Here is a 57671-nt window from a genome sequence, read left to right as displayed (position 1 = left end):
CTTGTCGTCCATCGCCACGTAGGTCAGCGAGGCCGTCAGCGGGCCCATGAACTCATCGCTGAAGCCGACGCCCAGTTTGCTGCCCAGGTAGTCGAGGCCCCAGTTGTCAGCGGCATAACGCGCGGCGTCGGTGATCGCGTTGTGCTTGAGCGCGACTTTACCGTCCAGACCGTTGATGAAATCGAGCATCCGCGCCACCGGGTTGACCCCCGACTCTGGCTCGGAGGAATGCGCCGACACGCCGGTGACAGTCAGCTTGACGTCCTTGTCGGCCACTTGCGCGTCGACCTTGAAGTTGCCACCGTTTTGCTGGGCGTACTCGGCGCCGGCTTTTTGCAGCTCGGCCGCGAGCTCGGCGGGGCGATCAGTGACCAGCGTAACGACTGATTTCGACGGGATCTGGTTGGTTGCCATGCCGCCGGTCATCGAGGTGATTTCCGCACCCGTGCCTTCTGCGGTGCGGCCGGAGAAGCTGGCCATGACCGTGCCGTAGCCCTTTTCCGCGATGACCACCGGGTAGCTGCCGTCGAGCGCCAGGTTGTAGGCCGGCGTCGGGTTACGTTCGAAGTAATAGGGAATGGCGTCGCCGGAGGTTTCTTCAGTGGTGTCGATCAGCAGCTTGAAATTGCGCGCCAGTGGCAGCTTCTCTTCCTTGATCACCTTCATGGCGTACAGCGCGACGACGATGCCGTTCTTGTCATCCTCGGTGCCGCGGCCGTACATGCGGTCGCCGATCAGGGTGACTTTGAACGGGTCGAGACGAGTGCCGTCCGCCAGCACCCAGTTTTCCCGGGTGACCGGAACCACGTCGGCGTGGGCATGGATCCCCACTACCTCAGGGCTTGAGCCTTCAAGGGACACTTCATAGACGCGGTTGTCGATGTTGCGGAAGGTCAGGTTGAACGACTGGGCGAGGGTTTTGATTTTCTCGGCAATCTTCACGAACGCCGGGTTGTCGTGCTGGGCGACGCCTTCGGTCTGGAACGTGGGAATCGCGACCAGCTCTCGCAGGGTTTCGGTGGCGGCGCTGCCGTATTTTACCCGCGCATAAACCCCCAGCAGGCGATGGATGTCGTTCTGCTCATCGGCAGACAGCTTCTTGTTGGCGAGGAAGGCATTGATCGCCGGCTCGATGCCCGCCGCCTTGACCACGTCGGTAGTGCTGACGGTCTTGAGGAACTGGCGGAAATCAGTGACGGTGTTTTCCTTGAAGCTGCCGACAATCGTGCTGCTCTGTTGCGCGGTGAGGTTGGCGAAGGCAGCCGGTGTGAAGGCGCAGACGCCGGCGAACATCATTGTGGCGGCGGCGAGGTGCTTGAGCGAAAAGTCCATTGGGTGGGGCATTCCTTGGCAGGCATGTTGAGAGAAATGTCTGATCGTTCGATCAGAAACCACCGCACGCTACCATCGCCGGTGGAGCAGGGGGAGTCCTTATGCTGATATCTGTCGCCTTGGAGGGTGAAAGCGGCGCAGAACCATAAATGACTCAGGCTATTGAATGGCCTGAAAAAATAGGCGTGATCGGGCCTGGCTCAAACGGCATAACCGTCTACGCTGATGGCGCAGCGCGACGGCATGATGTTGATGTACATGGTTTTCCGTAGCCTCAAACTTTCAGGCGCTATCGCGCCAGGCTTTATCACTAAGGAATTCCATGAAACTGCGTCATTACGTTAACCGGATGCTGTGTGCGTTGCTGGTCATGATGAGTGTGGGTGTTTGTCAGGCGGCTGAGCAGCAGCGGGTAAACATTGGCTCGTTGAACATGACCGGCGGCAAGATCTCGCGCTGTGACCTGGGTTATCGCACCTACGGCACCCTGGCAGAAGACCGCAACAACGTCGTACTGGTGACCACCTGGCTGGCCGGACGGACGTCCGACCAGGCCGATATGATCGGCCCGGGCAAGTTGGTCGACACCAATCGCTGGTACGTGGTGGCGATGGACGCCATCGGCAATGGCGTGTCCTGCTCGCCGTCAAACAGCCCGATCGCGCCGCGCCTGAAGTTTCCGCAGTTCGGCATCCGTGACATGGTCAAGGCGCAACATCGATTGCTCGCCATGTACCTGGGCATTGATCACGCCCACGCCATCGTCGGCATTTCCATGGGCGGCATGCAGGCCTTGCAGTGGGCGGTAATGTATCCGGACTTCGCCAGCAAGGTGGTGACCATCGTCGGCACGCCTCACCCGACCGAACGTGACCTGCAGGCCTGGAATGCAGAACTGGCCGCCATCGAACGCGCGCCGGGCTGGAACGACGGCAACTATGCGCCGGGCACTGCGTTCAAACAGCTCACGGCGGTCCACAACGGTTATCTGTGGACGCCGGAGCGTAGCGCCGCTAAAAACCTCGGCAACCGGCCCGCGCCTGCTGGCAAACAGCCCGCCACCCCGGGCAATCAGTCCTTCAGCACGGTTGACTGGTACCGGCAATTGCAGGCCATGACCTCCTTCGATTTGTTGCGTCAAGGTGACATGGCCACGCTGGCCAAGAAGATCAAGGCGCAGCTATTGATCATCACTTCAGAACAGGACCGCATGGTCGACCCGGCGCCTTCCAAAGCGCTGGCCGCTCAAAAGCGCGCGCAGTTGCTGGTGCTCAATAGCGATTGTGGGCACATGGCGCCGGCGTGCGAGGCGGACAAGGTGAATGAGGCGCTGAAGACGTTCCTCAAATAGGACGGCGGCCCCGGGTTGTCAGCGGCGCGCTGGCCAGTACGGCAACGCTGCGGCGAGAATCTGCCGCAGACGGCAAGCAATGTCGATTATGGGGCCCCTTCCCGGATCGTGGCGTGGTCTGCAAACCCCTGCTGGCGGGCCTTTCAGGGAAACAAGCGGTATGGCATCGGTTTTGCTGCTGTCGGGGTACATCGGACAACCTGAACAGGAGGTGAAAGATGTTAATCGGCAACAGTGCTATCCAGCAGTTCGTGTCGAAGGCCGTAAGCCATACCCATTACGCCACGCCGGACACGGATGCCTACACCAGCGCCATGGCCGGCGCCGCCACACCCGTGGCGGCGATTGCGAGCAATGGCGAAGGCGCGGCGCAAGGCAGCAATGACGGTAAGCAGAGCTACGACGAGTCGTTTGCCAAAATGATGGTGAACCTGAAGGCAGCGGCGGCCAACACGGCGTCGTCGGTGACGGACGATGACAAGGCGGCTGCGGCTGCGGCGTTTGTGTCCAGCGCTGACAAGCAGGTTGCGTCGTCTGACAGTGTCAGCAAGGGCGTGTCCGATGAACTGGCGGCCAGTGATGGCGCGGCGGGTTCTGACGGGGTGGGTTCGGTGAAGGATCAGTTTCTGTCCTACATGAACCAGACCGACGCGGAGAAGGTGCGGCAGCGGTTGACGGGCGTCAGCAAGGCGGAATACGACGCCATGACGCCGCAGGAGCAGGCGGCGGTGGACAAGCAGGTGACTGAGCTGCAGAAGCAGAAGACGGATCAGCAGGTCGCTGAGCAGGAGGTGAAGACCAGGATCGCCATGGCAAAGGCGGAAATGGCCTAACGGCAAAAGCGTCTGCCTGGCGGCAGACATTTCGCCTTCGGCGAGTTACTTGGAAAAGCACCCCAAGTAACCAAGGGTGCCTGCTCCTGGTTTGGCTCCTCCTTCGTCGGAGTACCCTCACTTCGGTCTCGCTCCGTGGGCCCGCGCCGAACGGACATCCATGTCCTGACGGCGCTCTCGCCGCATCCATGCGGCTCGACCCACTCCGCGAAACCTGCGTTCAGCCTGCACCCAAGTCGCGATAGGTGTCGTCTGGGCGGTATGTGTCTGAAGATCAAGATCAAAAGCAGATCAAGAGCAGATCAACGGCTTCCCGGCTAAAGCCGGTCCCACTAAAAGCGCCGTGTGCAGCAAGTTCACTGATCGTTCCCACGCTCCGCGTGGTAACGCCGCCCCCGACGCTCCGCGTCCCGCAGACGACGCGCATTCAGGCCTGGGGAAGTGACGCGGAGCGTCACGGGATGCATGCCCACGCGGAGCGTGGGAACGATCACATCAGCAAAAATGTCGGCGCCTAAGCTGGCCTCTTCCCGGCTAAAGCCGGTCCCACTAACAGCAGCGTGTGCAATCAGTGGGACCGGCTTTAGCCGGGAAGCTTGTGATCTGCTCTTGATCTGCTCTTGATCGGCTCTTGATCTTCATACGCAGAAAGCTCAAACACCACCAATCGCGACTTGGGTGCAGGCTGAACGCAGGTCTCGCTCCGTGGGCTGAGCGGCATGGATGCCGCGAGAGCCGCCCCCCGCCATGGATGGCGGATGGCGGCGGGCCCACGGAGCGAGACCGAAGTGAAGGAACCCCGAGGAACGAGGGGCCCAACCAGGAGCAAGCACCCTTGGTTACTTGGGGTGCTTTTCCAAGTAACTCGCCGAAGGCGAAACAGTCTGCCCCCAGGCAGACGCCTGTGATCTTGATCTTGATCTTGATCTTGATCTTGATCTTGATCTGAAAAGGGCCAGACGCCTAGACCACCTCCGCCCGATAGGGCAAATCAGGCCCCTCTCGCGTACAGGTCACCGCCGCTGCGGCCACCGCAAACTCCAGCATCTTCGTCAGCGTCTCCCGATCTACGCCCGCCAAAGCAGCTGGCGCATCCAGACCCCGCTCCGTGAGAAACGCAATCAACGCCGCCTGAAACGTATCCCCGGCACCCACCGTATCCACCGTCTCCACCTTGCGCGCCGCCACCGACCAGGTCCCCAAGTCCCGCGTAAACACAGTGGCGCCCTGACGACCGCGGGTCATGATCACCCACTGACAATTGTCCTTGAGCCAGCCCGCGGCCACCGCCGCCGCATCTTTCTGCGGATACAACAGCTCCAGATCCTCATCACTGACCTTGATGATGTGCGCATGCTCGGCAAACTTCCCCACTTGGCTGCGCCACAGCTCGATACTCGGCGCCGGGTTCAAACGCACATTGGGGTCGAACGTGATCAACCGCTTACCGCTTTCCCGCCGCACCAGCGTCAGCAGTGCCTCGGCGACCGGCTCCACCACCAGCGAAAACGAACCCACATGCAAGCCACGCACGCTGTGGTCCAAAGTCGGCAGATGCTCAACGCTCAGCATCCGGTCGGCGCAGCCTTCGCCGCGAAAACTGTACTGCGGCGAGCCGTCGGCGCCCACGGCGACCATCGACAGCGTGGTGGGCGCGTCGATATGCACGAGAAAGTCATCGCGCACGCCTTCTTCCGCCAGCACCGTCAGCAGGCGCTTGCCCAGGTAATCACTGGAGATGCCGGCGAAAAACCCGGCATCGATGCCCAGCCTGCGCAGCCCGACGGCGACGTTGAACGGCGAACCGCCGGCGATGGCCTGATAACCCACTTTGTTGCTTTGTCCGCTGTCCGGCTGACAGAAAAAATCGAACAGTGCTTCGCCACAGACCAGATACATAGTTGCTCCATAAAGGCCGACGGGGCTGTCCGTCAGAGGCCCTGCAAGTGAGTGCGATAGTGCTGATAAACGGTTTGGTACGCCGCAACGTGTTCGGCGACCGGCCGGGTTTCACTGGCCGGATCGAGGCTGACGCAACGCTCGGTCAGCGCTTGCAGCGACTCACCGTCACCCTCGGCGTGAGCATGACACCACGCCGCCTGAATCGCCGCGCCCAGGGCGGCCGCTTCGGTGCCGGTGGTGCAGATGACCGGCGTGTCCATGATGTCGGCGACGATCTGCCGCCAGACCGCGCTTTTTGCGCCGCCGCCGATCAGGCGGATGTTATCGCTCTTAACGCCGCTGTCGCGCAACAGGTCCAGGCCGTAACGCAGGCCGAAGGTGGTGCCCTCGACCACCGCGCGGCACAGGTTGGCCTGGGTCAGGTTGGTGCTGTCCAGCCCGAGAATGCTGCCGGTGGCATGGGGCAGGGCGGGCACGCGTTCGCCGTTGAGGAAGGGCAGCATGAGCACGCCCTGGGCGCCAATCGGTGATGACGCCACCGCCGCGTTGAAGGCGCCGATGTCTAGCGTGAACAGCTCGCGGATGGCGCTGGTGGCGTTGGTCAGGTTCATGGTGCAGATCAGTGGCAGCCAGCCGCCCGATGAGGAACAGAAGGTCGCCACCGACGGCTGCGCGCTGATATTGCCGGCGTCGGCGAATGCGTAGACCGTGCCCGACGACCCCAGGCTCATGGTGATCGAGCCCGGCGCGATGTTGCCGGTACCGATGGCGCCCATCATGTTGTCGCCTCCGCCGCTGGAGACGATGGCGTTCGGGTTGAGGCCCAGACGCTCGGCGATCGCGGGAAGAATCGTGCCCACCGCCTGATGCGCTTCGATCAATTCCGGCAATGCCTTGACCAGCCGCCCACTGGGGTCGATGTGCTGAAGGATGTCGAGGTCCCATTCGCGGGTGCGCACTTTGAAATAACCGGTGCCCGACGCGTCGCCGAACTCGCTGCAGCTGCGGCCGGTCAGCCAGTAATTGAGGTAGTCGTGGGGCAGCAGAATCTTGTCGATGCGGGCGAACAGTTCTGGGAACTGTTCTTTGCTCCACAGCAGTTTCGAGACCGTGTAGCCCGGCGCGATGGCGATACCCAACCGCTCCAGCGATCCGGCCTCACCGCCCAGATACGCCAACAGCCGATCATTTTCGGGCGAGGATTCGGTGTCGCACCATAGCTTGGCCGGGCGCAACACCTGTCCCGAGGCATCGAGCATCACCAGGCCATGTTGCTGCCCGGACACGCCGATGGCCTGGATGTCCGCGCCGGACACCCCGGCCTGCTTCAATGCCTGTTCCGTCGCCTGCTCGAACGCATCGAGCCATTCCTGAACATCCTGCTCGCGGCGCCCGTTGGCACCGCTGATCATGTGATGGGCGCCCGAGCCTTCGCCCAGAACCTTGCCGCTGACGGCATCCAGAACAATCGCCTTGGTGCCTTGGGTGCCGCAATCGATGCCGAGAAACATGTTCACCTCGTTAGCTCTGAAGCTCAGGCGGTTTTCGCCAACAGGTTTTCCAGGGTTTTACTGACGCCCAACTGCTTCAGGCTGTTCAAGTTGTGCTCGAACGATGCCACGAACTCAGGGGACTGGGGAATCGCCGCACCGAAGATTTCTTCGACTTCAAGCAGCCGCTGAGTGACCAGCAAGTCATCGGCCACCAGCGCCTTGCAAAAGTCCGCGCGCGGGTCGACGACGGTGTACGGCACGCCGTTCTCGCCGGTGAAATCGCCGGTGCGGTTGCCCTGCAGGTACAGCGCCCAGGCCGCAACCACCAGGGAAGCGCGGTCCATGTTGCCGCTGTCCAGGATCAGACGATTGATCGTCGGCACGGTGAATTTCGGGAATTTCGACGAACCGTCGGAGCACACCCGCTCCAGCTGGTCGGCAATCGCCTGATTGGAGAACCGATCGATCAGGGTCTGTTTGTATTCGGTCAGGTCGATGCCCGGCACCGGCGCCAGTTGCGGGGTGACGTCCAGGTCCATGTAGGTGCGGATGTACTCGACGAACAGCGGGTCGTTCATGGTTTCGTGGACGAAGCGATAGCCCTTCAAGGCCCCGAGATAGGTCAGCGCCAGGTGGCTGCCGTTGAGCAGCTTGATCTTCATTTCTTCGTACGGAGTGACGTCGTCGGTGAACTGCACGCCGACCTTTTCCCAGGCCGGACGGCCGTTGACGAATTTGTCTTCAAGCACCCATTGCACGAACGGCTCGCACACCACCGGCCAGGCGTCGTCGATGCCTTTCTGGTCATGCAGCTGCAGGCGGTGGGCGGTGCTGGTCATGGGCGTAATCCGGTCGACCATGGCGTTGGGGAAGCTGACGTTTTCAGCAATCCAGTCGTGCAGTTCCGGGTCGCGCAGTTGGGCGAATGCCAGCAGGGCCTTGCGTGTGACCGCGCCGTTGTGCGGCAGGTTATCGCAGGACATCAGGGTGAACGCCGGCGTGCCTTCGGCGCGTCGTCGGGTCAGGGCGGCGCACAGGTAACCGAACACGGTTTTTGGCGTGGCGGGGTGTTCGAGGTCGTACTGGATCTGCGGCAGGTGGCTCATGAATTCGCCGGTGCTGTCGTCGATGCAGTAACCGCCTTCGGTGATGGTCAGCGAGACAATGCGGATGTCCGGACTGGCGAGTTTGTCGATCAGCGCCAGGTCGCTGTCGGTGGACATGAGCATCTGACTCATGGCGCCGATCACACGAGTTTCGGTGTCCGGGGTGTCGCCCAGTTCGAACAGCGTGTAGAGGAAGTCTTGGCCCTTCAGCGCTTCGAAATTGCCGCGGTCTTCCTCGCGCAGGCTGACCCCGCAAATGCCCCAGTCCAGGCCTTCGCCGCTGCCTTCATTGGCGCCGAGGGACATCAGCGCGTCGGTGTAAAACGCCTGGTGGGCGCGGTGAAAACCACCGACGCCGATGTGGGCGATGCCCTGGCGACGCTCATCAAGGGAATAGGCGGGGATGGCGATGCCGGCGCCCAGGTTGGAGAGGTTCTGCTTGTTCAGTTTCATGACGGTGTTCCCGAATGCTGTGGAGTGCGAGGGATCAGGCAGCGGCCTGCAGCGCGCGACGGATGACCTGGCCCTGGGCGTCGAACAGGTGGCAGTGCGCGCTGTTCAGGTGCAGTTTCAGGGTTTCGCCGTACTGGCTCGCGAGGTCCCCACGAATCCGCATGGTCAGCGGCTCGCCGGACGTGGTGCGCACGTGGCAGTAAGTGTCGCTGCCGAGGCGCTCGCTGACGTCGGCGATGACGGTCAGCTGGCAGTCGCCTTCGTTGGCCAGCTCCAGGTGCTCGGGACGAATCCCCAGCGTTACCGAGTCGCCCACGCTCTGTTGCGCGTTAGTGAAAGGCAGCAGGACCTTCGTCCCGGCGTCCAGGGTGACTTCACAGGCCGACGCTTCGACGCCGCTGATGATGCCCTTGAGGAAGCCCATTTTCGGCGTGCCCAGAAAGCCCGCGACGAACAGGTTGGCCGGATGGTGATAGAGCTCCAGCGGTGAACCGACCTGCTCGACGCGGCCGCCATTGAGCACGACCACCTTGTCGGCCAGGGTCATGGCTTCGACCTGATCGTGGGTGACGTAGATCATCGTCGCCTGCAGCTCTTTGTGCAGGCGCGACAGCTCCAGTCGGGTTTGCACTCGCAAGGCCGCATCGAGGTTGGAAAGCGGTTCGTCGAACAGAAAGATTTTCGGGTTGCGCACGATGGCCCGACCGATTGCAACGCGCTGGCGTTGACCACCCGACAGCTGCTTGGGCTTGCGTTCCAGCAGTGGGCCCAGCTCGAGGATACGCGCGGCTTCATCGACCTTTTTCTTGACCTCGGCCTTCGGCGTGCCGGCCAGATCCAGGGCGAACGACAGATTTTTGCCGACGGTCATGTGCGGGTACAGGGCGTAGGTCTGAAACACCATTGCCAGGTCGCGCTTGGCCGGGGTGACCTGGGTAATTTCGCGGCCATCGAGTTCGATGCTGCCGCTGGTCACGTCTTCCAGGCCGGCGATCAGGCGCAGCAGGGTGGATTTGCCACAGCCCGACGGACCGACGAAGACCACGAACTCACGGTCCTTCACGTCCAGGTCGATGCCTTTGATGATCTGGTGGCCGTCGAAGCCTTTTTGCAGATTTCTGATTGTCAGGTTAGCCATGATGGGCTCCAGTTTTATTCTTCAAAATGTCGAAATCATCAAAGGCGGGATCGTTCCCACGCTCTGCGTGGTAACGCAGCCCTTGACGCTCTGCGCCGGCTCTTTGGACGCGGAGCGTCCGGACGCTGGTTACCACGCAGAGCGTGGGAACCATCATGTTTCGGTTATTTCACGGCACCAAACGACAGCCCGCGAACCAGTTGTTTCTGGCTGATCCAGCCGAAGATCAGGATCGGCGCGCAGGCCAGGGTCGACACCGCCGATAACTTGGCCCAGAACAAGCCTTCAGGGCTGGAATAGGAGGCGATCAGCGCAGTCAGCGGTGCGGCATTCGAAGAGGTCAGGTTCAGCGACCAGAACGCCTCGTTCCAGCACAGGATCAGCGACAGCAGCGCCGTCGAGGCCAGTCCGCCCTTGCAGATCGGGATCAGCACCCGAAAGATTTCCTGGCGTGTGGTGGCGCCGTCCAGCCGCGACGCTTCAAGAATCTCCCCGGGGATGTCCTTGAAGTAGGTGTAAATCATCCACACCACGATCGGCAGGTTGATCAGCGTGTAGATCACGATCAGCGCGATGCGCGAATCCAGCAGGCCGGAGGTCTTGGCCAGCAGGTAGATCGGCATCAGCACGCCCACCGGCGGCAGCATCTTGGTCGAGAGCATCCACAGCAGCGTGCCCTTGGTCCGTTTGGTTTCGAAAAACGCCATGGAATAGGCCGCCGGCACCGCGATCAGCAGGCACAGGATCGTCGCGCTGAAGGAGATCAGGATCGAGTTCCAGGCGAAGTGGAAGTAGTCACTGCGCTCCTGGATGTGCAGGTAGTTTTCCAGGGTCGGCGTGAAGAAGAACTGCGGCGGCGTGGCGAACGCATCGATCTCGGTCTTGAAGCTGGTCAGGACCATCCAGAAGATCGGGAAGAAAATCAGCGCTGCGATCAGCCACGACAAGGTGCCGAGCAGGGCACTTTGCAGGCGACGGGATTGTTTGAGCGTCATCATGGCCTTGCCCTCAAGACTTGTCGGTGAGGTTTTTGCCGATCATCCGTACCAGGATGATCGCGGCAATGTTGGCGATCACGACGGCAATCAAACCGCCTGCCGATGCCATGCCCACGTCGAATTGCAGCAGTGCCTGGTTGTAGATCAGGTACGCCAGATTGGTGGAAGCGAAGCCCGGACCGCCGTTGGTGGTGGTGAAGATTTCAGCGAACACCGAGAGCAGAAAGATCGTTTCGATCATCACCACCACGGCGATCGGACGCGCCAGGTGCGGCAGGGTCAGGTGCCAGAAGATCGCGATCGGGCCGGCGCCATCCAGACGCGCCGCCTCCTTTTGCTCCTGATCCAGGGACTGCATGGCGGTCATCAGAATCAGGATCGCGAAGGGCAACCACTGCCACGACACAATGATGATGATCGACAGCAGGGGGTAATTTGCCAGCCAGTCCACCGGCTGGGCCCCGAACAGCTTCCACACCCAGGCGAGAATCCCGGACACCGGATGGAAAATCAGGTTCTTCCAGATCAGCGCGCTGACCGTCGGCATGATGAAAAACGGCGAGATCAACAGCACGCGCACGATGCCGCGACCGAAAAACTCGCTGGCTTCCAGCAACGCCGAGATCAGCACGCCAAGAATCACGCTGATGGCCAGCACGCTGCCGACCAGCAACAGGGTGTTCATGGCGCCGGGCAGAAAGCCGGCGTCGGTGACGAAGAATTCGAAGTTCTCAAGGCCGACGAATTCGTTTTCGCCGGGGTTGAGCAAGTTGTAGCGGATCAGCGAAAAGTAGATGGTCATGCCCAGCGGCACGATCATCCAGACCAGCAGCAACAGCACCGAAGGGCTGACCAGAAACCAGCCGGGCTTGGTGACGCTGCCTTTGGGGGACGACTTATCGTCGGCCGCGGCGGTGCGCGGGGTGAGGGTTGAGGTGTTCATGTCGACTCCGAACCGGGCAAAAGCGTGAGCGTGGGCGGCAGGCAATCAGCGCCTGCCGCCTTCAAGCAGCGGGTGTCAGCCCTTTTTCGGGTAACCCGCGCGCTTCATTTCACGCTCGGCCACGCTTTGGGCGCTGGTCAATGCCTGATCCACGGTGGAGGTGCCCACCAGTGCCGCCGAGAACTGTTGGCCGACGGAGGTGCCGATCGACTGGAACTCGGGGATGGTCACCAACTGGATGCCGACGTAAGGCACAGGCTTCAGGGTCGGTGATTTAGGCGTGACGGCCTTGAGGGATTCCAGGGTGATGTTGGCGAAAGGCGCGGCTTGTTTGTAGGCATCGGTGTAGGTCGATGCGCGGGTGCCTGGCGGCACGTTGGACACGCCGTCTTTCTCGGCCACCAGCGCGGCGTACTCTTTGGACGTCGCCCATTCGGTGAAGGCGCGCGCGTCCTTGTCGTTCTTCGCGCTGGTCGGGATCGCCAGTGCCCACGAGTACAGCCACGCCGAGCCCTTGTCGGTGACTTCGTGTGGCGCGTAGGTAAAGCCCACGCTGTCGGCGACTTTGCTCTGGGCTTTGTCGGTAACGAACGAGCCGGCCACGCTGGCATCCACCCAGATCGCGCACTTGCCGCTGTTGAACAGCGCGAGGTTTTCGTTGAAGCCGTTGCTGGAGGCGCCGGGCGGGCCGTCTTTTTTCATGACATTGGTGTAGAAGGTCAGCGCGTTCTTCCACTCAGGCTGGTCGAATTGCGGCTTCCATTGTTCGTCAAACCAGCGGGCGCCAAAGGAGTTGGCGATGGTGGTGATCAGCGCCATGTTCTCGCCCCAGCCCGCCTTGCCGCGGAGGCAGATGCCGTATTGTTCCTTGGACTTGTCGGTGAGCTTGTCGGCGAATTCGGAGATCTGCGTCCAGGTCGGCCGCTCCGGCATGGTCAGGCCGGCGGCCTTGAACAGGTCTTTGCGGTAGTAGGTGATCGAGCTTTCTGCATAGAACGGCAGGGCGAAGAGTTTGCCGTCAACCGACAAGCCATCGCGTACCGAAGGAAACACGTCGTCCAGCGCGTAGGACGCTGGCAGATCGTTCATTTCCTTGAGCCAGCCCTTGGCACCCCAGAGTGACGCTTCATACATGCCGATGGTCATTACGTCGAACTGGCCGCCCTTGGTGGCGATGTCAGTGGTCAGGCGCTGACGCAGCACGTTCTCTTCCAGCACCACCCACTTCAGCTTGATGTCTTTGTGCTGTTCTTCGAAGGTCTTGGACAGCCGCTGCATGCGGATCATGTCGCTGTTGTTGACGGTGGCGATGGTGACTTCACCGGCAGTGGCGCACAGGGACAGGAGGGTCAGACAGGTACCGGCAAGGAGAACATTTGCAGAGGTCTTCATTTATCACTCCTCTTCTGCGTCCAGGCGGACGTCAGAAGCTTGGTTATTGTTTTTGTTTCTTCCGGAGACCAGGAAGAATGTCAGTTGATTACAGCCTTGTGCGCGCTGGTTGACAAATCCTGCGGCGCACTTGAACTGATACTATTTTGCACTGAGGTTTCCAGCGGGCACGCCGCAAAACTGCCTCAGCGCATGGGGCGGGGCAGTTCCAGCGTAGTTGATGAGAGCGAAGGGGCAACGAATCAGTACAGGTTTTGTTCGGTCAGGCGCTGCACGGCGAGGCGTCGATAGTGCGAGGGGGTCATGCCTTTAAGCTTCTGAAAGCGTCGATTGAAGTTGGAAATGTTATTGAAACCCGACTCGAAGCAGACATCGGTCACCGGCCTGTCGCCATCGGCGAGCAGTTCGCAGGACTTGCTGATGCGCAGCCGGTTGACGAATTCGACAAAGCAGCGCCCGGTGGCCTGCTTGAACACGCGGGAGAAATAGGTCGGCTTCATGCCCAGGTAGTCCGCCACTTCTTCCAGCGGCAGCTCGCGGGCGTAGTGGGTGAAGATGTATTCCACGGCCTTGTTGGTGCGCTCCACGGCGTGATCATCGGACAGTTGCGACGCGGTGGTGCCGGACAGCAACTGGAAATCATCACTGGCCGCCAGTACTTCCAGCAGAATGAAGAAATGCCCCAGCCGGGTCATGCCCGTGGTGTCGGCAATCTTCTGCATCAGTCTGGTGGCTTGGCGGATGGTGCGCTTACAGCGGAATTCGATGCCGTACTGCGCGCGTTCGAGCAGCGGCGCCAGGGTTTTGAGTTCGGCGAACACCTGATTGCCGCTTTCCAGCAGCTCCTCGGTGAAGTTGACCAGCATGTCGCGCTTGGGCACAACCTCGTCTTCCTCGATCTGGCTGATCCAGTTGTGCGGAAGATTGGGGCCGGTGAGGAACAGCGTCTCAGGGTAGAAATTGCCGATGTAATCGCCGACGAAGACCTTGCCGGAACTGGCAACGATCAGGTGCAGCTCGTATTCCTTATGGAAATGCCAGCGCACCAGCGGACAGGGAAACCCGTGTTCGCGGTAAATGATCGACAGCCCGTTGTGGTCGTCCATCAACTCGTAGGAAGGGTCGGTGACTCTTGTTGTTTTGGTCATGCGGGTGCCGGTCTGGAGAGTGGCGTGGGAATAATGTGCACTATTTGTTGGGCGGAATACAGACGCGCGTTTTAAACAGCTGCAGATGAATGCACGAATTCAGTGGGACCGGCTTCAGCCGGGAAGAGGCCAGTACCAACACCTTCAATTCTGCATTGTGAGGTCCGACGCTTTCCCGGCTAAAGCCGGTCCCACTAGGTGATCGCGGTGTTCAGTGGGACCGCGGTGCTTCAGTAGGACCGGCTTCAGCCGGGAAGAGGCCGGTTTGCACGCCATCATTTCTGCGGTGTGACACCCGATGCTTTCCCGGCTAAAGCCGGTCTCACTATGTGACCGCGGTGTGCAGTAGGACCGGCTTCAGCCGGGAAGAGGCCGGTTTGAGCACCGTCAATCCTGCGGCGGGACGCTGATCTGCGGAGGGGACTAACCACACCCATCAACAACCCGATACGCTGATGCACCTTCCGCAAATGCCTCCAGAGAACCGCCACCCCATGAAAAAAATCCTCGTGATCGGCATTGGCGCGGGCAATCCCGAGCACATCACCGTTCAGGCGATCAAGGCGCTGAACAGCACCCAGGTGTTTTTCATCCTCGACAAGGGCTACGCCAATGACGACCTGCTGGCGTTGCGTCGGGAGATTTGCGAGCGTTACATCGAGGGCCATGACTATCGGCTGGTGCAGGTGAGCGACCCCAGGCGCAAGGACGATTCACCGTCCTATCGCAGCGGGGTCGAACACTGGCACGAGCAGCGCGCCGTGCTGTTCGAGCAATTGATCGCCGATGAAATAAAGGCAGGCGAGACCGGCGCGTTTCTGGTGTGGGGTGATCCGGCGCTGTACGACAGCACGATGCAGATTCTCGATCAGGTGCTCGCCCGGGGCCGCGAGTCATTTGCCTACGACGTCATTCCCGGGATCACCAGCGTGCAGGCGCTGGCCGCCGGGCACCGCATCGGCTTGAACCGCATTGGCGAGCCCATCAACATCACCACCGGTCGTGAGCTTGCAGCGGAGCAGGGCGAGCAGATCAGCAACAGCGTGGTGATGCTCGACGCCCATTGCACCTTCGAGCGGTTCGTCGATCAGGATTTGCACATCTATTGGGGCGCCTATCTGGGCACCCCTGACGAGATACTCATTTCAGGCCCGCTGCACAACGTCAGCGCGCAAATACGTCAGGCGCGTGAAACAGCACGGGCGCAGAAGGGCTGGATCATGGACACCTACCTGCTGCGCCGCGCCGTCCGCTAGACAAAACGCCTCAGGTGTTTTTGTTCTTGGCTTCGATCCACTGCGACATGTACTGCGTGCTCTTGTGCTGATGATGGCGAAGCATGGCACCGGTGAAGTTGGCCGCGCGATGGGCCTGCAGCGTGTCCCGCAGCGCAAGGATGCGTTCGACCAGCACGGCACAATGGCGGTCATGGCCAAAGCGCGCCGGCAGTAGTTCCCAGCCGTCCCGTTGCGCCTGTTGCCAGCGCGAACGATCGGTGTAAAGACTGACTGCCGCGTCCGCCAGCCCTTGCGCATCGCAGGCCACGGCGCCGGGAAACGCCAGTTCGCCGTGCATGGCCTCGGCGCCGATGGGCGTGGTCACGGTTGGCGTGCCGCAGACCATGGCATCAATGATCTTGCCCTTGATCCCCGCGCCGAATCGCAACGGCGCGAGAGAAACCCGCGCAACACCCATCACCGCCAGCGCATCTTCGGCCCAGTTCATGATGTGAAACCCTTGGGTAGCGTTATGCAGCGCTGCTGCCTTGGGCGGCGTATACGCGCCATACACATGAACCTGAGCTGCGGGCAGTTGCGCGCGAATCAGCGGCCAGACCGTGTTCTTCAGCCACAGCACTGCATCCCAGTTCGGGGCGTGGCGGAAGTTGCCGATGGTGATGAAGTGCGCCCGGTCGTCGAAGTCACGCGGGCTATGGGGCGACTCGCTTGGCTCTCGGACCAGCAGCGGTACCCAATGGAGCTGAGCACGGGGCACTGAAAACGCCTCGGTCAGCAGGTCGATTTCGACGTCGGAGACCATCAGGCTCAGGTCACTGCGGTGGATCGCGGCGATCTCGCGTTGGGCGAGGTCAGTGGTCGCCATCCGGGTGAACAGCTGATCCCGAGGCGTCTGAAAATACGCAGTCAGGTCAGCATCAGGTTTGCCGTCGAGCCGGTCCTTGACCGCCTGATGACGGGCATGGCGCAGGCTCTGCAGGTCGGACGTCTCAAGCAGGCGAAGGGCGTTCGGGCAGTGTTTTTCCACCCGCCAGCCGAACTGCTCTTCCATCAGAAACTGGTCGAACAACACTACGTCGGGCTGCAGTTCTCCGATGAAGGCATCAAAGCTGCTGTGGTTGAGGGCAATGGCGACTTCCGTGATACCCAGTGCGGTCAGGTCGGCCTTGTGTTCGCCTTCTGTGGCGGCGCTGGCGAAGGTGATTTGCCAGCCCTGTTCGAGAAAACAGTCGATCAATTGCATGACATGGCCGCTGGCCGCAGACGACTGCGGTTCGGGCCAGACGTAGCCAATGATCAGCACATGGATCGGGGATCGCTGCGCCAGGTGCTCAGTTGCCAAGAATGCTGTTTACCTTGTCGCGCAGCTGGTCGATGGAAAACGGCTTGCCGATATTGTGCATGCCCTCTGGGACATCAACGGAGTCCGCGTAGCCACTGGCAAACAGCACCGGAATGTCCTGGCGGATCTCACGCGCCTTTACGGCGAGATCTTTGCCGTTCATGTCGGGCAGGCCCAGGTCGGTCATCATCAGGTCGATGGTCTGGTCGGCGTTGTGCAGAACCGCGAGGGCCTCGCGGGCGTCGGCGGCTTCCAGCACGGCGTACTCAAGCTCCTCGAGGACGTCGACAATCAACATCCTGACGATGTTGTCATCTTCGACCACCAGAATCGTGCGGGATGAATCGGACATGGCAAGTTCCTTAATTGGGCAGGGAGCGCATCGCACGGCGTTGGTTTTCAGCGTTTCGCCGGGGGGCGCAATTGTGCCAAGTTCTGAGCGGCAACAACATGATTCAATTGAGTGTAGTGGCTTTTTGGTTGCACTCAAATGTACAGTTCGGGCCTGATTGTTCCCTATCTAATGTCAGAAAATTCAATCTTCTACGTCATCTGCTGGAGTTGTTGCCGAGGTTTGCGGCAAACTCCGTCGTTTAGACGAGTCCGCCTGAGCCCTTGTGATGATCACCAACTCTGCAGTCGACGAGCAACGTTTCCGCAAACTGTTAAGCCGCAACGTCAGTTTACCTTTGGCCGTCGGCGTGCTGAGTGCGGCCTTCTTCGTCATTCTGATCTCCTACCTGTTGTCGGCCATTCAGTGGGTCGAACACACCGATCGGGTCATCAACAATCTGAATCGCTCGCTCAAGCTCTCGGTGGACATGGAAACCGGGATGCGCGGCTTCCTGCTGACCGGCGATGAGCGTTTCCTCGATCCCTACGAAGTGGCCAAGCCGGCCATCATGAGCGAACTCCGAGGCCTTGAAGAACTGGTCGTCGATAACCCCGAGCAGGTCGACCGCTTCAAGCGACTGGCGGCGCTGCAGTCATCATGGAACGACTTTGCCCAGGAGATGATTAACCTGCGGCGCACCGGTGGCGACTATCAGACACCGATCAAGGACCGTCGCGGCAAGCGCCTGGCCGACGAGATGCGTGACCAATACGAACAGGCGGCAAACGTCGAGCATCAGTTGCGGCTGACACGCAACACCGACGTAACCCACACCACGGTGATGTCGGTCTCGCTGTACGTCGCTTTCATTCTGATCGTCAGCGGGATTCTCGCCTGGGTCGGGCGTCGGGACATGACCACGCTTTCCAACACCTACGCCGCGAACCTCAGGGCGCAACAGCTGGACGCTGAGCGCTTGTCCCACGTCGCCTGGCTGCGCAACGGTCAGAGTGAACTGGCCGAACAGGTCATTGGCCAGCTCACCCTCAACTTGCTGGGCCGTAATGTGCTGCACTTCTTCGCCCAATACCTGGGCGCGGTGGTGGCCGCGGTGTACGTGCGTCAGGAGCACGGCGGTCTGGTGCGCGTGGCTTCCTATGGTTTCTCCCGCGAGCAGGAGCAGCACGAGCAGTCGATCTACAGCGGTGAAGGCGTGGTCGGCAAGGCGGCCGAGCAGGATCAGATCATCACGCTGGATAACGTCCCGCAAGACTACTTCAAGGTCACTTCCGGATTGGGCGAGGGCTCACCGCGCAGCGTTGTGGTGGTGCCCACCAGCAATGATGACCACGTCAACGGCGTGATCGAACTGGGCTTCCTCCGCGAGCTGACGCCCCGCGACCTGGAGTTTCTTGAACTGGTAGCCGAGAACGTCGGCACGTCCATCGAGGCGGCGCGCTACCGTCAACGCTTGCAGGAAGTGCTCGCCGAAACCCAGCAGCTCAACGAAGAGCTTCAGGTGCAGCAGGAAGAACTGCGCACCGCCAACGAAGAACTGGAGGAGCAGTCCAGGATTCTCAAGGAGTCCCAGGCGTACCTGGAAACCCAGCAGGCGGAGCTTGAGCAGACCAACGAGCAGTTGGCCGAGCAGGGCAAGGCGCTGGCTGATCAGCGTGATGCACTGGACCGTAATAACGAAGAACTGCACATCGCGCAGATTGAGCTGGAAGCCCGCGCCGACGAACTGCAACGCTCCAGCAAGTACAAATCCGAGTTCCTTGCCAACATGTCCCACGAGCTGCGCACGCCGCTGAACAGCTCGTTGATTCTGGCCAAGCTGCTGGCGGAAAACCCGCAGGACAACCTCTCCGAAGAACAGGTCAAGTTCGCTGAATCGATCTATTCGGCCGGCAATGACTTGCTCAACCTGATCAATGACATCCTGGACATCTCCAAAGTCGAAGCCGGCAAGCTCGACATGCGACCGGAAAACAGCAGCGTCAGCCGTTTGGTTGAAGGCCTGCGCATGACTTTCCAGCCGCTGGCGTCCGAAAAGAAGCTGGAATTCTCGGTGGAGATTCAATCCGGCACGCCTGTGTCGCTGTACACCGATCGCCAGCGCCTGGAGCAGATCCTCAAGAACCTGCTGTCCAACGCCGTCAAGTTCACCGAAAGCGGCACCGTCAGCCTGACGGTTTCCCGTCAGCCCGGCGAAGGCGTGGCCTTCACCGTGCGCGACTCCGGAATCGGCATCGCGCAAGAGCAGCAAGAGAGCATTTTCGAAGCGTTCCGTCAGGCCGATGGCACCACCAATCGCCGTTACGGCGGCACGGGTCTCGGGCTGTCGATCTCCCGCGATCTGGCGCGCCTGCTCGGCGGTTCGATCAGCGTGACCAGCGCGCCGGGGCAGGGCAGTATCTTCACCCTGGTTCTGCCGGAAGAGTACGTCGAAGTCGAGCCTTCCCAGTACGCCGACGACCCGGTGGTTGCCGTGCAGCCTGCGCCCGTAGCAGCCCGCATCACGCCGCCAGCGCCAGTCGCCGCCAAGGCTGCGCCGCCCGTAGCGCCTATTCCGCGCTTCGCTGACGACCGCGACAAGGCGCCGTTCAGCAACCGCTGCATTCTGGTGATCGAAGACGAAGTGCGCTTTGCCCACATCCTCTACGACCTGGCCCACGAACTGGGCTACAACTGCCTGGTGGCCCACGCCGCTGACGAAGGCTTCGACCTGGCCTCTTCGTTTATCCCGGATGCCGTCCTGCTGGATATGCGCCTGCCGGACCATTCCGGTCTGACCGTGCTGCAACGTCTGAAAGAGCTGCCGAGCACCCGGCACATCCCGGTGCACGTGATTTCCGTCGAAGACCGTCAGGAAGCCGCGCTGCAAATGGGCGCCATCGGCTACGCCGTCAAGCCGACCACCCGCGAAGAGCTCAAGGACGTGTTCGCCCGGCTGGAGGCCAAACTCACGCAGAAGGTCAAGCGCATCCTGCTGGTCGAAGACGACGCCTTGCAGCGTGACAGCATCGCGCGGCTGATCGGTGACGACGACATCGAGATCACCGCCGTCGGCTTCGCTCAGGATGCCCTTGATCTGCTGCGCGACAATGCCTACGACTGCATGATCATCGACCTGAAACTGCCGGACATGCTCGGCAACGAGCTGCTCAAACGCATGTCCATCGACGAGATCTGCGCGTTCCCGCCGGTCATCGTCTACACCGGGCGCAACCTGACCCGTGACGAAGAAGCCGAGCTGCTCAAGTACTCGCGCACCATCATCATCAAGGGCGCGCGCTCTCCGGAACGCCTGCTCGATGAGGTCACGCTGTTCCTGCACAAGGTCGAGTCGCAGCTGTCGAACGAGCGCCAGAAGATGCTCAAGACCGCGCGCAGTCGCGACCGGGTGTTCGAAGGGCGCAAGATCCTGGTGGTCGACGACGACGTGCGCAACATCTTCGCCCTGACCAGCGCGCTGGAGCACAAAGGCGCCATCGTTGAGGTGGGGCGTAATGGCCTGGAAGCGATCGAGAAGCTCAACACCGTCGAGGACATCGATCTGGTGCTGATGGACGTGATGATGCCGGAAATGGACGGCTACGAAGCCACCATCGAGATCCGCAAGAACCCGCGCTGGCGCAAGCTGCCGATCATTGCCGTGACGGCTAAAGCGATGAAGGACGATCAGGATCGCTGTCTGCAGGCCGGTTCCAACGACTACCTGGCCAAGCCGATTGACCTGGACCGGCTGTTCTCGCTGATTCGCGTGTGGCTGCCGAAGATGGAACGTATCTGAATGAACCGGATCAATTGACCGCCTTTTAGCCCGATCCAGAGTGTTGCCGATGCCCCAAGAACGAGACGCTGATATCGAGTTGCGCTTGCTGATCGAAGCCATCTACTTGAAGTACAGCTACGATTTTCGCGATTACTCGGGGGCGTCGGTGAAACGACGGGTCGCCCATGCGTTGCGTCAGTTTGAACTGAAGACCATTTCGGCGTTGCAGGAGCGGGTGCTGCATGACCCTTCGGCGTTCATGCAGCTGCTGCAATTCCTGACGATCCCGGTCAGCGAGATGTTCCGCGACCCGACGCACTTCCTGACGATCCGCGAAGAAGTCGTGCCGCTGCTCAAGACCTACCCGTCGGTGAAAATCTGGATTGCCGGGTGCAGCACGGGCGAAGAGGTTTACTCGATGGCGATCCTGCTGCGCGAGGAAGGGCTGCTTGAGCGCACCATCATCTACGCCACCGACATCAATCCCCGTTCCCTGGAAAAGGCCAAGCAAGGCATCTTTTCGATGGAGAACATGCGTGGCTATAACGAGAACTACCTGAAGGCCGGCGGCAAGCGGCTGTTTTCGGAGTACTACACGGCCGCCTACGATTACGCGATTTTCGACAAGACCCTGCGCGAGAACGTCACCTTCGCCGATCACAGTCTGGCAACGGACAGCGTGTTCTCCGAGACTCAGTTGATCTCCTGCCGCAACGTGCTTATCTATTTCAACAAGAAGTTGCAGGACCGCGCATTCGGCTTGTTTCACGAATCCCTGTGCCACCGCGGCTTTCTCGTGCTCGGCAGCAAGGAAACCCTGGACTTCTCGGGGTACAAGAACAAGTTCGACCCCTTGGTCAAACTCGAGCGGATCTACCGCAAATCATGAGAACGTCTTTTCCCGGCAGCACCCCGGAGCAGCCCGCGTTGCCGGCGGTGGACGCGATTGTGGTCGGCGCGTCCGCCGGTGGTGTCGAAGCGCTGCTGAAAATTTTCCGTACGCTGCCCAAGCGCTATCGGCTGCCCATCCTGGCGGTGCTGCACGTGCCGGAACAGCGCCGCAGTCAGCTGGCCGAGGTCTTTGCCGTCAACCTGGCGATACCGGTCAAGGAAGCGGACGATAAAGAGACCATCGAGCCTGGCACGCTGTACTTCGCCGCGCCCGGGTATCACCTGTCGATCGAGAACGATTTCAGCCTGTCGCTGAGTCAGGAGGAGCGCGTGCATCATTCGCGTCCGAGCATCGACATCCTGTTCGAATCGGCGGCCGACGCCTATGGCAAACGCTTGGCTGGGGTGTTGCTGACCGGTGCAAACAGCGATGGCGCGCGCGGCATTGCTCGAATCAAGGAGTACGGTGGTCTCACCGTGGTCCAGGACCCGGCCCAGGCGCTCGCGCGGGCCATGCCCGAAGCGGCGCTTGCCCTTCACACGCCGGATTTTCTATTGCCTTTGCCCGACATCGGGTCCTTGCTTGTCGAGCTGGAACGAATTGCATGCTGAGTGAAATCAAAGCCAAACTGCTGATCGTGGATGATCTGCCGGAGAACCTGCTCGCGCTTGAAGCGTTGATCAAGCGTGAGGACCGTCAGGTGTTCAAGGCGTTGTCTGCGGATGAGGCGTTGTCGTTGCTGCTCGAACACGAGTTTGCGATGGCGATTCTCGACGTGCAGATGCCAGGGATGAACGGCTTCGAACTCGCCGAGCTGATGCGCGGTACCGAGAAGACCAAGAACATCCCGATTGTGTTCGTCAGTGCGGCCGGGCGAGAGCTCAATTACGCGTTCAAGGGTTATGAAAGCGGTGCCGTGGATTTCCTGCACAAGCCCCTCGATATTCATGCGGTGAAGAGCAAGGTCAACGTGTTCGTCGACCTGTATCGCCAGCGCAAGGTCCTGAAGCAGCAACTCGATGAGCTCGAACGCAGCCGCGCGGAACAGGAAGCCCTGATGCAGGAGCTGAAGTCGACCCAGAGCGAGCTGGAGCGTGCGATCCGCATGCGCGATGACTTCATGTCGATCGTCTCCCACGAGGTGCGCACGCCGCTCAATGGCCTGATTCTCGAAACACAGCTGCGCAAGCTGCATTTGGCCAAGGACAACGCTTCGGCGTTCACCATGGAAAAACTCAGGGCCATGGTCGACCGCGATGAGCGGCAGATTCAGAGCCTGATCCGGCTGATCGAGGACATGCTCGATGTGTCGCGGATCCGGACCGGCAAGCTGTCGATCCGTACCAGCCCTTTTGATTTGTCGGAGTTGGTGGTCAATCTGGTGGAAAGCTATTCCGCGCAGATCGCCGCCGCCGGCAGCGCGGTGACGTTGCAGGCGAAGACGCCAGTGATTGGTGTGTGGGATGAGTTTCGTATCGAGCAGGTGGTGGCGAATCTGTTGACCAATGCTTTGCGCTACGGCGCGCACAAGCCGATCGAGTTGCGGGTGTACAGCGAGGCTGGCGAGGCGCGGGTGGAGGTGCGCGATCACGGGATCGGGATCAGCGCGGAAAACCAGAAGCGCATTTTCCAGCAGTTCGAGCGGGTTGCGGCGAGTCATGCGGTGGCGGGGCTTGGCCTCGGGCTGTTTATTTCTGACCAGATCGTGGCCGCTCATGGCGGGCGGATCAGTGTCGAGAGCGAGGAAGGGGCGGGGTCGATGTTTCGGGTATCGCTGCCGCTCTGATTGGCGGCGATGCTTGTTACGCCAACATCAAAAGCGTCTGCCTGGGGGCAGACTGTTTCGCCTTCGGCGAGTTACTTGATAAAGCCCCAAGTAACCAAGGGCTTGTGCTCCTGGTTGGGCTCCTCCTTCGTCGGAGTACCTTCACTCCGGTCCCGCTCCGTGGGCCCGCGCCGAACGGACATCCATGTCCTGACGGCGCTCTCGCCGCATCCATGCGGCTCGGCCCACTGCGCGAGACCTGCGTTCAGCCTGCACCCAAGTCGCGATTTGTGTCGTCTGGACTTTTTTCGTACGAAGATCAAAAGCAAAGCAGAGCAGATCAAAGGCTTCCCGGCTAAAGCCGGTCCTACTGGGTGTATGCGGTGCCGTGCTGTTCTGATCGTTCCCACGCTCTGCGTGGTAACGCCGCCCCCGGACGCTCCGCGTCACGAAGGCGACACGCACTCAGGCCTGGGGAGGTGACGCGGAGCGTCACGGGATGCATTCCCACGCGGAGCGTGGGAACGATCATCAAGCCGGCTCCTACGGTGAAATCGCGTTCACCCAGTGGGAACGATCCACTGACACACCGCGCACCCCGTAGGACCGGCTTCAGCCGGGAAGCTACTGGTTTTGCTTTTGCTTTTGCTTTTGCTTTTGCTGTTGATCTTCTACGCGGTAGTCCATACACCACAAAACGCGACTTGGGTGCAGGCCGAACGCAGACGACGCGCAGTGGGCCGAGCGGCATGGATGCCGCGAGAGCGCCGTCAGGACATGGATGTCCGTTCGGCGCGGGCCCACGGAGCGTCGTCGGAGTGAGGGAACCCGACGAAGTCGGGCCCAACCAGGAGCAGGCACCCTTGGTTACTTGGGGTGCTTTTCCAAGTAACTCGCCGAAGGCGAAACAGGAGGCCGTTAGGCCGACCCATCCGGTGATCAATCAAATAACTCATCAACCTGCGCAACCTCCAGCGCGGGCCATGGTCGTAATGGCAGCTATCTATAAGATCAAAGGCGTTCAAATGAGCTCTGATGCAGAAAATGTCGTACTCATCGTCGAAGACGAGCCGCTCATTCTGATGCTGCTGTCCGATTACCTGTCGGGCGAAGGCTATCGGGTGTTGCAGGCGGAGAACGGGGAGCAGGCATTCGAAATTCTTGCCACCAAACCCCACCTCGATTTGATGATCACCGATTACCGCCTCCCCGGCGGGGTGTCTGGCGTGATGATCGCCGAGCCCGCCGTCAAGCTGCGACCGGAGCTCAAGGTCATCTTCATCAGTGGCTACCCGGCAGAGATCGTTGACTGCGGCAGCCCGATCACCAAAAAGGCGCCGATTCTCGCCAAGCCGTTCACCATGGAAACGCTGCACTCGCAGATTCAAACCCTGCTCAACTGATTTCCTCCACCCTGAGCAACAAAAACAACAAAGCCGGCAATCGCCGGCTTTTGTGTCTGCAGCGCCTGCCTCAGCCCTCGATCATCTCCCGCACCTTGGCCGTCAATTGGTCAAAGGCAAACGGTTTGGTGATCATCTGCATACCTTCTTCAAGGAACCCCGAGCGGGCGCTGGCGTTTTCCGCGTAGCCGGTGATGAACAGCACTTTCAGATCCGAGCGCAACTGCCGACCAATGTCGGCCAGCTGACGCCCATTCATGCCCGGCAGGCCGACGTCGCTGATCATCAGGTCAATGCGCTGGCCCGATTCCAGGATCGGAATCGCCCCGGCGGCATCACCCGCTTCCACGTACGCGTAACCCAGTTCGCTCAGCACCTGGCTGACCAGTGCGCGCACGGCCGGATCGTCTTCAACCAATAGAATGGTTTCGCCTTCACGGGCCTGGGCCGTGTCGTTGGGCAGGGCGGGGTCATCTTGCTGCGCCGCCCCGTGGTAACGCGGGAGAAACAGCTGGACGGTTGTGCCGTCGCCAACCTGGCTCTCGATGGCGACGTGCCCGTGGGATTGCTTGACGAAGCCGTAGATCATGGACAAACCGAGACCGGTACCCTGGCCGATCGGCTTGGTGGTGAAAAACGGATCGAATGCCCGGCTAATGACGGTTTCCGGCATTCCGCAGCCCGTGTCGCGCACGCTGAGCACCACGTAGTCACCCGGCAGGAGATTCTCGTAAGCGTTGGTGAAATCGCGGTCCAGGCTGCGGTTGAAGGTCTCGATCATCAGCATGCCGCCATCGGGCATGGCGTCGCGAGCGTTGAGCACCAGGTTGAGCAGGGCGCTTTCGAGCTGGTTCGGGTCGGCCTCGGCGGTCCACAATTCCGGGTCCAGGCACATGTCGAGACGGATGCTCTCGTTGACGCTGCGGTTCAGCAGTTCGCCCATGGAGTTGACAAGGTCATTCATCAAGACCGGCTTGGCGTCCAGCGACTGGCGCCGCGAGAACGCCAGCAAACGGTGGGTCAGGGCGGCGGCGCGATTGGCCGAGGTAACGCCCAGGTCAATCAGGCCATCCAGGTCGTCGGTGCGGCCCCGAGCGATGCGTCGTCTCAGCAGTTCGAGGCTGCCGATGATACCGGTCAGCATGTTGTTGAAATCGTGGGCGATACCCCCGGTGAGCTGGCCCACTGCTTCCATCTTCTGCGACTGACGCAGGACTTCTTCATTGTGGCGCAGCTGGGAGGTGCGTTCCTCGACTTGCTGCTCCAGGGTTTCGTTGAGCTGGCGCAGCTGCTGTTCGGCCAGCTTGCGCTCGGTGATGTCCGAGGTCACGCCGGACAGCAGGGTGACGCGGCCATCGCGCGCGCGGATCGCCCGGGCCCGAATATCGACCCAATGCACCGAGCCGTCCGGCCAGACGTTGCGAAACTCGATGATGAAATCGGCGCCGCTGTCCAGCGTTTGCTGCAACATCGACTGCATGCGGGGCTGGTCTTCAGCATGCACCGCACCCAGCCAGTCGTGGTACGAGAGCGTGTCGCGCTCGTCCCGGCCAAAGTGCGCTTTGGTGATGTCCGAGCAATCGAGGCCGAGGAACTGGGTGTCCAGCTGCCAGGAACCCAGTCGCCCGGCTTTGAGCGCATGTTGCAGGCGCTGCTCGCTTTCCTGCAATTCCTCGAGGCGGCTGCGGGCTTCGTACTGTCGTCGGCGCCCGCGCACGGCGGTGCTCACCAGGCTGATGAGCGTGGCCGGGTGGAACGGCCGCTCTAGAAACGTGACGTTGCCGAGCATCTTGCCCAGGTGGGCTGAAGGGTTCTGTTTGGGGCCGCCGTGATGGGTCAGCAACACGATGGGGAAGTCCGACCAGGCCGGCTGATTGGCCAGCAAGCTGAGCAGCGGGTTGATGTCAGCGCCGCGCAAGGCCTCATCGGCGATGATCGCCAGACCGGCACCGGACATCAGCTCATTGCACAGCTGCCCCAGGTCGGGGGTGATGATCGCCGGGTAGCCGGCTTCCTGCAGCATGGTCGACGCGATCAGGCTGTCGCGTCCGAGAGGGGCCAGGATAATGGCCCGTTCCGATAACTGTCCCGGAGTGCTCACGCGTCGGTGTCCCGCAGCAGCGGATTATTATCACCGAGATATTGAGGGATGCCACGCAGTACGCCCTGAAAGGCTTCCAGCGGTTCGCCGATGGTCATGCCGGACGAACTGATGCGGTATTCACGAATAGTTGACTCATGGGTGCCTGTGCGTTTTTTGATGACAGAAATGGCCCGACGGACCTGACCCAGCGCCTCGAAATAACGCAGCAGGATCACTGAGTCGGCGAGGTAGGTGATGTCCACCGGGGTCTGCATGTCGCCGACCAGACCGTGCTGGGCAACGGTCATGAACGTGGAGGCGCCATGACGATTGAGGTAGAGCAGCAATTCGTGCACGTGCAGGACCAGCGCGTTCTCTTCAGGCATCGCGGCCTGGTAGCCGTTGAGGCTGTCGATCACGACGGTCTGGATGCCCAGTTCGTCGACGCAGCGGCGAACGCGGTGGGCAAACTCACCGGGGGACAATTCAGCGGCATCGACTTGCTGGATAAGCAGATTGCCAGTCTCCTCAAGTGCGCGAAGATCAATGCCCAGTTTGCTCATCCGGCTGTACAGCAGCCCGAGTTCTTCATCAAAGATAAACAGCGCCGCCTTCTCGCCGCGCTCCACCGCCGCAGCGGCGAACTTCAACGCGATCAACGATTTGCCGGTGCCCGCAGGCCCCAGAATCACAGTGCTGGAACCGGTATCCAGCCCGCCACCGAGCAGGGCGTCGACTTCCTTGATGCCGCTGCTGAGCTGGCGGCTGACGTACCCGGTACGGTGCTCGGCCGCCACCAGGCGAGGAAACACCTGAATGCCGTCGTCCATGATGTTGAAGTCATGATAGCCGCCGCGGTACTTCTGACCGCGATACTTCACCACCCGCAGGCGTCGACGTTCGGCGCCGTAGGTCGGCGTCTGGCCTTCGAGGCGGATCACGCCGTGGGCAACGCTGTGGACGGTTTTGTCCAGGGATTCGGTGGTGAGGTCGTCGAGCAGTACGACGGTAGTGTCGTAGCGCGCGAAGTAATGCTTGATCGCCAGGATCTGCCGGCGATAACGCAACGAGCTTTGCGCCAGCAGGCGGATTTCCGAGAGGCTGTCGATGATCACCCGCGAAGGTTTGACCTGCTCGACAATTTCGAAAATCTGCTTAGTCGCCTCGCCCAGTTCAAGGTCCGAGGAATACAGCAAACTCTGCTGATGAGCAGCGTTCAACAAATCTTCAGGGGGTGTCAGTTCGAACACCGAGATGTTTTCGTCCAGCTCCCAGCCGTGGGAGCGGGCGCCGTCGCGCAATTCGCGCTCGGTTTCAGACAGCGTGATGTACAGACCACGTTCGCCCGCCGCTGCGCCTGCCAGCAGAAACTGCAGCGCGACGGTGGTTTTGCCGGTGCCGGGCTCTCCTTCCAGGAGAAACACGTGACTGCGCGAAAGGCCACCCGCAAGGATGTCATCCAGGCCCACGATACCGGTTGCCGCTTTTGATGTAGTCAAGAATCGCCCTCTTGCGACCTGAGAAAAGGTCGGGCGCCGGAACAGGCCGGCTACCCAGGCAGACATGGCCGGGAACCCCGGTTACATGCAGCCATCACTCTGGACCGTTACCGGCTGGGAGCGTTCAGTTTATTGCGGGCCGACCGACGGCTTTGCGAGACGGGGGGCAGCAGATTCGAGGTCCGGCAAATGGCGCAACCGTGGCCTGCGGGCGCACAGATTGACTTGCTATGATTCGGCGTCAAGGAATAAACCCCCATATGGCCCATAAAAGGATCTGAAGCCGTGTCTGACTACAGTGCGTTCAAGGTCGAACTGGCCGACCACATTGCCCACGTGCAAATCAATCGTCCGGAGAAAATCAACGCGATGAACGCCGCGTTCTGGCAGGAGATCATCGAGATTTTCCGCTGGGTCGACGACACCGACGACGTCCGCGTGGTGGTGCTCAGTGGCGCGGGCAAACACTTCTCTTCCGGCATCGACCTGACGCTGCTCGCCTCGGTGGCCAGCGAGCTGGGCAAGGACGTGGGCCGCAACGCTCGCCTGCTGCGCCGCAAGATTCTGCAGATGCAGGAATCCTTTAGCGTAGTCGACCGTTGCAGCAAACCGGTGCTCGCCGCCATTCAGGGCTATTGCATCGGCGGCGCCATCGATCTGATCAGTGCCTGTGACATGCGCTACGCGGCGGACGATGCGCTGTTTTCCATTCGTGAAATCGACATGGGCATGGCGGCGGATGTCGGCACTTTGCAGCGCCTGCCGCGATTGATCGGGGACGGCATGATGCGCGAAATGGCCTACACCGGCCGCAACGTCGGCGCCGAAGAAGCGCTGCGCATTGGCTTGGTCAACCGCACGTTCAGCGACCTGCCGCAGTTGCTCGAAGGCGTGTTCGCCATCGCCCGGGACATCGCCGGCAAGTCCCCCATCGCCATCAGTGGCAGCAAGCGGATGATCGGCTACATGCGCGATCACAGCGTGGACGACGGCCTCGAATACATTGCCACCTGGAACGCTGCCATGTTGCAATCGGCCGACCTGAAGCTGGCGATGGTGGCTCACATGAGCAAACAGAAGCCGGTCTTCGACAATTGATTGACCTATTTGAATGCATGACCGCCTGCCGCTTCTGAGCTCTCTATCGAGCTGGGGACGGGCAGCTCGGTGATCAGAGGAGTTGAGGCATGACGCGCCCGAAGCGTTGGACCACCGCCGTACTTGATGTCCAGGCACCCGGCGGTTGGGCTGTGGTTCAGAGTGACCAGGGCTTTTTGAAGGACAGTAACGGCGTGCTGTTCCCGCGCGAATGGCTGAAGCGGCAGGACCTGCCCTTGATGCACGAGCACGGCATTGGCCATTTCGATGGCGAGCCGGTGTACGTACAGACCCTTCGGGATTCGCAGGAGGTGGGTCCGGCCCTGGATTTAGAGGGCTCGCAGTGGCAGACCCTGCGCCAGTTCATGCTCGCCGACGACGCTGATGTGTTCCAGATGCTTGGCTACGCGGCGCAGATCAGCACCTGGGCCCGTGAACACCGTTTTTGTGGCAGTTGCGGTCAACCGGCACAGCAAGTGCCGGGCGAGCGGGCGATGTATTGCCCGCACTGCAATCTGCGCGCTTATCCGCGGATCTCGCCGAGCATGATCGTGCTGATCACCCGTGGCGATGAAGTGCTGCTGGCGCGCTCGCCGCGTTTTGTGTCGGGGGTCTACAGCACGCTGGCCGGGTTCGCCGAGCCGGGTGAGTCGGCCGAGGACTGCGTACGGCGCGAGGTGATGGAAGAGGTTCAGGTGACGGTCAAGAACATCCAGTACATGGGCAGCCAGTGCTGGCCGTTCCCGCACTCGATGATGCTCGGCTTCCATGCGGAATACGACAGGGGCGACATCGTCCCCCAGGCAGACGAAATAGAAGACGCCCAGTGGTTCAGCATCCATGACCTGCCGCCGTTGCCGGCCAGTCGCTCGATTGCGCGCTACCTGATCGACCTGTATCTGGCCCGGCGCTCAGGCTCAGTTGAACCAGTGCTGCCAGGCCAGGCGGACGGTTAAGCCCAGCACCACGGTGATGAAGACAGGGCGGATGAACTTGGCGCCGCCCTTGATCGCGGTTCTGGCGCCCAGAAAGGCGCCGACCATCAGCGCCAGGCCCATCGACAGACCAATGACCCAGTCCACAGACCCGTTGATGGCAAAGATCATCAGCGCGGCGGCGTTGCTGACGAAGTTCATGCTGCGGGCGACGCCGCTGGCTTTCACCAGATCGACGGGGTACATCAACAGCGTGCTGACTGTCCAGAACGCGCCGGTGCCGGGACCGGCCACGCCGTCGTAAAAGCCCAGCCCGAGGCCTTGGGGCAACTGCCATTTGGTCTTGATCGGCGCATTGCTGTCCAGCGGCGCCTTGGGCGTGCCGCCGAACAGCAGGTACAGCCCGCAGCCGAACACGATCACCGGGAGCATCTGGTTCAGCAGTTCGGCCGGCAGATAATGCGCGACCACCGCACCGATCAGCGCCCCCACCGCCGTGCCGATCAGCGCGCGTTTCCATTGCGCCGGGTTAAACAGCTTGCGTCGGTAAAAGGTGTAGCTGGCAGTGGCCGAGCCGAAGGTCGAGCTGAGCTTGTTGGTGCCCAACACCAGATGCGGCGGCAGGCCGGCAGTGAGCAGGGCAGGCGTGGTCAACAGCCCGCCGCCGCCTGCGATGGCGTCGATGAATCCGGCGGCAAAGGCAACGACAGCCAGCACCAGAAGGGTGGTGGGTTCAACGGTGAGTTCGAAAGGCATGGGAAGGCGCTTATCGGGCAGATGGGCAGAATGGCTGCCCGCAAGCGCAGCATTCTACCTGCAAGGCGTGCGGTGTAGTAGGCCGGCTTCAGCCCGGAAGAGGCCGGCGTGAACACCCTCAACTTCGCGGTGTGGCACCGGACGCCTTCCCGGCTAAAGCCGGTCCCACAATGAGGCGCCATCGCCAATCCGACTGGATGCGTGGACTTGCAGTTATTGGGGCCGGCTTCAGCCAGGAAGAGGCCAGCCTTGCCAACATTGAATTCGCGGCGTAACCACTGACGCCTTCCCGGCTAAAGCCGGTCCCACAATAAGGAGCCATCGCCAATCCGACTGGATGCGTGGTGCTGTTAGTGGGACCGGCTTCAGCCGGGAAGAGGCCGGCGTGAACACCCTCAACTTCGCGGTGTGGCACCGGACGCCTTCCCGGCTAAAGCCGGTCCCACAATGAGGCGCCATCACCAATCCGACTGGATGCGTGGACTTGCAGTTATTGGGGCCGGCTTCAGCCAGGAAGAGGCCAGCCTTGCCAACATTGAATTCGCGGCGTAACCACTGACGTCTTCCCGGCTAAAGCTGGTCCCACAATAGGGGCCATCGCCAATCCGACTGGATGCGTGGGCTGTAGTTAGTGGGACCGGCTTCAGCCGGGAAGAGGCCGGCGTGAACACCCTCAACTTCGCAGTGTGGCGCCGGACGCCTTCCCGGCTAACGCCGGTCCTGGATTGAGACCCGCATTTGCTCCAGCGGCTGTCCAGCCAGCGAGGGTCATGTGATATTCACACTTTGCGGCACATGATCGTGTGCGTTGTATCAAAAGGGCCCGCCAACGGGCCTCATCAATCAAGAGGAAGCAGGATGCCGACACATAACGCTCAGGTGGACCTGGCCCATCGCCCCCGTCTTGCTGATCTTCAGCCCATTACGGCCGCCCCGTCATCCCATGCCACCGCGCTGCGCTCAACCCCGCAAGCACGGGTCACGCCGGCATCGGAGCTGGAAGGCCGGTCCGGCTACAGCGGCGATTTTCTCGGAGACTTCGTCGTGCCGTGGCCAACGGCGTCATCAGCGGAGGACGTGTTTCCCGTGGGCACTCCGGGCAATCGTCTGGATTACACCCACTTTTCCGTCAGCATGTCCCGGAGTCGGCGCATCGCGCTGTACGTCGGCGTGAACATTGAGGGGGGCAGCAGCGTCGAGATTGTGCGGAGTCAGGACGCCTGGGCCTACGACGGTCGCCTGCCGGTCGAGGCGCAGATTGGCGACGAGCTGTACCGCGACAACCTGCTGGATCGCGGTCATCTGGTTCGCCGCCAGGACCCCAACTGGGGCGCCGAGGCGCAAACCGCCAATCAGGACACTTTCCATTTCACCAACTGCTCGCCGCAGATGTCGGCCTTCAACCAGAAGACCTGGCTGGAGCTCGAAGACTTCATCCTGGGAAACACTCGCCGCTGGAAAGAGCGAGCCACGGTCTTCACCGGACCCGTCCTGCGCAGTGACGACCCGCTGTACCGGGGCGTGCAAATTCCCCGAGCCTTCTGGAAAGTCGTCGCGTTCCTCGGCGATGACGGCAAACCTTCGGCCAGCGCGTACGTCATCGACCAGACCCGCGAGCTGGGCAAGCTGGAACTGATGTTTGGCGCACTGAGGACGTATCGACGCAGCGTTACGCAGATTGAAGCGCTCACCGGCATCGGTTTTGGCGAGCTGGCGCGCTATGACGGATTTTCCAATGAAGAGCAGGTCACCGGCACCCGGATCGAGGCACTGATTCAACGGCCGGAGGATATTCGGCTCTAGGTCAATGCGGCGCCTGTGGGGCGACTATGCCGGGAACGGGGCCTCGGGCTTTGCCGCCGAGGCCTCCAAGCGCATCGTTCAGCCGGACTAATCGGCGCATCGCCGGGTCTCAGGAACCTTGGGTCAGCAGCGTGCCGGGCATGTTCTGTTGCACGTAAACGATCACAACGACCATGACAACTCCGAACAGCCACTGCAGCGGACTGAGCCCGGCAATCCGGTAGATCGCTTGCAACGGCCGTCGCCACCGGTATTGCCGATCCAGCGGCGCCGCGCGTCTGGTTGGCAGTTTGCCGAGCAGGAGAGTAATCACGTACGTGACCACGCCGAGCAGTCCGAGCCATTTCCATAGAGTGAAAGCCACGACGAACATCGGCACGCTGTTGCGGATCACCAGATAACGCCGATCCCGCGTCAGTTGGTGGCGTGCGCACCACGCGCTCACGCGTTGATCGATGTCGTAGAAGGATTCCGTGAACGTGACCCAGTGCTCCAACAGCCATTTGCCCATGTAAGCGGCCAGCACCCCCAGCAGGATCAGGAGCGGCGACATAATCACCATGACGGGAAGCTCGTCGGGTTGCAGGCGATCCATCATTCCGAGGCCGAGGGTGATTGTCATGCCGGCGCAGGCTCGCTTCATCACGTGCTGCGGACTTTCGTGTCCTACCAGTGCTTTCCAGAACCATGGATTGTGATCCGGAAATCTCTTGGGCCAGTCGGGAAACCGCTTCGTGAAGTCCTCGGATAATTGTTCGCAAGCCTGCCAGTCAGCCTCGGTGAATGTGGCGGTGCGTGCCTGCAGGCGTTCCCCGGATGAACCGGTCAGGAACAGCGCAGCAGCAGTGGCGCCTGGGTCGGGATGCTGATCGCCCTGGCGTGCGAGCGCACGCAATTCGTCCAGCCATTTCTTCTCTTCGCAGCGCCAGAGCAGGGCGTGCCATTGCTCATCGATGATAGGCACAGCCGCTTCGGCTGCCGCCCAGTCGAACAGCCGCCGAACCTGCTGTAACAACGCGGGGGACCAGTTCTTATGTTCGAGAAAAAGATCGAGCACCTGCTTTTGCAGCGTTTGACGACGGGCCAGATCGCCCAGCCAGCCTTGGCGACTGTGGCGCTCAAGGCACTCGATGAAGCGTGTTTCATCGCCGGCCGCCATGTGCTGCTCCAGCCTGCGGTACAAGCCCATGGAGAGCAAATGGCCGAGCTGCTCTTGATCGGAGTGCCGAGGACGAACTTGTTGCCAGGGTGTCAGCCACTGGCGGGTTTCGAGGCCCCATCGCAACAGGTTCGGGTGCGCATCCGGCGCGTTCACGCAACGTACAAACAGCAAGGCTTCGAAGTTCGCTTCGATGCCTTTTGCGATGGCTTCATTCCAGCAGTCATCAACGGTGTTGTCGTCAAAGCGTTGAAGCAGATCGGCGGCCAGTTCGTGCGCCGAACGCACTACCGGCCCGGCAAAAGGCGCGGGCCTTGCCACCAGAGGCGCTGCCAAGGTCTCTTTCATCGCTGCCCCGTCTGCGCAGTCCTCGGGGCCCTCACGGGCTAGCTGCAACGCGCGTTCGTAGGCTTCACGCAGTTGCTGAAACGCGACGGGGTCTTCATCAGGGCGGGTGACCTTCAGCAGTCTGGCGTACTGCCGTTTAACGCTGCGCTCATCGGAGCGGGCGGGGAGATCGAGAATCTTCCAGCAATCGAACGTCGTGTCCATGGGTCATTGCCACCCGCCATGTTCCAGCTGCTTGAGCCGCTCGTTCAACTCCGTGCGCGTCTGCCGGATGAGGCGCTCGTCCTGACTGTCGAGGGCGCGCTGAAACTGGCTCGCCCAGTCACCGATCAGTTCGCGGCGTTCTCCCAGGCTCTCTTGATAGAGATGCTCCAGACGCGCCATCAACAGCGTATTGATCTGCTGATCGCGCGGATGCACCTTGAGCGCAGCGAGCGCTTGCAGGCGCTCGGCGATTTCTTCAGGGCTGAGCACGCCGGGGTTGTTTTCGATCACCAGTGCGAACGCATCGCCAGTGCTGGGAATAGTGACCTGACATTCAAGAATGCCGTTGTTGTCGTACGTGAAGCGCACGTCGAGACTGACGTTGCCTTCATTGCGCGGCGGAAGGGGAATCTCCAGTTCGCCCAGAGGAATGTTGTCGCGCACAAGACGACTTTCGCCCTGGAAGATGCTCACCGTCACGCCGGTTTGTCCCGCTTCGGAAGAGTAAACGGTCTTCACCCGGCTGACCGGTACGGTGGTGTTGCGCTCGATGATCGGCAGATAGTGCCCATACTCACGGTGCCGGCCGACCCGTTCTGCGACCTCAATGCCCAAGGTGTAGGAACAGACGTCGGTCAGCACCACTTCTTCCAGGGCCGCGTTCCGGGATTTAAGCGCCGCCTGTATCGCTGCGCCGTGGGCCACGGCTTCATCCGGGTTGAGCTGGATCGAAGGAAAGCGCCCGAACATGCCCGCCGCCAGTTTGCGCACCAGCGGCATACGCGTGGTGCCGCCGACCAACAGGATTTCGTCCAGATCGCCGACCTGCAGCCTGGCATCGCGCATGGCGCGCTCGACCGGATTGCGCAACCGCTCGAGCAACGGCGCATACAGCGCGGCGATGTCCTCCTGGCTGAAGGTGTGCTGCCACTCCCTGCCGTCCACGCGCAGGACGAACTCACCGCTGCGCGCCTGGCCGAGGGCGATGCGCAGGCGTTGGGCCTCGCGGTGCAGCGCGTGGGTGATTGATTCGGGAGTGGGAAAGCCTGGCTGTTCGGCTTGGGAGCGAACGAAAGCCTCGGCCAGCAGCCGGTCAAAATCTTCGCCACCGAGGAAGTTGTCGCCCGCACTGGCACGCACTTCCATGACCCCCTCGAAGAGCTCAAGGATCGACACGTCAAACGTCCCGCCCCCCAGGTCGAACACCAGAAACGAACTTTCCTTGCCGTGCTGCGGCAAGCCGAACGCCAGGGCGGCGGCGGTGGGTTCGTTGATCAGCTTCTCGACCTTGAGGCCGGCCAGTTCCCCTGCGATACGCGTGGCTTTGCGTTGGGCATCGCTGAAGTAGGCGGGGACACTGATAACCGCCTCAACGACCGTCTCGCCATAGGCGCGCTCGACGTCCTCCTTGAGGCTTCTAAGCACCAGCGCTGAAAGCTCTTCGGGACGAAACAGGTGGTCGCCGAGGGCCGTCTGGTGGGCGCTGCCCATGTGGCGTTTGAACAACGCGGTGGTCAGAGAAGGGTGAGTGTGCAGGCGTTCGCGAGCGGCTTGCCCGACCAGAATCCGACCCTCGTCGTCCAGGCCGACCACGGAGGGGGTGAGCAGCTCGCCCAGCGCGTTCGGCACCAGCACGCTGGCATCGTCTTTCCAGAGCGCGATCAGGCTGTTGGTGGTGCCAAGGTCAATCCCGACAATCATGGCTGAAGTCCTGTGCGGGTCTTGTCTTTCATGGGCGTTGTCTTCCTTGAGCCTGAAGGTTGGGTGCGCTGATTTGAGAGTGATCGGCGCGAGGGGTTCAAGTCCTCAGATGCACCCGCCCCACTGCCTGCGAAACATTTCGCAAAATTACAAAATAATGGGATCCAAAGGGAATTTATTTCTGCGTAAGCTATCTAGCATCACGGTTACAGACGGATTTATCTGCGCCAACGTTTTTTATCAGGGCGCCAGGCAGCCCATCGCCAGGCCAATTTGGACGGCGCTGATTCACACTTTTTACAGGGATGCAAAGTCGCCATGCAAACAACCTCAACGGCGGCACCTGCCACTGGCCAGCGCGTGGCCAGTTTCAGCTACGGCAAAGGCTTTCTGGTTTTTCTGCTGGTCTTCGGCGCGGTCCTGCTGAGCCTGGCCGGATTCGTCTTGTACCTGGGCACGATGTTGCCCCACAGCGCTGCGGGCCCCGTCGAGCTGACCACGTCTCGTGGCACCACGCTGAATTTTTCCAGCCCCGACCTTATGATTTATGCCACCAGCGCTTTCCTGGCAGTCCTCGGGTTGGGCGTGCTGGGGCTTTATGTGTGGCAGAACAGGCAGCGCCAGACGAGCTATGAGCTGTTTGAAGACGGCATTGCGCACACGACCCGTGGCGCCCGAACCTATGTGCCGTTCAGCGAGATTCAGGACGTTTATCTGTTCAGTTCGGGGCAGGTGGCTTACACCGGGTTGATGACCAACCTGGCTTTCCGCCGTACTGCCAGCGAACCCTTTCACCGGGTGCTGCCATCGTTGAAAGGCTTTCCCACCTTCATGGAAACCTTCCGCGAGCTGTACCTCAACGCGCGGCAGCCCGTGGTCCTCGATACCCTTCACGACGGTGGCAGCATCACGTTCAATTGCATCAATTCCGCGCACGTCTGGCGCAAGCGCATGGGCGGCGATTTCCTCCACGTAGATACCCAGCCAATCGTGGTCTCCCGCGACGCCGTGCTGGTTCAGAACAGCGTGGTGCCGATGTCTACGCTGCGCAGCATGGATCACAGCACCTGGAACGAGACAATCGAGATTCGGGATGCGGCGGGCAAGGTGGTGCTGTCGACCGTGGCAACCGGCATCCTCAGCCTCGATGTGTTTCTCAGTACCCTTGGGCTGCTCATGGAGAGCAGCGTGAGGGGGCGGCCAGCCACTGTGCCGGCGTTCGCCTGAACCCTGTTCAACCCACCGCGTCTTCGCTCATGGATGACTGGGGCTGCCCCGGGCATCCAGGCGTCGACATTCACAGCCTTGGGCAGACCCAACTGCCCGCGTTTATTCACTCCCTGGAGATTCTCCGACGATGACCGTCTCATTCAGCCGCCACTGGTTACTCGCCCTCGCACTGCCTCTGCTCCTGACCGCTTGCGGCAGCAGCGAGCCTGACCAGCGCGCCGCGTTCAAGCAGTTTCTGCAAACACGCATCATCGACAAGCCGGGCGTTCACGTGCCCAAGCTGACCCCGGACGAATCGAAGTCTTTCGGCGATTACACCCGGGACTACGCTGTGATCACTGATTTCAACAGTGGTATGGACGCCAGCACCAAACCCCTGAACGGCTTCGTGCAGAAAGGCGCGTTCCGTTCATTGGGCGACGTGATCGAGCGCCGCGATGATCTCAAGACGGTGCAAACCGGTGTGAACGACCTGATCGCGCAGCTCAAGCAAGAGTTGGCGAAAGCCGACGCAGCCCATGCCCAGCTCAAGCAGCCGGACGATCTGAAGACCGTGTATGACAGCGCCTACGATCGCACCGTCACCGTACCGGCCAATGCACTCCTGACCGTCATGCCGCAAGTCAACGGCACCTTCGAATCGGGCCTCAAAGTGGCGGACTACGTTGACGCTCACAAGGCGCAGATCCAGATCAATGGCTCGGCGGTGCAAGTGACGGACGCCAAGGTACAGGCTGAATTGAACACGCTGCTGCAGGACCTGAATGCCAAGGCCAAAGTGGTTCAGGAAGCGCAGACACGCATGCAGGCCGTATTGCTGGGTCGCTGATATTTGCCGATGCTTGCGTAGCTCATCGCCGCGCAGGCATCGGTTCTGGAAAGCACGCAGGGGCATCAAACCTCTGCTCAAGGAAGTAGGCGCGCGCCAGGGAAGGCACTCGGCGGCGCTGTGAAAAGGGCCGCCACATGAACATGAAAATACTCAAGCTCATCGCTGTACTGGTTTTATTCCCCCTTGCGTTGAATCTGCTGGGGGTCTGGGAGCTGCAACGCAGCACCGACAACCGCCTGACCTACGCGGGTTATCAGGCTGACCTCGATCGGGCCCGCCCGGAACTCCAGGCCATTGCCGACAAAAGCGGTTCGCGTCCCGTGATGGTGGACGTCGGCGACGGCGAGCAAATGGAAGTGAAGGAGGCGTTGTCCCGCGTCGCTGATTTGCAGGGCGAGCTGGACACGCTGCTGCCGCTGACCGACGTCATGGTCTGGCTGGCAATCGGTGTGATCACGCTGGGCTTGCTGGCTGCCTTGATGGGCGGCGTCGGCTTGCTCGCTCTGAACTGGGCGGGCCGACGGGCCATGCAGTCTCGTGAGCAACTGCTGCACAGCTTCACCCGTGTCACCAGACTCTTGCCCTTCGTTCTGGTCGGGCATGTGGTGGTCATGGGGGCAGCCATTGCCGCCCTCGTCGCGTTCGAGGCGCTGAATGTGTGGCACGCCGGGCAACTCTCCGCCGGCGAAATGAAGTTCATGTTCTTCGCCATGGTCCTCGTCGCAGGCTGCCTGTACTCCATCTGGCAGATGGGCACCCAGCTACGCGTCATGCTCAACATGTTCCAGCCCACGCCAATGGACGTGATGGGAGAGGCCGTCACCGTCGATCAGGCGCCGGTGCTCTGGGCTTACGTGAAGGATCTGGCCCTGAAACTGGGTGCACTGCCGCCCGATCACATCGTGTTGGGCATGGCCGCCGGCTTTTACGTCACTTCCGGCGACATCGCCCTCGCGCCGGCCAACACCACTCTGACCGGCCGCACCCTGCATGTGCCTTTGGCCTATCTGGGCATCCTCGATGAAGCCGAGACCACCGCCGTCATCGGTCACGAGCTGGGGCATTTTGCGGGCGCGGACACCGAGTTCAGCATGCGCTTCGTGCCGATCTACCACGGCATCGAGCGCAGCCTGGTGGTGATCGGGCAGACCCTGGTCGACAGCGAATGGCTGCAACGGGCGACCTTGCACCCGGCGTTCATGCTGGGTGCCTACTTCATGGAAAGTTTCGACCACGCGGTGATGCACTGGAGCCGTGTGCGTGAGCTGGAAGCCGATGCCGCCGGTGCGCAGCTGGCGGGCAATCTGGCGGCCGCTTCGGCGCTGGTGCGTATTTCCGCCATCGACCCGATGCTTCAGGACCGCCTGGCCACCCATATCGCCCAGGCGACCAATATCACCCCCGAGCAGAGCGCCGTGCAGGATCTGCCCACGACACTTCTGCATGAGATAGCTGCGCTGCCGCTGACCCTCCCTGAAGAGGAAATGGCCACGCAGTTGCCGCATCCGTCAGATACCCATCCTTCGAACGGCGAGCGCGTGGCGTCTCTCAACGTGTCGATCGACGACGCCGTGCGCAGTGGCACGCGGCCGCTCGATGCTGCAGTGGCCTGCGCTGCCATGAACCGCTATTTCGCTCAGCCCGAGGTGTTGCGCAGTCGCCTGACCCAGGATTATCTGAGCCATCACGTTCAGCAGGACGCTGCGATCGTTGAGGCGTTGCGCACCCACGCCGGCAACGTAACCGGCGACGTGGCCCTGTACGAGGGGGCGCGTTTGCGGGGGCAAATTCTGATCGGCTTCAGTGGCCTGCTGGCAGTGGCGGGGCTGATCCTGCTCTTGGCACCCTTGCTGTTTCCCGGTGCTGCGGGACGTGGTACGGAGCCGTTCTTCGTCGGTGCCGGCATCGCTCTGTTCATCATGCTGTGCATGTTGCCCTTTGGGTTGCGTTTGTTCAGGCGCGCGCATAAAACCGCGCTGCTGCTGACGCCGGATCATTTTGTGTTCGCCAACCTCAAGGCACCGCTGCCAATTCGCGACATCGCCGACTTCAACCTGCAGGTGGGGAATGTCGTCATGCTGACGATCCTGCTCGAAGACGACGCACCTCTGCCGGAACTGACCTCCCGCTCGTTCTTCGCACCGGATGTGGCGCTGAACAAGAAAAAGCGGTTGCTGATGCTGCCGATGAGCAGGTTCTGCCGCGATGACAAAAAGCTCAAGCTGCCCGAGCTGGCCGAACTGATCGGAAGCTACGTCAATGCGGGTGCGGCGCGGCACTTGCTGCAGCAGCGGTTTGAGCAGGGTGGGGAAGTGAGTGCGTGATAAAGCAAGGGTGAGTGGCGTGACTGAAAACCACCTGTAGGAGCGTGGCTTGTCCCGCGATCTGGCGCGCAGCGGCAGTCAATCGGGCGATTGCGTAGTGTCAGTCCAAACGCGATCGTCAGGTTCACGACTGCTCCGCAGCCGATCGCGGGACAAGCCACGCTCCTACATTGGCAGGCGCAAGCCATCCCACTCTGCGATTGCCCGCGGATTGATTCCCCCACCGCTCGTCACCCATCCCGTCTGATGGCCCACCTTTCACACAGCATGCCCATACTGCCCCCCGTCTCTTCATTCAAAACGGAGCACGTTATGACACTGCAATTCAATGTCCGGGATTTTGGCGCAGTCGGTGATGGGCATACGTCCGACACCGCGGCCATTCAAGCCGCCATCGATGCTGCGGCAAAAGCCGGCGGCGGTGATGTTTATATTCCTGCCGGCACCTGGAGCCTGACCCCAGGCGCAAAGCCTGCCGACGGCGCCCTGATGCTCAAAAGCAACGTGTTCATCAAAGGCGAGGGCATGGGCAACACGGTGCTCAAGCTGGCCGATGGCACCGACCAGGCGGTCACCGGCATCATCCGCTCGGCGAGCGGCGAAGCGACCCACGATTTCGGCGTCAGCAACCTCACCCTCGACGGCAACCGCGATGGCACCAGCGGCAAGGTGGATGGCTGGTACAACGGCTTTCTGCCAGGCCAGCCGGGCCAGGACTCGAACGTCACGCTGTCCGGCGTCGAGATCCGCGACTGTTCGGGCTACGGCTTCGACCCCCACGAACGCACGGCGAACATGCTCATTGAAAACAGCGTGTCCCACGGCAACGGGCTGGACGGGTTCGTTGCCGACTACCTGATCGACAGCACGTTTCGCAATAACCTGGCTTACGACAATGACCGTCACGGTTTCAACATCGTCACGACCACCCACGATCTGGCGCTGCTGAACAACGTCTCCCACGACAATGGCGGCGGTGGCATCGTCGTCCAGCGCGGCAGCGAAAACATTCCCTCGCCGTACCACATCTCCATCGAAGGTGGCGAGGTATACGGCAACGCCGCTGAAGGCGTGTTGGTGAAACTGTCCAATGGCGTTGATATCAGCGGCGTGGACATTCACCACAACGGCACGTCCGGCGTGCGTGTCTACGGCAGCACGGACGTTGAGGTTCGCGGCAATCTGATCCATGAAAACGCGCAGAAAGCCGGCATCGCGGAAGTGCTGATCCAGCCGTTCGACGACCGCGGCGGCGTCTCCGGGAAACTTCATCCGTCTGACCACAACACCTTCGCCGACAACCTCATCACTGGCGGTGACAAAAGCACCTTCGGCGTGGCAGAGGAGGGTGGACAGTCAGGCAGCACCTCGGTGTATGGCAACACCTTCGCTCATCTGCAGCAGGACGCCGTATCACTGCAAGGCGCGGGCGACCACGTCGGGACAAACCCCCTGCTGAATGCCATCGACGGCGGCAATGGCAGCGATGCCATCGTCGGAACGGCCAAGGCCGACTCGATCAATGGCAAGGATGGGGCAGACACCCTCAACGGCGGATCCGGCGCGGACTTGATCTGGGGAGGCGCCGGCCATGACCGATTGCTGGGCGGCAGCGGCAACGACACCCTGATCGGCGGCGCCGATGCCGACGTGCTGTTTGGCGGCGCGGGCTCGGATCTGTTTCTGTTTACCTCGGTGTCCGACAGCTACCGGACGGCGACCGCCAGCCATGCAGACCGCATAGGCGACTTCGATGCCGCTCACGACACCCTCGACGTCTCGGGCCTCGGCTTTACCGGATTTGGCGACGGCCATGACGGCACCTTGAAGTTCACCACCAACGCCGAGCACACCCGGGTCTACCTGAAAGACCTGGACGCCGACGTGCAAGGGCATCGCTTCGAGCTGGTTCTGGACGGGGATTTCAACGCCGCTCTCCCTTCAAAATCCATGGTATTCGCCGACGCCCCGACGTCGCTGGCCAGCTCATCCGCCGCAGCGGATGCCGTTTCGGTGGAGCTGGTAGGCGTGGCTCAGGATCATCCGGAGACTGCGCTCGTTTAACGTAACTGCAGGCCCGTCCTTGCCCCTGCGCGCCAACACGGGAGTGGCCGGAGGGACGCACGCGCCGTGAGGTAATGCTCACGGCGTGATCCCATGTAATTCCAGCACCATTCCCGCACCCACCTTTGCATCCTGCCGACCTTCCCGCTAAAGTCGCTATCCGGGCGTCTGCTGCGCCTGCGGTCCGCGCGAAGGGGTTTCCCAAGGCAAGCGTTGCACACTCACTCATTCCAGCTCCCGGCTTGTCGGCGGACCGAGCCCTGTAAGGAGTTGGCATGCCTGCCACGAATGCGTCCCGTCAACACGGTCTGCTCGATCTACCTGCGCTGCGCAAGCACGCAAAACGTCTTCTCAAAGCCCTGAAAAACAGCCAAGCGGATGACGTCCGGGCGCAACTGCGCGCGATGGGCCTGCCGGGCCCCGATTACCGGCTCGCCGACACCCAATGGCTGGTGGCCCGCGAAGCGGGATTCGCCAGTTGGCCCAAATTGATCGCCCATGCCGATGCCGTTGCATTTGCCGCCCGTCATCCGGATTTCGCGGCGACGGGTGAAGCACAGGTTCAGCACTGGCGCTGCGGCAATGACATCGAGCGCAGCCTGCGCGTTGCTGGTTTCGCGGGTGCGTTCCAGATGTTCGACGACCCCATGGTCATGGGCCCGGTGCCGGCGTTGCCTGACGACGACTACTGGGCGGTGAGGGCAGTCTTTGCCCAGCAGGCGTTTGGGCTGTCAGCTCGAGATATTCAGCAGCGTCAGGCGATTCAGCGTGAGGCGTTGGCCCGTCTGAACGCTAACAGTGAACTGGTGCTGTGGTGCGAGGCCGATGCGTACGATCAGCTGTTTCTGGTTCGGTTGCTGGCGAGTTTGCCCTGCGTCCCGCGCAGGCTGGAGCTGATCGAGATCAACCGCGTGCCCGGCGTCGAGCGATTCATCGGCATCGGCCAACTGGACCCGGACCTGCTCGCCTGGCTCTGGCCCCAGCGGCGCGCCATCGGTGAAGACGCCCTGGCACTGGCCCGGCACGTATGGGCCGCCTACACCGCAGCGGATCCCACTCGCTGGGCCGAGCTCGCCACACACCACCACTCGGCGCTGCCGTTGCTCGGTCCCGCGCTGGCCAGGCAACTGCAAGAACTGCCCGGCGCAGAAGATGGCCTGGGCCTGACCCAGCGACTGACGCTGCGCATTCTCGCGGAGAAAGGCGAGATGCCCGCCGGCAAGGTCTTCGGTCATTTGATGATGACCTATGAGCCGCTGCCGTATCTGGGCGACATGATGTTCAACGCACTGCTCAGGGCTCTCATCGATGCACCGCAACCGCTGCTGCACGAACAAGCGGGGAGTGAATGGCCCAAACGGTTGGTCGGACTGACCGCGCTGGGTGAGCGCGTACTGCGCGGAGAAGTGAACTGGCTCGATCTTGAGCCAGCAGAGCGGTGGGTCGGCGGTGTGCAGATTGTTGCGGAGCGCTCGCCCTGGGTCGTCAGCGCAGAAGGGCGGGTGTGGCGTCGGTGACTAGGCCGGAGACGTCAGCGACTTCTCCATGATGATCGTCCGTTCCTCGCCGTGGTATTCATCCCGAACGGTCGAGTAGCCCAGTGACCGGTAAAAGCCCTCGGCCGTGATGGAAGAGGGCACGCGCAACCGACTGACGCCGTGGGAGGTGGCGGCTGATTCAACGGCCGCCATCAAGGCGCGCCCGGCGCCTTGGCCCTGGTATGTCGGCGCGACGAATACGCTGCGGATGGTGGCTTGGTCGAGGCTCGCCGTGGCCATGATCTCTTCACCGAGGGTCGCCACATACACCTGCCGCCGCGCCAGCAAACACAGGATCGCCGACGGGGAAAAACTCTGCTCCACCTGCGCAATCACGGCGGCTGAATAGTCCTGGCGATTGGACTCGCGCAGGGCAGCCACGATGACGCCGCTGATTGCGGCGGCGTCCTGATCTGTTGCCTTGCGGATCTGGGGGTTCATGGCGGTGCTCCTGCAAACACTGATAATCGCGACGACCCCTGCCGTCTGAAGTGTGCACTAGACGTCATCGCGAAATTCCTTGATTGCGGCCATGGCCGCGCAATTTTCTTTCAGTCCATCCAAAAAATCTTGAGTTTGGGCAGTTTTGCCGAATTTTTCTTCACTAGGGACAAACCTTTGCGCGGCCTCCAGTGACGGGATGGCACAACTGCCCCCCGCATTACGTCGCCGACAAATGCTCGTACAGGATCGTCGCGCCGACCAGCATCAGCACAATGCCGCCGATGATTTCAGCGCGTTTGCCCACCACAGTCCCCAGTACGCGGCCCAGCATCACGCCGATGGTGACCATGACCGTCGTAGCGACACCGATGGCGGCGGCAGCGATCAGGATATTGACGTTGACGAAGGCCAGGCCGACGCCCACTGCCAGTGCATCAATGCTGGTGGCGAAGGCCGTCACGGCCAGTATCAGGAAGGAGTGCTGGTTGGGCTTTTCTTCTTCGGCCTCTTCGTGCTTGAGGCCGTTGTAGATCATGTGCACGCCGAGTATCAGCAGAAGAGTGAAGGCAATCCAGTGATCCCAGTTCTCGACGTAGGACGTCGCGGCCTGGCCGATGAGCCAGCCGATCAGGGGCGTAATGCCTTCAATCACGCCGAAGATGATGCCGGTGCGCAGGGCTTCTACAAAACGAGGCTTGTGAAGGCTCGCGCCTTTACCGATAGCCGCTGCGAAAGCGTCCGTGGACATGGCCAAAGCGAGAAGAATCAGGGAAATCGGGTTCACGGTTATGTTCCAGTCGGGCAATGAGTCAACGACGCAACCACACGCCCGACTTTAGGCATGGATGCATCGTTGGTCTCGCCAACCCGAAGGTGTTCGTGCCACGGCAGGCCGCCGAGAATGTTGACACGAACGCTCTGTGACAATGAGTCCAGAGCAGGCTACTCCCCAACAAGGGCCGCCACTATACCGCGTGAATGTGAAAGAAATGTCGACGCTTGACGTTCAGTTCAGCGAGTCATCACACGGCTTGAACCGCGTCCGACGTTGCGATACAGCCCAGAATCCTCAAGTACAGGCTCACCGTCGTTCCGGCACCGGGGGCTGTGTCAATGCGCGCATCTCCGCCAGACTTGACCGCGAAATCCTTTGCCTGAGCCAATCCCAGCCCCGTGCCCTGGCCGGTGGCCTTGGTCGTGAACAGAGGCTCAAACACGCGGCCTGCTATTTCAGGTGCCATGCCGGGACCGTTATCTCGTACGCTGACAACCAGGTAGTCGCCCTGATGCAGCGATAAATCATCCTCTACATGCACCCAGCGCGTGGATACATGCACCTGACCGGTGCCGTTCAGGGCATCGCGCGCGTTGGCGAGGAGGTTCATCACCACCGCGTGAAGTTGGGCTTCCATGCAGAGCACGCCCCAGCCCCATTCGGCGAAATCGAACGTGAGGTCGATGGTTTCGCTCATCGAGTGACGCATCAGCGACTGGGCACCGTGAAGGCGAGCGGTCACATCGATGCAGATCAGTTCAGGCCCGTCACCGCGCACGCTCGACATCAAATAGCCAATCAGTTGCCGACCTTGCTCAACGGCCTGCAGCCCGGTTTCGGTGAAACGCTCGACGTCCACTGGCCGTCGGGAGCGCAGGCGGATCAGCTGAAACGCAGCGCTGACGCTTTGCAGCAAATTATTGAAGTCGTGGGCGATGCTCGCCGTCAGCATTCCCAGTGATGAAATGCCCCTCGAGTTATCCAGCAGCGGGGTGACTTCGTTCTGGCTTTGCTCGGCTTGCCTGAATTGGTCCTGAAGTTGGGTCAGTTGCTTTGCGCGTTGCGTGCCAAGCCACCGGGCTTCGAGCAAGGCAGCCGCCTGCCGGGCCAGCGCCTGCAAGGCAAGGGCGTGGCGTTCGCTCAGTTGCCGGGACTGGGTATCGATCACGCAGACGGTGCCCAATGCGACGCCGCTGTCCGTGACAATGGGCGCACCGGCATAGAAACGAATGAAGGGTGGACCGAGCACCAGCGGGCTGGAAGCAAATCGAGGGTCGAGGGTGGCGTCTTCGACCACCAGTACCTCGGCGGGGTCAAGAATCGCATGGCCGCAGAAGGCCAGGTCCCTGTGGGTTTCCTGCACCCCGAGGCCGATGCAGGCTTTGAACCACTGGCGCTCCCGATCGACCAGCGACACCAGCGCAATGGGCGCGTCGCACAGGGTGGTGGCCAGCAGGACGATGTCGTCGAATGCCTGCTCGTCGGCACTGTCCAGCACGTCCAGGTGTTCGAGCGAGAGGACACGCTCTTCCTCGTTGAAAGGAAAGGGGGCGGGATGGTGGGCCATCGATACTCTGCGTTAAGAAATAAATAATTGCGCATCATGCGCTGTGCCCTGTTGACCCGCAAGGGCAACGGTCTGACGAAGACTCGGCGCAGTAGTGAAGGCCGAACGCACAACGTCAGTTAACCCGGCGAGCCGTCGCCCTTTGCAGGTGTCAAAAGGTCAGTTCACTCGCGCAAATCTACCCAGACGAGTGGCTTAACCTGCGTTTCGTCCGATAAGCCGGGCTGGAGGCCCCTGGCGCTCAAGTATCCCGAAATCAAATCGATATCGGTTTACATACCTCCGGACTATTTTCCCCATGATCCTCAGAAAATTGAACCTCGCCTCACGCTCGATACTGTGCTTCGGTTTCTTTTGCATGATGATCATTGCAATTGGATTACTTGCTCTGCGCCAGGCCGACCTGCTCAATTCAGCAGAGAAGTTCGTCGAGACCAATGTCCTGCCCAGCGTCAAATTGCTCGGTCAACTGGATCGCGAGTTTGTGAGCATCAGGGGTAACAACGCTCGTCTGCGCAACCCCGTCGAACCTCAGGACCGCAAAACCAAAGCCCTCAGCGACATCCAGCAGTCCCGGCAGTTGATCGGTAACTACCTGCAAGCCCTGGGCGCGCTGATCGTCACCCCCAAGGGCCGAGAGGCGTATCAGATGTTTGTCGAAGCGCAACGTGGCTATACCGCTGCCCAGGATCTTTACCTGACAGCGATTGCGTCCGGGCAGCTTGAAACCGCGGTGGCCCTCTCCAATAACCAGATGAAAGACGCCGCCACGGCGGTGGAAAAATCGATTGCCAGTCTGATCGAGGTCAACGATGGCAAAGCCAAGAAAGCCGGCGCTGACGCTGACGCGGCTTATCAGCAAACCCTGTTGATTGTGGGCCTCTTCATCGCGGTCGCGGTGGCGGCTTCGGTGCTGCTCGCGCTGATGTACACCCGCAGTCTTACCCGGCCCATTGGCGAGTCGCTGGAAATCGCCGAACGTATCGCGGCAAACGATTTAAGCAAGGACATCAAGTCCGAAGGTACCGACGAGGCGGCCCGGTTGATCAAAGCATTGGCGGTCATGCAGGGCAACCTGCGCCAGGCGCTGACGTTGATTGGTGATTCGTCCACGCAGTTGGCGGCGACCTGTGAAGAAATGCATGCCGTCACCGAGGGAGCGTCGAAGACCATCCAGCGCCAGAGCCGCGAAATTGAAATGGCGGCCACGGCGGTGACCGAAATGAGCGCCGCGGTAGAGGAGGTGGCGAGCAATGCGACTTCTACTTCCGAATTGACCGCGCAGTCGAGCTCTGCGGCGAACGCCGGGCGCACCCAGGTTGAAGAGACCGTGACGGCGATCAATTTGATGGTGGCCAATGTCCAGTCCAGCTCCGCCGAAGTGAGATCCCTGGCCGTCATGGCGACCGACATCAGCAAGGTCCTGGACGTGATTCGGGCGATTGCCGAGCAAACCAACCTGCTCGCCCTCAACGCGGCAATAGAAGCGGCCCGGGCCGGGGAGGCCGGTCGCGGCTTCGCGGTCGTGGCGGATGAGGTCAGAGCCCTGGCCCACCGCACTCAGCAATCCACCCAGGAAATCGAGAAGATGGTGGGCTCGATCCAGACAGGTACCAGCGGTGCGGTGTCCTCGATGAACCAGACCAGTGTCCAGGCCAATAAAACTCTCGAAATGGCCAGTGGGGCAGGTGCGGTACTGGCGGCCATCACCGCATCGTTGAACCAGATCAACGAGCGCAATCTCATGATTGCCACGGCATCGGAAGAACAGGCACAGGTGGCCCGTGAAGTGGACCGAAATCTGGTGAGCATTCGCGATCTTTCCAGCGAAACCTCCGTAGGTGCCAGCCAGACAGCGCTTGCCACCGCGGAGCTGACAAAACTCGCTTCCGGGCTGAACCGGTTGACCAGGCAGTTTCAGATTTAAGCGGTGACGCAACGGTCGGTAATGAGTAATCACTGCTCGCCGACCGGCTTTGCCCGAGCACTGTCTCGTAAAAACCCCGCAGTCACCGATTCGATCATCCCCCCTGAACCATTCCCGAGCCGGTTTCCCATCGTTAATTCTTTTTGTGACTGCTTCACGCCGTGAAATACTTCGGCCGGGGCGTGGATATGAGCCCGGCAAGCCACTGAGTTGGTCGAGCTTCCAGAGCGAGGCCGAAAACTTTTTGAAGGACTGCAAGGATCGCATGCGCCGGGTCCGTGACCACGTGCCTTACAGCGAGATTGACCAGATGAGGATGCAGGGTATCGGTGCCAAAAATATCGAAGGCTCACCGATGCGGCTCTTCGACGCCTATAACACGCTGGTTGACGCAGGTAACCGCCTTCATTAACCCCTCAAAGAGGGGAACGCGCATCAGCCGTTCCCCTCGATGCACCAGCCTGTCAGCCGAGGGCAACCTCGCTGCTCATGCCCACCAGGGTCACTTCCTCGGCCTGCGCAAAGATCATTTCAGTATTGCCCAGGTCTTGGGTCCAGTCGCCGGTGAGAGCGATTTCGAACCGATGGCCCTGAGGGTCCGCTTCCACATCCTTCAGGTAGGTGCGGTCCAGGTCTTGGTTATAGACCACCTTCAGGGTAGTCCCGGTGCCGTCACCGAAACTCGTGTAGCCCAACGCCGACACATCGATCTTGTCGTTGTTGTTGGCGAACCGGTCAATCAGGTCCACGAAGCTCTGGGTGTCGGTGCGGTAGCTGTCAGTGGCTGAGGTGTAGCGGAACACGTCAGCGTCATTGATGCCGTTACGGCCGTACACCGAAAGATTCGGGTCGTCGCCGCCGCTCAGATGGTCGGCACCCGCGCCCCCGATGATCACATCGGAGCCTCTGCCGCCATCGATACGGTCGTTACCGGCCAGGCCATAGATGACTTCCGACAGTGCGCTCCCCGTAATCACGTCCTTGCCAGCCGTGCCTTCGACGGTGGGTGCGGTGAACACCAAATTGGTGCTGTCCAATTGCCCCGTAAGATTGCCTTCGAACGCCAGTTCAAAGCGCTGCCCGTCGGCGTTGGCATCGAAACTTTTCAGGTAAGTGCGGGTGCCGTCAGCATTGGCCTGGATGGCCAGCGTGCCATCGTGGCCGTCGCCAATGCCGGTGAAGCCCAACGCAATCAGGTCTACACGGTCTTGGGAAGCGTCGAAGTCCAGAATGCGGTCGCTGCCTGTTTCGGTAGCGGTACGGTAGCTGTCACTGATCTGGGTGAAGCGGAAGATGTCTGCGCCTGTTCCACCTGCCAGCACGTCGCGGCCACCGGCGCCTTGCAGCACGTCATCTCCGCCCAGGCCGCGGATGATCTCGGCCGTGTCGTTGCCAATCAGCTGATTGGCCTCCATGGAGCCGTCCACGTGGTATTGGCCGTCCTGGCTGCCGAAGGTGGTGTCCAGGCTGCCATCGGCGTTCAATCGTGTGATCACGTCGCCGGCGATCAGGATTTTGCCATCGGGCTGAATAACCACAGAATGGGCATAGTTCTTCTCGCCTTGAGGCACCTGGAGGGTGAGCTTGCCATCGTCGCTAAAGGAAGTATCGAAGGAACCATCGACATTCAGACGCAGTACGTTGAAGGCGGTACTGTCCTTGCTCTCGCCGGCAATGATGATCTTGCCATCGGCTTGCACGGTCATCGCAGAACGGTAATCGAGCCCCAGCGCGGCATCAAAGTACACCACGCCGTCCACGCCAAATGCGGTATCCAGGTCGCCGTCTGCTGCAAGTCGCTGCACGGCATAAACCGGATCGCCCGGGTCGTGGGGCCCGTCGGAGCCCACGTACAGCCAACTGCCGAGCAATACGCTACCGTCGGGCTGCACAACAGTGGCGATATTACCGCTGCCGTAATGCCCGGTCGGATTGAGGACAAGGGCGCCGTCGGCATCGAAATCCCTGTCCGGAGTTCCGCTGCTGTCCAGCTTGAACACGATCGCCTGCGACGTGCCGCGGAGGCTGACATACACCGAGCCATCCGCCGTCGCGTACATCGACAGACCGTCGTAGCTGAAAGGTGGGACCACTGCCGCGGCGCCGTCGCTGCCGAAGGTGGTGTCCAGTGTACCGTCCAGATTAAAGCGTTCGACTTTTAAACCGCCAAGCCCCGGCTGCGCGGCGAGCACTTTGCCGTCGGCCTGCACCGCCATGACGTAGTCGGCATAGGCTTCCGGGTCCAGGTTGCCGGGCACGAGGGCAATCCCGTCCTGGCTGAAACTGCTGTCCAGGCTGCCGTCACTGTTGAGGCGCACCGACGTGAAGCTGCCGCGTGTGCCATAGCTTTCATCGCCCGGCGAGCCAGGGTAACCAATGGCGGTCTGGAAGCTTTCGCCACCGACGATGATCTTGTCGTCAGGCTGGAGAATGACGCTCCAGGTTTGATCGCCCCCCGTGGAGGGGTCGACCTGCACGGTGCCCGGGCCGGTTCGCACGGTGTAATCGATGGTGGGCTTGCTGTCTGTTGAAGCCATGACAGTGTCCTTTTGACATGGAGGTTGAAGGGATTTGCAGGCGTCGGGGAATGACCCGCTGGGGTTGACCGTGGCGAGATCAATAAATGCGAACGATTTTCCCTGTCGGCAAAAAGCCATCAGGGCTGCGCTGGAGCGGATTGCTTAACGACTCCGGGCTTCGCTTGGTCGCATCTCGGGTGCTTCACGCGATGTGCCGCTAACCCTGTTCACATTGCTTAAATATTGCTGTGACACAGTTTCATGTCGCTTGATCAAGCATCCGACAGCGTCAGATAGCCGTCCCGGTTATTCCGGGCGGTTGGCTGGTTCTGTAAAAGGACTCATGAAATGAATGTCACTGTCTTAAGCGCAGGATACGCAGGACTCACCCGGGCCGATCGCCGCCGCCGTGCGGTACCGCAATGACGGTTCTGATCACAGGGGTTGCGGGGTTTATCGGCTTTCACATGGCCAGAAAGTTGTGCCGCCAGGGCGTTCACGTGGTCGGCATCGACAACCTCAACGATTACTACAGCGTTGACCTCAAGCGGGCCCGGCTCGCACAGCTTGAACAGCTCCCAGGCTTTCACTTTCAGCAAATCGACATCATCGACCAAGGCGCATTGCGTGGCCTTTTCAGCGCGTACGGCTTCAGCGAGGTGATTCATCTCGCGGCGCAGGCGGGGGTTCGCTATTCCATCGACAACCCGGGCGTGTACGCCGATGCCAATCTTGTCGGGTTTCTCAATGTCCTTGAAGCCTGCCGGGCCTACCCGGTAAAGCACCTCGTTTATGCGTCGAGCAGCTCGGTGTACGGCGCCAACACCAAGCTGCCGTTCGCGGTGGAAGACGCCGTCGAGCAGCCCGTTTCTCTGTACGCCGCAACCAAGCGCGCCAATGAGCTCATGGCCTACAGCTATTCCCATCTGTACCGAATTCCGGCGACGGGGCTGCGTTTTTTTACCGTCTACGGCCCTTGGGGACGGCCAGATATGGCGCTGTTCAAATTCACCCGGGCCATCCTCGAAGGCGAACCCATCGATATCTACAACGACGGCGAGATGGCGCGGGATTTCACCTACATCGACGACATCATCGAGTCGATGAACCGGCTGCTGCCCAGACCGCCGCCGCTCGTGGACGGAGTCGCCCCGTGTCAGCTTTTCAACATCGGGCGAGGGGCGCCGGTGAAGCTTCTGGACTTCGTCCGCTGCCTGGAGTCGGCGTTGGGGATTCAGGCAAAGCGCAGCTATCTACCGCTTCAGCCGGGTGACGTGCTGCAGACCTGGGCCGATGTTGCCGGCCTGGCGAGATGGATCGACTTCAGTCCCCAGGTCGGGCTGGAGCAGGGCGTGGCTGAATTCGTGCGCTGGTATCGCGATTTCTACCCCGGCAAGCAGGGCCAGCAGGCCAGACAATCAAAACAAGAGGCGCGGTGGGCGTGATGAGTGAATCGCTGTTTGTGTCGGTATTGATCCCGGCAAAGAATGAAGCGCAAAACCTGCCTTCATTGCTCAATGAAGTACGCACTGCGTTGGCCGGAGAGCGCTACGAGGTGTTGGTGGTCGACGACGGCAGCACCGACGACACGCTGCGCGTCCTGCAGCAGATCAAGGCCGAAGGGTACGAGCCTTTACGAATCCTGCACAACGGCGTTTCCCTCGGCCAGAGCACGTCGATCTGGCATGCCGCCCACGCCGCGCGCGGTGAATGGCTGGCGACCCTGGACGGCGACGGCCAGAACGACCCTGCCGACTTGCCCGGCATGCTGGCGCTGGTGCGCAACGCAGGGCAGCAACAGGGGCAGGGCGAGCAGGTGACCTTGGTGGCGGGGCACCGCGTCAACCGCCGAGACACCGCGAGCAAGCGCTGGGCGTCGCGTTTTGCCAATGGCTTGCGCAGCCGCCTGCTCAAGGACGCCACGCCCGACACGGGCTGCGGGCTGAAGCTCATCCAGCGAGCGGCGTTTCTGCGACTGCCTTATTTCGATCACATGCACCGCTTCATTCCCGCGTTGATCCAGCGTCACCATGGCCGAATGATCGTTCATCCGGTTCACCACCGTCATCGCCAGGCCGGGGTTTCCAACTACGGCAATCTGGACCGGGCGCTGGTCGGCATCCTCGATCTGTTCGGGGTCTGGTGGCTGGTGCGCCGTACGCGACTCAATAGCCGGCCCGAGGAGATGAACGGATGAATTTCACCCGCGAAGCGCTTTGGCTCACGGTCGGGTTTCTCGGCCAGGCGGTCTTCACCGGCCGCTTCGTCTTGCAGTGGCTGTACAGCGAAATCAAGAAACGCAGCGTGATTCCGGTGGGTTTCTGGTACCTGAGCATTGCTGGCAGCGCGTTGTTGCTGGCCTATGCGATCTACCGCGAAGACCCGGTATTCATCATCGGTCAGTCATTTGGCTTCGTGGTTTACCTGCGCAACCTGCAGCTGATTGCCAAACACAAAGATCTGAAGGAATAGCCGGTGCGACGTGTTCATTCCCCCGCGTTGCAGTGTCTGGCGCTGGTTGTGCTCGCGCTGCTTCTGGTCGGCGCCGGTTTTGGCATCAGGCAGCCGTTTAATGTCGACGAAGAAAGGTTCTTGGGTGTAGCGCTTGAGATGCTGCACAGCGGCAGCTGGCTGATCCCCCATCGGGCCGGCGAAATCTACGGCGACAAGCCGCCCTTGTTCATGTGGACGGTCGCGTTTTTCACGTGGCTGACCGGTTCGCCGTCGCTGGCACTTTTCATCCCGGGCCTGCTCTCGGCGGCGACCGCTACGGCGGTGTTGTACGACTTGGGCCGGCGCCTCTGGTGCCGCAGGGTGGGTCGTATCGCCGCGCTGCTGTTTCTGGCGACCTACCAGACCTACAGCATCCTGCGCACCGGCCAGATCGACAGCTTCCTGTGCCTGTGGGTGGCGCTCGGTTTCTACGGCATGGTCCGGCATCTTCTGCTGGGCCCGGCATGGGGCTGGTTCTACGTCGCGTGTCTGGCCATGGGCCTGGGCATCATCAGCAAAGGGGTCGGTTTTCTGCCGGCGTTGATGCTGGTGCCCTACGGTTATGCCGTGCGAAAGGGCTGGTCGGGTGTGGCCGTCATGCCGGGGCAGGGGCTTCGCTGGGCGACCGGGTTTCTGGTGGTGCTGGCGGGCTGTGCGGTCTGGGTCGTGCCGTTGCTGGCCACCGTCTGGCTCAAAGGTGGCACTGACGAAGTGGCATACCTGAAGGAAATCCTGTTTCACCAAACCGGTGGTCGCTACGCGTCGGCCTGGGATCACCGCGAACCGTTCTGGTATTTCCTGACCGTCATTCCGCAGTATTGGCTGCCATTGGTGCTGGCCTTGCCGTGGCTGGTTCCTGCCTGGCGGCGCCAACTGCAGAAGCACGACGCCCGGATACTGCTTTTGGTGGGCTGGGTGGTCCTGGTGGTGCTGTTTTTCTGCCTGAGCACCGGCAAGCGCAAGATCTACATCTTCCCTGCGTTACCGGGCCTGGTGCTGGCTGCCGCGCCGCTGATTCCGTGGTTGCTCCGACGCTGGTTTGGCCAGCGTCCGAAGGCCCGCGCCGTGTTTGGCGTTGCGGTGGTGGCGTGGTTTTGCCTGTGGTTCGGCCGTGGCTTCGTGGAGCCGTTTACCGACGGACCCAATCCCCATAAGGCCCTCATGGTGGAAGCGGCCCGGCTGACTGAGGGCGCCGAGCTGGTGCTGGTCGGCTGGCGGGAAGGGCATTGGCTGTTCGCGCGCCAGCCGTTGGTGCATTTCGGGTTCGCCGATCAATCGGCCGTCGAGCACGCCGCGCTCTGGTTGCGCACCCATCCATCCGCCTTTGCCCTGGTGCCCGCCGCCGAGCTTGAACGCTGCTTTGTAGCGGGCAAGGCTCGCCAGTTGGGATCAACGTCGAGGGCCGAATGGTTGATCGTCGGGGCTGATGCGGACAATGGTCGCTGCCAGCCAACGGCGCCTGCACGGGCTTATCGCTTTTCATGGGGTTCTGACGCGCTGTAGGCCCGTTGCGTACGCGGGCCTGCCCTTCGAGAAACGGCAGATCAGAGGCTCCGTAATTCATTCACCGCTGCTGAAAACACCCGTTGAGATCCTCGATCAGCCCCGGCCCGGTCGGCACCCAGCCCAACCGTTCGCGGGTTTTGCTGCTATGGCTCGCCATGTCTCGCCCGACAAAGCTCGACAGCCAGCCGAACCTTGCCATCGCGTCGTCCGCCGGCACCGACACAACGGGCAGGCCAAGGCCTTCGCCCAGGGTTTGGGCAATGAGGCGGAATGGGATGTGGCTTTCGGCGGTTGCATGATAGCGAGCGCCGGGCTGGTATTTTTCCAGCGCGAGGCGATACAGCTGTGCTGTGTCTGAAATGTGCGCGGCGGACCAGTGATTCAGACCTTCATCGACGTAAGCCGAGACGCCTGTCTGCCGCGCGTGTCTGATGAGTTCGGTGGCCAGGCCCTGTTTGACCGTGTCGTGGATTTGCGACAGGCGCATCACCACGACGTTGAGGCCGCGTTGCAACAGCGCCTCTGCGGCCAGCTCCGAGGCGGCCCGGGGATTGGGATGCTCGGGATTGAAGTGATCCTCATCGGCAGGCTCACCCGGTGCCGACGAGCCCATCGGCGTCGCGGACGTAATCAGCAGCGGGCGTTGCGAGCCGTTCAGCGCCTCGCCCAGCGCGGCAATGGCACGGGCGTCTTTCTGGCAGTTGTCAATGAAGTGGGCGAAGTCGTGATCGAACGCGGTGTGAATGACCGCGTCGCACAGGTCGGCGCCCTGTCTGAGGCTGGCGAGGTCTTCAAGGGTGCCGCGACAGGGTTCGGCACCGATGGCTCGCAACGCGTCAGCACTGGCCTGGGAACGCGTCATCCCCATCACCTGATGACCTGCGGCGAGTAATTCCCGAGCAACCCGGGAACCGATAAAGCCTGTGGAGCCGGTAAGAAATACGCGCATTGCTGAAAACTCCTTTTGCTGAAGTCGGCAGGATGCGCGTAACGTTTATCCGCTTAAAAGACGTGACGTTATCAGGGTATAAGAACTAACAGGATCATCATGGCCAACCCGTCTGTCCATTTGCTGGGCACGTATCTGAAGGATTGCCGGGCGCGCCTGGACCCGGCCAGTTTCGGCTTTTCCGGCCGACGACGTACACCGGGTTTGCGCCGGGAAGAAGTCGCGCAGCGCGCCAATATCAGCGCGACCTGGTACACGTGGCTGGAGCAGGGGCGGGGCGGTGCACCCTCGGCCCAGGTGCTGGACCGGATTGCCGACAGTCTGCTGATGACCGCACCCGAGCGCGAGCATCTGTTCATGCTCGCCTTCGGCCATCTGCCGGAAGTGGTCTACAGCGCGCCCGACGAGGTGACGCCGCGCCTGCAACGCGTCCTCGACACCCTCGCGTTCAGCCCCGCGTTTATCAAGACGGCGACGTGGGACGTGCTGGCCTGGAACACGGCAGCGGCGGCGGTCTTCACCGATTACAGCCTGTTGCCGGTGGGGCAACGCAATATATTGCGGCTGATGTTCTGCAACCCACGCGCCCAGGCCCGGCAGGCTGACTGGAACGCGGTGGCGCGTTTTATCGTTGCGGCGTTTCGAGCCGATGCGACCCGTGCCGGTGCGGCGTCTGAGGTGAGCCAGCTCGCCGAAGAGCTATGCACCCTGAGCCCCGAATTCGCGGCGCTGTGGCGGGACAACGATGTGCGGCTTCAAGGCGAAGGCACCAAGCGCCTGCGCCACGATCCCCACGGAGTCATCGAGCTGGAATACTCCAACTTTGCAGTGGACGGGCGACTGGACCTGTCGATGATCGTGTATAGCCCGGTCACCGCCGCCGATGCCGATCGTGTACGGGCGGTGATCGAAGACGCTGCCCGGCTGAAGCCAGCGCTTTCCGTGGGACCGGCTTTAGCCGGGGAAGCGTCGGCAATCCCACCGCGAAATTGATGGCGTACGCACTGGCCTCTTTCCGGCTGAAGCCGGTCCCACTGACACCGCGCGCTTTCTGTGGGACCGGCTTTAGCCGGGAA

44 protein-coding genes and 1 riboswitch (1 of these 45 running past the window's edge) are annotated in these 57671 nt (G+C 61.3%); of the genes, 23 read left to right on the top strand and 21 right to left on the bottom strand.

The genetic code is table 11. The features are described 5' to 3' along the window. A protein-coding gene (locus tag BMY98_RS04845) for a dipeptidase (protein ID WP_074885495.1) crosses the window boundary here: on the bottom strand, positions 1-1332 show its 5' portion. 408 nt of this gene lie to the left of the window's left edge; the window shows 1332 of its 1740 coding nt (coding positions 1-1332); its start codon is at positions 1330-1332; the stop codon falls past the left edge of the window. Between the two features lie 322 nt (positions 1333-1654). On the opposite strand from BMY98_RS04845, the gene BMY98_RS04840 reads away from it, so the two are divergent. Together BMY98_RS04840 and BMY98_RS04835 are read left to right on the top strand one after the other, a co-directional pair. Then, complete coding sequence (locus tag BMY98_RS04840) at positions 1655-2683, top strand: alpha/beta fold hydrolase (RefSeq protein WP_074885492.1); 1029 nt, start codon at positions 1655-1657, stop codon at positions 2681-2683. Positions 2684-2901: 218 nt separating this feature from the next. Beyond that, positions 2902-3516: a hypothetical protein gene (locus tag BMY98_RS04835; protein WP_074885489.1), complete on the top strand. Its 615-nt coding sequence runs from the start codon at positions 2902-2904 to the stop codon at positions 3514-3516. 963 nt (positions 3517-4479) lie between these two features. Here BMY98_RS04835 and BMY98_RS04825 read toward each other — a convergent pair. The 8 genes from BMY98_RS04825 to BMY98_RS04790 all read right to left on the bottom strand — a co-directional run bounded on the left by BMY98_RS04825 (position 4480) and on the right by BMY98_RS04790 (position 14089). Continuing rightward, entirely contained in the window at positions 4480-5415 is a 936-nt protein-coding gene (locus tag BMY98_RS04825) for a carbohydrate kinase family protein (RefSeq protein WP_074885483.1), read from the bottom strand. A gap of 32 nt (positions 5416-5447) precedes the next feature. Further along, on the bottom strand, positions 5448-6929 hold the full coding sequence (gene xylB, locus BMY98_RS04820) for a xylulokinase (RefSeq protein ID WP_074885481.1): 1482 nt from the start codon (positions 6927-6929) through the stop codon (positions 5448-5450). 23 nt (positions 6930-6952) lie between these two features. After that, complete coding sequence (locus tag BMY98_RS04815; protein ID WP_074885478.1) at positions 6953-8470, bottom strand: mannitol dehydrogenase family protein; 1518 nt, start codon at positions 8468-8470, stop codon at positions 6953-6955. 34 nt (positions 8471-8504) lie between these two features. Further along, positions 8505-9608, bottom strand: a complete 1104-nt coding sequence (locus BMY98_RS04810; protein ID WP_074885476.1) for an ABC transporter ATP-binding protein — start codon at positions 9606-9608, stop codon at positions 8505-8507. 164 nt (positions 9609-9772) lie between these two features. Next, positions 9773-10606, bottom strand: a complete 834-nt coding sequence (locus BMY98_RS04805) for a carbohydrate ABC transporter permease (RefSeq protein WP_074885473.1) — start codon at positions 10604-10606, stop codon at positions 9773-9775. Positions 10607-10616: 10 nt separating this feature from the next. After that, positions 10617-11549 (bottom strand): carbohydrate ABC transporter permease, encoded by a 933-nt coding sequence (locus BMY98_RS04800; RefSeq protein ID WP_074885470.1) that lies wholly within the window; start codon positions 11547-11549, stop codon positions 10617-10619. A 75-nt stretch (positions 11550-11624) separates the two neighbouring features. Beyond that, a complete protein-coding gene (locus BMY98_RS04795) occupies positions 11625-12941 on the bottom strand; it encodes an ABC transporter substrate-binding protein (RefSeq protein ID WP_074885467.1) in 1317 nt (438 codons plus the stop codon). A gap of 242 nt (positions 12942-13183) precedes the next feature. Next, positions 13184-14089, bottom strand: a complete 906-nt coding sequence (locus BMY98_RS04790) for an AraC family transcriptional regulator (protein WP_074885464.1) — start codon at positions 14087-14089, stop codon at positions 13184-13186. Positions 14090-14583: 494 nt separating this feature from the next. Here BMY98_RS04790 and cobF point away from each other — a divergent pair, with 494 nt between their 5' ends. Continuing rightward, positions 14584-15345, top strand: coding sequence for a precorrin-6A synthase (deacetylating) (cobF, locus tag BMY98_RS04785; protein WP_074885461.1), 762 nt, complete (start codon positions 14584-14586; stop codon positions 15343-15345). A gap of 10 nt (positions 15346-15355) precedes the next feature. Here cobF and BMY98_RS04780 read toward each other — a convergent pair whose 3' ends face one another. Beyond that, positions 15356-16669, bottom strand: coding sequence for a glycosyltransferase (locus BMY98_RS04780; protein WP_425438845.1), 1314 nt, complete (start codon positions 16667-16669; stop codon positions 15356-15358). Then, positions 16659-17021, bottom strand: a complete 363-nt coding sequence (locus tag BMY98_RS04775; RefSeq protein WP_074885458.1) for a response regulator — start codon at positions 17019-17021, stop codon at positions 16659-16661. The genes BMY98_RS04780 and BMY98_RS04775 overlap by 11 nt, the downstream gene beginning before the upstream one ends. A 268-nt stretch (positions 17022-17289) precedes the next feature. On the opposite strand from BMY98_RS04775, the gene BMY98_RS04770 reads away from it, so the two are divergent. The 5 genes from BMY98_RS04770 (at position 17290) to BMY98_RS04750 (ending at position 24841) form a co-directional block, all read left to right on the top strand. After that, positions 17290-20799 (top strand): response regulator, encoded by a 3510-nt coding sequence (locus BMY98_RS04770; protein WP_074885455.1) that lies wholly within the window; start codon positions 17290-17292, stop codon positions 20797-20799. 49 nt (positions 20800-20848) lie between these two features. Then, positions 20849-21670: a CheR family methyltransferase gene (locus tag BMY98_RS04765; RefSeq protein WP_074885451.1), complete on the top strand. Its 822-nt coding sequence runs from the start codon at positions 20849-20851 to the stop codon at positions 21668-21670. Further along, positions 21667-22284, top strand: coding sequence for a chemotaxis protein CheB (locus tag BMY98_RS04760; protein ID WP_074885448.1), 618 nt, complete (start codon positions 21667-21669; stop codon positions 22282-22284). Before BMY98_RS04765 ends, BMY98_RS04760 begins: the two co-directional genes overlap by 4 nt. Continuing rightward, a complete protein-coding gene (locus BMY98_RS04755; protein ID WP_074885446.1) occupies positions 22278-23459 on the top strand; it encodes a hybrid sensor histidine kinase/response regulator in 1182 nt (393 codons plus the stop codon). The genes BMY98_RS04760 and BMY98_RS04755 overlap by 7 nt, the downstream gene beginning before the upstream one ends. Before the next feature lie 1004 nt (positions 23460-24463). Further along, positions 24464-24841 carry a response regulator gene (locus tag BMY98_RS04750; protein WP_074885442.1) on the top strand — a complete coding sequence of 126 codons (378 nt, stop codon included), beginning with the start codon at positions 24464-24466 and terminating at the stop codon, positions 24839-24841. 70 nt (positions 24842-24911) lie between these two features. Here the strand turns inward: BMY98_RS04750 and BMY98_RS04745 are convergent, their stop codons facing one another. Together BMY98_RS04745 and BMY98_RS04740 are read right to left on the bottom strand one after the other, a co-directional pair. Beyond that, positions 24912-26942 (bottom strand): response regulator, encoded by a 2031-nt coding sequence (locus BMY98_RS04745; protein ID WP_074885439.1) that lies wholly within the window; start codon positions 26940-26942, stop codon positions 24912-24914. Next, a complete protein-coding gene (locus tag BMY98_RS04740; RefSeq protein ID WP_074885437.1) occupies positions 26939-28423 on the bottom strand; it encodes an ATPase domain-containing protein in 1485 nt (494 codons plus the stop codon). Before BMY98_RS04740 ends, BMY98_RS04745 begins: the two co-directional genes overlap by 4 nt. Positions 28424-28708: 285 nt before the next feature. On the opposite strand from BMY98_RS04740, the gene BMY98_RS04735 reads away from it, so the two are divergent. Next, the gene (locus tag BMY98_RS04735; protein ID WP_074885435.1) at positions 28709-29521 is read left to right on the top strand and encodes a crotonase/enoyl-CoA hydratase family protein; all 813 of its coding nucleotides are present in this window, start codon (positions 28709-28711) and stop codon (positions 29519-29521) included. Positions 29522-29610: 89 nt separating this feature from the next. Beyond that, complete coding sequence (gene nudC, locus BMY98_RS04730) at positions 29611-30477, top strand: NAD(+) diphosphatase (RefSeq protein ID WP_074885432.1); 867 nt, start codon at positions 29611-29613, stop codon at positions 30475-30477. Here nudC and BMY98_RS04725 read toward each other — a convergent pair. Continuing rightward, positions 30439-31212, bottom strand: a complete 774-nt coding sequence (locus BMY98_RS04725) for a TSUP family transporter (protein ID WP_074885429.1) — start codon at positions 31210-31212, stop codon at positions 30439-30441. The genes nudC and BMY98_RS04725 overlap by 39 nt on opposite strands. An 858-nt stretch (positions 31213-32070) precedes the next feature. Between BMY98_RS04725 and BMY98_RS04720 the strand changes: the two genes are divergently transcribed. Further along, the gene (locus BMY98_RS04720; RefSeq protein WP_074885426.1) at positions 32071-33015 is read left to right on the top strand and encodes a DNA/RNA non-specific endonuclease; all 945 of its coding nucleotides are present in this window, start codon (positions 32071-32073) and stop codon (positions 33013-33015) included. Between the two features lie 109 nt (positions 33016-33124). On the opposite strand, the gene BMY98_RS04715 is transcribed toward BMY98_RS04720, so the two are convergent. Both BMY98_RS04715 and BMY98_RS04710 read right to left on the bottom strand, forming a co-directional pair. After that, positions 33125-34726: a J domain-containing protein gene (locus tag BMY98_RS04715; RefSeq protein ID WP_074885424.1), complete on the bottom strand. Its 1602-nt coding sequence runs from the start codon at positions 34724-34726 to the stop codon at positions 33125-33127. Between the two features lie 3 nt (positions 34727-34729). Continuing rightward, positions 34730-36427 (bottom strand): molecular chaperone HscC, encoded by a 1698-nt coding sequence (locus BMY98_RS04710; protein ID WP_074885421.1) that lies wholly within the window; start codon positions 36425-36427, stop codon positions 34730-34732. Positions 36428-36745: 318 nt separating this feature from the next. Between BMY98_RS04710 and BMY98_RS04705 the strand changes: the two genes are divergently transcribed. The 5 genes from BMY98_RS04705 (at position 36746) to BMY98_RS04685 (ending at position 44394) form a co-directional block, all read left to right on the top strand. After that, positions 36746-37654 carry a hypothetical protein gene (locus BMY98_RS04705; protein WP_074885418.1) on the top strand — a complete coding sequence of 303 codons (909 nt, stop codon included), beginning with the start codon at positions 36746-36748 and terminating at the stop codon, positions 37652-37654. Between the two features lie 130 nt (positions 37655-37784). Then, positions 37785-38486 (top strand): DUF3053 domain-containing protein, encoded by a 702-nt coding sequence (locus tag BMY98_RS04700; RefSeq protein WP_074885416.1) that lies wholly within the window; start codon positions 37785-37787, stop codon positions 38484-38486. Positions 38487-38629: 143 nt separating this feature from the next. Continuing rightward, the gene (locus BMY98_RS04695; RefSeq protein WP_074885794.1) at positions 38630-40813 is read left to right on the top strand and encodes a M48 family metallopeptidase; all 2184 of its coding nucleotides are present in this window, start codon (positions 38630-38632) and stop codon (positions 40811-40813) included. 312 nt (positions 40814-41125) lie between these two features. Then, positions 41126-42877, top strand: a complete 1752-nt coding sequence (locus BMY98_RS04690) for a right-handed parallel beta-helix repeat-containing protein (RefSeq protein WP_074885414.1) — start codon at positions 41126-41128, stop codon at positions 42875-42877. A gap of 275 nt (positions 42878-43152) precedes the next feature. Further along, positions 43153-44394: a DUF1835 domain-containing protein gene (locus BMY98_RS04685; RefSeq protein ID WP_074885411.1), complete on the top strand. Its 1242-nt coding sequence runs from the start codon at positions 43153-43155 to the stop codon at positions 44392-44394. Here BMY98_RS04685 and BMY98_RS04680 read toward each other — a convergent pair whose 3' ends face one another. From BMY98_RS04680 to BMY98_RS04670, 3 genes are all read right to left on the bottom strand, one after another. Next, positions 44395-44856 (bottom strand): GNAT family N-acetyltransferase, encoded by a 462-nt coding sequence (locus BMY98_RS04680; RefSeq protein ID WP_074885408.1) that lies wholly within the window; start codon positions 44854-44856, stop codon positions 44395-44397. A gap of 220 nt (positions 44857-45076) precedes the next feature. Continuing rightward, entirely contained in the window at positions 45077-45643 is a 567-nt protein-coding gene (gene mntP / locus BMY98_RS04675) for a manganese efflux pump MntP (RefSeq protein ID WP_074885406.1), read from the bottom strand. Positions 45644-45655: 12 nt separating this feature from the next. Continuing rightward, a riboswitch (yybP-ykoY riboswitch) is annotated at positions 45656-45817 on the bottom strand. Between the two features lie 64 nt (positions 45818-45881). Further along, positions 45882-47201: a sensor histidine kinase gene (locus BMY98_RS04670; RefSeq protein WP_074885404.1), complete on the bottom strand. Its 1320-nt coding sequence runs from the start codon at positions 47199-47201 to the stop codon at positions 45882-45884. Positions 47202-47499: 298 nt separating this feature from the next. On the opposite strand from BMY98_RS04670, the gene BMY98_RS04665 reads away from it, so the two are divergent. Together BMY98_RS04665 and BMY98_RS28000 are read left to right on the top strand one after the other, a co-directional pair. Continuing rightward, entirely contained in the window at positions 47500-49128 is a 1629-nt protein-coding gene (locus tag BMY98_RS04665) for a methyl-accepting chemotaxis protein (RefSeq protein ID WP_074885399.1), read from the top strand. Between the two features lie 145 nt (positions 49129-49273). Then, positions 49274-49540: a DUF3829 domain-containing protein gene (locus tag BMY98_RS28000; protein ID WP_074885396.1), complete on the top strand. Its 267-nt coding sequence runs from the start codon at positions 49274-49276 to the stop codon at positions 49538-49540. A gap of 52 nt (positions 49541-49592) precedes the next feature. On the opposite strand, the gene BMY98_RS04655 is transcribed toward BMY98_RS28000, so the two are convergent. Then, complete coding sequence (locus BMY98_RS04655) at positions 49593-51665, bottom strand: calcium-binding protein (RefSeq protein WP_074885393.1); 2073 nt, start codon at positions 51663-51665, stop codon at positions 49593-49595. Between the two features lie 404 nt (positions 51666-52069). Between BMY98_RS04655 and BMY98_RS04650 the strand changes: the two genes are divergently transcribed. Genes BMY98_RS04650 through BMY98_RS04635 form a run of 4 tightly spaced genes read left to right on the top strand, consistent with a single transcriptional unit; the run spans position 52070 to position 55643 of the window. Beyond that, positions 52070-53092 (top strand): NAD-dependent epimerase, encoded by a 1023-nt coding sequence (locus BMY98_RS04650; protein ID WP_074885391.1) that lies wholly within the window; start codon positions 52070-52072, stop codon positions 53090-53092. Further along, entirely contained in the window at positions 53092-53844 is a 753-nt protein-coding gene (locus BMY98_RS04645) for a glycosyltransferase family 2 protein (RefSeq protein WP_074885791.1), read from the top strand. Before BMY98_RS04650 ends, BMY98_RS04645 begins: the two co-directional genes overlap by 1 nt. Next, complete coding sequence (locus tag BMY98_RS04640; protein ID WP_074885389.1) at positions 53841-54119, top strand: lipid-A-disaccharide synthase N-terminal domain-containing protein; 279 nt, start codon at positions 53841-53843, stop codon at positions 54117-54119. Before BMY98_RS04645 ends, BMY98_RS04640 begins: the two co-directional genes overlap by 4 nt. Before the next feature lie 3 nt (positions 54120-54122). Continuing rightward, on the top strand, positions 54123-55643 hold the full coding sequence (locus BMY98_RS04635) for an ArnT family glycosyltransferase (protein ID WP_074885387.1): 1521 nt from the start codon (positions 54123-54125) through the stop codon (positions 55641-55643). Between the two features lie 61 nt (positions 55644-55704). Here the strand turns inward: BMY98_RS04635 and BMY98_RS04630 are convergent, their stop codons facing one another. Next, positions 55705-56595 carry an SDR family oxidoreductase gene (locus BMY98_RS04630; protein ID WP_074885384.1) on the bottom strand — a complete coding sequence of 297 codons (891 nt, stop codon included), beginning with the start codon at positions 56593-56595 and terminating at the stop codon, positions 55705-55707. Positions 56596-56694: 99 nt separating this feature from the next. Here BMY98_RS04630 and BMY98_RS04625 point away from each other — a divergent pair, with 99 nt between their 5' ends. Continuing rightward, positions 56695-57588 carry a helix-turn-helix transcriptional regulator gene (locus tag BMY98_RS04625; protein ID WP_074885381.1) on the top strand — a complete coding sequence of 298 codons (894 nt, stop codon included), beginning with the start codon at positions 56695-56697 and terminating at the stop codon, positions 57586-57588. Positions 57589-57671: the final 83 nt, after the last annotated feature.

This window comes from Pseudomonas graminis, from assembly GCF_900111735.1.
In the GTDB taxonomy this organism is placed as follows: domain Bacteria; phylum Pseudomonadota; class Gammaproteobacteria; order Pseudomonadales; family Pseudomonadaceae; genus Aquipseudomonas; species Aquipseudomonas graminis.
This window is presented reverse-complemented; position numbering and strand designations above follow the sequence as displayed.

Excerpts from the sequence above, each read along its gene's own strand:
- BMY98_RS04625 (WP_074885381.1), top strand. The coding sequence starts at position 56,695 with ATGGCCAACCCGTCTGTCCATTTGCTGGGCACGTATCTGAAGGATTGC.
- BMY98_RS04810 (WP_074885476.1), bottom strand. The coding sequence starts at position 9,608 with ATGGCTAACCTGACAATCAGAAATCTGCAAAAAGGCTTCGACGGCCAC.
- BMY98_RS04700 (WP_074885416.1), top strand. The coding sequence starts at position 37,785 with ATGACCGTCTCATTCAGCCGCCACTGGTTACTCGCCCTCGCACTGCCT.
- BMY98_RS04690 (WP_074885414.1), top strand. The coding sequence starts at position 41,126 with ATGACACTGCAATTCAATGTCCGGGATTTTGGCGCAGTCGGTGATGGG.
- BMY98_RS04775 (WP_074885458.1), bottom strand. The coding sequence starts at position 17,021 with ATGTCCGATTCATCCCGCACGATTCTGGTGGTCGAAGATGACAACATC.
- BMY98_RS04710 (WP_074885421.1), bottom strand. The coding sequence starts at position 36,427 with ATGATTGTCGGGATTGACCTTGGCACCACCAACAGCCTGATCGCGCTC.
- BMY98_RS04795 (WP_074885467.1), bottom strand. The coding sequence starts at position 12,941 with ATGAAGACCTCTGCAAATGTTCTCCTTGCCGGTACCTGTCTGACCCTC.
- BMY98_RS04645 (WP_074885791.1), top strand. The coding sequence starts at position 53,092 with ATGAGTGAATCGCTGTTTGTGTCGGTATTGATCCCGGCAAAGAATGAA.
- BMY98_RS04680 (WP_074885408.1), bottom strand. The coding sequence starts at position 44,856 with ATGAACCCCCAGATCCGCAAGGCAACAGATCAGGACGCCGCCGCAATC.
- BMY98_RS04815 (WP_074885478.1), bottom strand. The coding sequence starts at position 8,470 with ATGAAACTGAACAAGCAGAACCTCTCCAACCTGGGCGCCGGCATCGCC.
- BMY98_RS04640 (WP_074885389.1), top strand. The coding sequence starts at position 53,841 with ATGAATTTCACCCGCGAAGCGCTTTGGCTCACGGTCGGGTTTCTCGGC.
- BMY98_RS04695 (WP_074885794.1), top strand. The coding sequence starts at position 38,630 with ATGAAAATACTCAAGCTCATCGCTGTACTGGTTTTATTCCCCCTTGCG.
- BMY98_RS04755 (WP_074885446.1), top strand. The coding sequence starts at position 22,278 with ATGCTGAGTGAAATCAAAGCCAAACTGCTGATCGTGGATGATCTGCCG.
- BMY98_RS04765 (WP_074885451.1), top strand. The coding sequence starts at position 20,849 with ATGCCCCAAGAACGAGACGCTGATATCGAGTTGCGCTTGCTGATCGAA.
- BMY98_RS04705 (WP_074885418.1), top strand. The coding sequence starts at position 36,746 with ATGCAAACAACCTCAACGGCGGCACCTGCCACTGGCCAGCGCGTGGCC.
- BMY98_RS04805 (WP_074885473.1), bottom strand. The coding sequence starts at position 10,606 with ATGATGACGCTCAAACAATCCCGTCGCCTGCAAAGTGCCCTGCTCGGC.
- xylB (WP_074885481.1), bottom strand. The coding sequence starts at position 6,929 with ATGTTTCTCGGCATCGATTGCGGCACCCAAGGCACCAAGGCGATTGTT.
- BMY98_RS04790 (WP_074885464.1), bottom strand. The coding sequence starts at position 14,089 with ATGACCAAAACAACAAGAGTCACCGACCCTTCCTACGAGTTGATGGAC.
- BMY98_RS04835 (WP_074885489.1), top strand. The coding sequence starts at position 2,902 with ATGTTAATCGGCAACAGTGCTATCCAGCAGTTCGTGTCGAAGGCCGTA.
- BMY98_RS04665 (WP_074885399.1), top strand. The coding sequence starts at position 47,500 with ATGATCCTCAGAAAATTGAACCTCGCCTCACGCTCGATACTGTGCTTC.
- BMY98_RS04650 (WP_074885391.1), top strand. The coding sequence starts at position 52,070 with ATGACGGTTCTGATCACAGGGGTTGCGGGGTTTATCGGCTTTCACATG.
- BMY98_RS04720 (WP_074885426.1), top strand. The coding sequence starts at position 32,071 with ATGCCGACACATAACGCTCAGGTGGACCTGGCCCATCGCCCCCGTCTT.
- BMY98_RS04655 (WP_074885393.1), bottom strand. The coding sequence starts at position 51,665 with ATGGCTTCAACAGACAGCAAGCCCACCATCGATTACACCGTGCGAACC.
- cobF (WP_074885461.1), top strand. The coding sequence starts at position 14,584 with ATGAAAAAAATCCTCGTGATCGGCATTGGCGCGGGCAATCCCGAGCAC.
- BMY98_RS04825 (WP_074885483.1), bottom strand. The coding sequence starts at position 5,415 with ATGTATCTGGTCTGTGGCGAAGCACTGTTCGATTTTTTCTGTCAGCCG.
- BMY98_RS04725 (WP_074885429.1), bottom strand. The coding sequence starts at position 31,212 with ATGCCTTTCGAACTCACCGTTGAACCCACCACCCTTCTGGTGCTGGCT.
- BMY98_RS04770 (WP_074885455.1), top strand. The coding sequence starts at position 17,290 with ATGATCACCAACTCTGCAGTCGACGAGCAACGTTTCCGCAAACTGTTA.
- nudC (WP_074885432.1), top strand. The coding sequence starts at position 29,611 with ATGACGCGCCCGAAGCGTTGGACCACCGCCGTACTTGATGTCCAGGCA.
- BMY98_RS04840 (WP_074885492.1), top strand. The coding sequence starts at position 1,655 with ATGAAACTGCGTCATTACGTTAACCGGATGCTGTGTGCGTTGCTGGTC.
- BMY98_RS04800 (WP_074885470.1), bottom strand. The coding sequence starts at position 11,549 with ATGAACACCTCAACCCTCACCCCGCGCACCGCCGCGGCCGACGATAAG.
- BMY98_RS04760 (WP_074885448.1), top strand. The coding sequence starts at position 21,667 with ATGAGAACGTCTTTTCCCGGCAGCACCCCGGAGCAGCCCGCGTTGCCG.
- BMY98_RS04715 (WP_074885424.1), bottom strand. The coding sequence starts at position 34,726 with ATGGACACGACGTTCGATTGCTGGAAGATTCTCGATCTCCCCGCCCGC.
- BMY98_RS04750 (WP_074885442.1), top strand. The coding sequence starts at position 24,464 with ATGAGCTCTGATGCAGAAAATGTCGTACTCATCGTCGAAGACGAGCCG.
- BMY98_RS04670 (WP_074885404.1), bottom strand. The coding sequence starts at position 47,201 with ATGGCCCACCATCCCGCCCCCTTTCCTTTCAACGAGGAAGAGCGTGTC.
- BMY98_RS04685 (WP_074885411.1), top strand. The coding sequence starts at position 43,153 with ATGCCTGCCACGAATGCGTCCCGTCAACACGGTCTGCTCGATCTACCT.
- BMY98_RS04630 (WP_074885384.1), bottom strand. The coding sequence starts at position 56,595 with ATGCGCGTATTTCTTACCGGCTCCACAGGCTTTATCGGTTCCCGGGTT.